The following is a 52,632-nucleotide window of genomic DNA, read 5'->3' on the forward strand; positions in this document are numbered from 1 at the left end:
GGCTGAACGCCGGTCCGCAGCGCGGGCAGGTCGCGGGCTCGGGTCCGCGGCCGGCGCTGACCGGGAGCGACTCGGGCGGTCAGCCGGGTGGGCCGGGCGGAGCGCGTGGGCCACAGCCGCCGATGCCGCCCGCGCCGCCGCAGGGCAGGTCGGCTCCGGCCGGTGCCGCGCCGGGTGCGCCGCAGGGTCTTCAGGCCGCGGGTACGGGTGCTCCGCAGGGCTTCGACGGTTTCGGTGACAGTGGCCGCCAGGAGGCGTTCGGCGCCCGTGGTTCCGTACCGCCGCCGCGGCGCCCCGACAGCGGCAACGCCGAGCAGGGCCGTGGTCCCCGGCAGCCGCAGCTGCCGCCGCCCGGTGGTCCGCGTGCCGAGCTGCCCGGGGGCAACCCCAAGCCGCGCGTGACCAGCTGGAGCGACGACAACGCACAGCCGCCGGTTCCGCACAACTCGATGGACGGCCCGCGCGGCCACGAGGAGCCGGACGCGACCTCACGCATGCCGCGCGTGGACGGCCGTCAGGGTCCGGGCTCGACCGAGGAGATCCCCCGGATCGACGACCGACAGGGTTCGAGCTCCACGGGTGAGTACGCCCGGCCGGACTTCGACGCCCCGCGGCCCGGTTCCGGTACCGGTCCCTCCGACTTCGACATCCCGCGTCCCGGTCAGGGCACCGGCCAGTTCGTACGCCCGGACGTGTTCGGTCCGCCGAATCCTTCCGCCAGGCAGAACCCGTCCTCGACCGGACAGTTCCCCGTGCCCGGCCGCGACGGCCGCCAGGACCAGCCCTCGAACGGGCGGTCACCGGCGTCCGGCTACAACGGTTCCGCCGCGGACCCGGGCGGCCGCGGCGAGCGCCAGGGCGGTGGCGACACCGGCCAGTTCGAGCGCCCCGGGGCCAACGGTGCGAACGGGACGAACGGCAGCAAGCGTCCCCAGCGCCCGCAGCCGCGTCGGCGCCCCTCGCTCCCCCCGCAGCCGTCGTATCCCCCGCAGCAGGAGCTCGAGGGTCTGCCCCCGGCGTCGGGTCCCGGCGACGGACGTACACCGCTGTACGACACCCTGGAGACCAACTGGTTCCACCAGGGACAGGACCAGGATCAGGACCAGGGCCGGAGCAACGGCTCCCGGACCGAGTCCGCGTCCACCACGTCCTCCATGTCCACCCCGCCGGAGCCCTCCCAGGCTCCCGCGGCCCCGCAGCGCCCGGCGTCGGCACCGGCTCCAGCCGTCACGTCGTCCTGGCGCGCCTCTCCCAATGACGAACTCGGCCGCCAGGCCGAGAAGGTGCGCCAGCCCACCGCGGGTGGCGTGACCGTCTCGGGTCTGCCGCGCCGGGTCCCCCGCGCGAACCTCGTCGCGGGGACGGCTCAGCAACAACAGCACCAAAGCGGTCCGCAGGTCTCGCGTGCGCCCGATGACGTACGCGGTCGGCTGACCAATCTTCGTAGGGGCATCCAGCAGGGTCGCCAGGCCGGTTCGGGCCAGACCGGCAGCTTCCCCAGCCCCACTCACCAGCAGGAGCGATAGTTGAGCCAGATGAGCCAGGCAGCACAGAACCTCAACTGGTTGATCACCAACTTCGTTGACAACACCCCCGGGGTGTCCCACACCGTCGTCGTCTCCGCCGACGGACTCCTTCTGGCGTTGTCGGAGGGCTTCCCGCGCGACCGCGCGGACCAGCTCGCGGCCGTCGCCTCCGGACTGACCTCGCTCACCGCCGGTGCCTCCCGGATCTTCGAGGGCGGCACGGTGGCCCAGACGGTGGTCGAGATGGAGCGCGGCTTCCTGTTCCTGATGTCCATTTCCGACGGCTCCTCGCTCGCGGTCCTGTCCCACCCGGACTGCGACATCGGTCTCGTCGGATACGAGATGGCCCTGCTCGTCGACCGCGCGGGCGCCGTACTGACGCCCGACCTGCGGGCCGAACTGCAAGGCAGCCTGTTGCACTAGAACCCCCCCCCACAAGGCAAGACCCACCGTCAGGCCGCCCGCTCCCCCACCGGCCCTCATCGACGGCACGACTGACCGACTTGCTGTCCCGCCCGGAGGACTCATGACCCCGCCCACCGCCTCTCACGATCCGTACGCAGAGCCGTACGGGGACGAGGGCGACCAGCCGCTGGTACGTCCGTACGCGATGACCGGCGGCCGGACCCGGCCGCGCTACCAGCTCGCCATAGAGGCACTGATCAGCACCACGGCCGACCCGGCGCAGCTGATGGGGCTGCTCCCCGAGCACCAGCGCATCTGCCACCTCTGCCGTGAGGTGAAGTCTGTTGCCGAAGTCTCGGCACTCCTGTCCATGCCCCTGGGCGTGGCACGGATCCTCGTCGCGGACCTCGCGGAGGCCGGTCTCGTCGCCATCCACCAGCCCGGTGGCGACGAGAACGCCGGCGGCCAGCCGGACGTGACACTGCTCGAAAGGGTGCTCAGTGGACTTCGCAAGCTCTGACGGAGGCCGGGCGACCACCTCCGCGAAGATCGTGGTGGCGGGTGGTTTCGGCGTGGGCAAGACCACGTTCGTCGGAGCCGTCTCCGAGATCAACCCGCTGCGCACGGAGGCCGTCATGACGTCCGCGTCCGCGGGCATCGACGACCTCACCCACACCGGGGACAAGACCACCACGACGGTCGCCATGGACTTCGGCCGTATCACCCTGGACCAGGACCTGATCCTGTACCTCTTCGGTACGCCCGGCCAGGACCGCTTCTGGTTCATGTGGGACGACCTGGTACGCGGCGCCATCGGCGCCGTGGTCCTGGTGGACACCCGGCGTCTCGCCGACTGCTTCCCGGCGGTCGACTACTTCGAGAACAGCGGTCTGCCCTTCGTGATCGCCCTCAACGGCTTCGACGGGCACCAGCCGTACACCCCCGACGAAGTCAGGGAGGCCTTGCAGATCGGGCCCGACTCCCCCATCATCACGACGGACGCCCGGCACCGGGCTGATGCCAAGAGTGCGCTGATCACGCTGGTCGAGCACGCGCTCATGGCGCGTCTGCGGTAGCACACAAATCAGCCATGCCGTACGGCAGTTGTCGTAGAAGCCTTGGAGCCGGCTGTGTCCTTTGACACGGCCGGCCAGGCTGTTCATAACGTTTCGACAGAGATATCGCGTGGCATCGACACGCGTCGCGGTCGCATGGTGCCGCTGTGCTCACAACGGCCCCGCCTTTTGGCGGGGCTCGCTCTTTATGACCGTTTTATCTGGGGCTTACGCAGCCCGGAATCATCGGTTCCGAGTGTTTGGACGAGCTCAGCCTGACGTGCTGGAATGCCTGAACTGCCCGGTAGCCGAGGGCTGGAAGACACACGCGGCACAACGTTGGTGCCGACGCCGAGAGGTTGTTGGTCGAGTGAGGCGAAGCAAGAACGGTCCCGAGCCGTCGGCACGGGGCAACTTCACCCCGCCGCCGCGCGGAGCGGCACCCGCACCCGTGCCCCGGACGGAGCCGACGGCGCCACCCGCGCCCAGCGGCAGCCGGCTGTCTCCGCGTAACTGGCGCGTACCGACCAGGCTGAATGCCATCCTGCTCATACCCGTGCTGGTCGGCCTGGTCATGGGCGGCTTCAACGTGAAGAGCTCGATCGACACCTGGAACGAAGCCCAGGACGCCGAGAAGATCGCGCAGATCGTGGCCTCCGCCTCGGAGTATGCCGCGGCCCTGCTGAACGAGCGCGACCTCTCCGCCCAGCCGCTCCTCAAGGAGAACCCGTCCGCCGAGGACGAGAAGATCGTCGAGGACGTCCGCGCCACCACCGACGAGAAGGCCGACGCCTTCCACAAGTCCGTCGAGGGCATGCCCTCCGGATACGGCTTGGAGCGCCGACTCCGGCTCGTGGAGGAGGCCGAGCCGACGCTCGCCGGCCTGCGCAAGAACGCGTACAACACGTCGCAGGACCCGGTGAAGACCGAAGAGGACTACGTCGACATCGAGCACCTTCTGCTGGAGTTCTCGAACGAGCTGGGTCTCGGCACCGGAAACATCACCAGCTACGGCCGCACCGTGTACGCCGTCGCGCTGGCCAAGGGCGCCGCCTCGCTGCAGCGCTCGATCGGTATGCACCTGCTCGTCAGGCCCAGCGAAGACGAGACCACGTACAACCGGCAGCGGGTCGCGTTCACCTCCTATGCCTACCTGGAGGGCATCGCCGTCCAGGAGTACATCTCCGGCGGTACGGCGCAGGACGCCGAGAAGCTCCGTACGGTCATGGCACAGAAGACCCAGGAGGGCCAGCAGCAGGTCGCCGAGGCCGAGCGCCAGGCCGAGGCCGCGGGCCGCGAGTTCGTGGCCCCGCCCGCACTGGACAAGATGGTCCAGGGAGTCGCCGCCGGGAGCCCCGACGAACTGGCCACGCAGGGCATCACCCCGGCGACCTGGATGGGCGCGGCCACCGCCAAGTTCGACGGCTACGACCAGATCGAGGCCGACCTCATCGACACGGCCGTCGCCGACGCGGGCCAGATCGCCTCCGACGCGCAGCGCGACGCCATCATCAACGGCGCGATCGTCATCATCGCCCTGCTCGCCGCGTTCATCATCGCCTCGCTCATGGCCCGCCAGATGAGCCGCTCGATGCGCCAGCTGCGCAACGCGGCCTTCGGTGTCGCCGAGCAGCGCCTGCCGATGCTGGTCGACCAGCTCTCGCGCACCGACCCGGGCCGGGTCGACACCCGGGTCGCACCCATCCCGATCACCTCCACGGACGAGATCGGCGAGGTCGCCCGCGCCTTCGACCAGGTCCACCGCGAAGCCGTACGACTGGCCGCCGAGCAGGCTCTGCTGCGGGGCAACATCAACGCGATCTTCACCAACCTCTCGCGCCGCAACCAGTCCCTGATCGAGGGCCAGCTGACCCTGATCACCGACCTGGAGAACAACGAGGCCGACCCGGACCAGCTGGAGAACCTCTTCCGCCTGGACCACCTGGCGACCCGTATGCGCCGCAACGGCGAGAACCTCCTGGTCCTCGCCGGCGAGGAGCCCGGCCGCCGCTGGGACCAGCCGGTCCCGCTGGTCGACGTGCTGCGCGCCGCCTCCTCCGAGGTGGAGCAGTACGAGCGCATCGAGCTCTCCGGCGTCCCGGAGGCCGAGATCCACGGCCGCGCCGTGACCGACCTCGTGCACCTGCTGGCCGAGCTCCTGGAGAACGCCACCACGTTCTCCTCGCCGCAGACCAAGGTCCGCGTCACCGCGACCCGGCTGCCCGACGGCCGCGTGATGATCGAGATCCACGACAAGGGCATCGGCCTCACCGCCGAGGACTTCGCGGACATCAACCACAAGCTGGCCAACCCGCCGACCGTGGACGCCGCGATCTCGCAGCGTATGGGTCTGTTCGTGGTCGGCCGGCTGTCCGACCGGCACGGCATCCGGGTCCAGCTGCGCCCCTCCGGCGAGCAGGCCGGTACGACCTCGCTCGTCATGCTGCCCGACGCGATCACCCACGGTGGCGGTGGCGATCACCAGCTCCAGGGCGACGAGTTCACCGTCTCGCAGATCATCCCGGAGCAGCAGTCCTACCAGGGCGAGAACTTCCAGGGCCCGCCCATGCGCACGGCCGCCGAGCTGGGCTTCGACGACAGCCGGTACGCCGAGGTCCCGGACGACATACGTGAGCTGGACCCGGTCGGCCGCTCCCTGATGCGTGAGGAGCGCCGCGCGGCCCTGGAGGCCCAGTCGCAGGGCCAGCCGGAGCTCGAGGCCGCGTCCTTCCGTGACGACTACGACCGGCAGCAGCCCGGGTACGACGACGGCCAGTCCGGCTACGAGAGCGAGCGGCCCGCCTACGACGAGGGCAGGCCCGCGTACGACGGCGCACCGGCCGCGTACACCGAGCAGCCCGGGTACGACCAGCAAACGGCGTACGAGGAGCCGCAGCGCCCGACGTACGACGAGACGTACTTCCCGACGAACGGTGGCTATCCGGAACCCTCCTATGCGGAGCCGGTCCAGGAGGAGCAGCCGTCGGCCCACGGATCCCCGCAGGAAAGGTTCTCGCCGTTCGAAGAGCAGTCCTACCGGGACGACTGGCCGCAACAGGACGAGTACCGGAACGGGTACAGCTCCGAGTACGCTCCGGAAACGGAATCCACGCAGGCCGCTGACGTGGCCGAGCAGGACGGCGTAGGCTTCGATCGTCCGGGACCGGCCCCCTCCGCCGCCCACGAGCTGACCGACGCCGGGCTTCCGCGCCGCGGTTCCCCCGCGAGCGGCCCGAGCGCCCGGCAGTCCGTGAGCCAGGAAGCGCCGGCCACCGCGGACAGCAGCGGCAGCAACGGCAGCGGCAACTGGCGGTCGGCCAACGACCAGCGGTGGCAGCGCGCCGAACAGCTGAAGCAGCCCAAGGCGGGCGGGGTCACCTCCTCCGGCCTGCCGCGGCGGGTACCCAAGGCCAACCTGGTCGAGGGCACCGCGGAATCGACCAACCAGGGCGGCCCACAGGTCTCCCGCGCCCCCGAGGACGTCCGGGGCAGGCTGAGCAACCTGCGCCGGGGTGTCCAGCGGGGACGTAACGCAGGCAGTGAAACGAACGGCCAGGGCTTCGGTCCTGACAGCACCTACAACCAGGAGCGTTAGTGTGAGCCCGATGAGCCAGGCGGCGCAGAACCTGAACTGGTTGATCACCAACTTCGTGGACAACACCCCCGGGGTGTCCCACACGGTGGTGGTCTCCGCCGACGGACTCCTTCTGGCGATGTCCGAAGGCTTTCCGCGCGACCGCGCCGACCAGCTGGCGGCCGTCGCGTCGGGTCTTACCTCGCTGACCGCGGGCGCGTCCCGCATCTTCGAGGGTGGCAGTGTGAATCAGACGGTTGTGGAGATGGAGCGAGGATTCCTCTTCATCATGTCCATTTCCGACGGTTCTTCGCTCGCGGTCCTTGCACATCCGGAAGCGGACATCGGTCTCGTTGGGTACGAGATGGCCCTTCTGGTGGACCGTGCCGGTACGGTTCTGACGCCTGATCTGCGTGCGGAGCTCCAGGGGAGCCTTCTCAACTAGCAGACAAGCGATACATTTTGGCGTCCCGTGGCCGTAAGGTTTCGGACACGGCTATCCAGAGTGATGGGTGCCCGGCACAGTCGGAGGAGGAGAAAGTGGCAACACCCCCAGGCGGTTCGTCTTCGGGCAACTGGTCTTACGGTCCCGGCCAAGGCCAGGGCCAGGGTGCCGGTTCGCAGAACCCGAACCGGTACAACTTCCCCTCCGCACCGAGCCACCGGCAGCGCCAGCCGTACGCGCCCCAGGGCCCTGGTCCCTCGCCGTACGACCAGCCGTCGGCGCCGCGCATCCAGCCTGTGCAGCCGCAGCGCCGCTCTCCTGAGCCGTCGCCCGCCGGCGGGGCGTCGAACCCCCTGGTGCGTCCGTACGCCATGACGGGCGGCCGCACCAGGCCTCGGTACCAGCTCGCCATCGAGGCGCTGGTGCACACCACCGCGCAGCCGCACCAGATGCAGGGGCAGCTGCCCGAGCATCAGCGGATCTGCAACCTCTGCCGGGAGATCAAGTCGGTGGCCGAGATCTCGGCCCTGCTCACCATCCCTCTCGGCGTGGCCAGGATTCTCGTCGCCGACTTGGCGGAGGCGGGCCTGGTCGCCATCCATCAGCCCGGCGGCGACGAGAACGCCGGCGGCCAGCCAGACGTGACACTGCTCGAAAGGGTGCTCAGTGGACTTCGCAAGCTCTAGCGGCGGTCCTTCCCGCTCAACCACCTCGGCGAAGATCGTGGTGGCGGGTGGCTTCGGCGTGGGCAAGACCACGTTCGTCGGGGCCGTCTCGGAGATCAACCCGCTGCGTACCGAGGCCGTCATGACGTCCGCGTCCGCGGGCATCGACGACCTCACCCACACCGGAGACAAGACGACGACCACCGTCGCCATGGACTTCGGCCGTATCACCCTGGACCAGGACCTGATCCTGTACCTCTTCGGTACGCCCGGCCAGGACCGCTTCTGGTTCATGTGGGACGACCTGGTACGCGGCGCCATCGGCGCGATCGTCCTGGTCGACACCCGGCGTCTCGCCGACTGCTTCCCGGCCGTCGACTACTTCGAGAACAGCGGTCTGCCGTTCGTGATCGCCCTCAACGGCTTCGACGGCAACCAGCCGTACAACCCGGACGAGGTCCGCGAGGCCCTCCAGATCGGCCCGGACACCCCGATCATCACGACGGACGCCCGCCATCGCGCTGACGCTAAGTCTGCGCTGATCACTCTTGTGGAGCACGCGCTGATGGCGCGCCTGCGGTAGCGCTTGCCGCGCGAGGCACGAAAGGGCGCCCTCTCCGTTCGGAGAGGGCGCCCTTTCTACGTGCGCGGCCACCGGGCTGCCCGGACGGGTGGTTCGCCGCCTGCGGGCCGTCGTGGTTGCTCGCGCAGTTCCCCGCGCCCCTTTGGGGCGCACGCAGAAGGGCCCCTCTCGAAAGAGGGGCCCTTCTGCGTGCATACGGCTCAGCGCCAGCTGTGCGGAGCCCGGAAGCCGGGCTCGCGTTCCAGGCGGCGCCAGCCGGCCTTGGTGCGGCCCCGGTGGGCCGTGGTCGTGGGAGCGGCGGCGGCGCGGGCCAGGAGGATGGCCGTGATGGCGGCGACTTCCTCGGGCTCGGCGTGGCCCTTCTCGACGCGAATGTCAGGGGTGCTCATGGGCGTAAGTCTCCGTGAGTGAGGTTTCCGCGGGGGGACCGCAGAGTTACTGCGGCGGGTTTCCGTGCTTGCGGGACGGCAGGTCCGCGTGCTTCGTGCGCAGCATCGCCAGCGAGCGGATGAGGACCTCGCGGGTCTCGGTGGGGTCGATCACGTCGTCCACCAGGCCGCGCTCGGCCGCGTAGTACGGGTGCATCAGCTCGGCCTTGTACTCCTTGACCATGCGGGCCCGCATGGCCTCGGGGTCCGCGGCCTCGGCGATCTGCCGGCGGAAGATCACATTGGCGGCACCTTCGGCTCCCATCACTGCGATCTCGTTGGTCGGCCAGGCGTAGGTGAGGTCCGCACCGATGGACTGGCTGTCCATCACGATGTAGGCACCTCCGTACGCTTTCCGAAGGATCAGCGAGATCCGGGGCACGGTCGCGTTGCAGTACGCGTACAGCAGCTTCGCGCCGTGGCGGATGATCCCACCGTGCTCCTGGTCGACGCCGGGCAGAAAGCCGGGGACGTCCAGAAGAGTGACGATCGGGATGTTGAACGCGTCGCACATCTGCACAAAGCGCGCGGCCTTTTCGCTGGCCTCGATGTCCAGGACGCCGGCCAGGGACTGCGGCTGGTTGGCGACGATGCCGACCACCTGGCCGTCGAGCCGGGCCAGGGCGCAGATGATGTTGCGGGCCCAGCGCTCGTGGACCTCCAGGTAGTCGCCGTCGTCGACGAGCTCCTCGATGACCTTGGTCATGTCGTACGGGCGGTTGCCGTCCGCGGGGACGAGGTCCAGCAGGACCTCGGAGCGGCGGTCGGCGGGGTCCTCGGAGTCCGCGTGGGGCGGGTTCTCGCGATTGTTCTGCGGCAGCATCGACAGGAGGTAGCGGACTTCGGCGAGGCAGGTCTCCTCGTCGTCGTACGCGAAGTGCGCGACACCGGAGGTCTCGGCGTGTACGTCCGCGCCGCCGAGGCCGTTCTGGGTGATCTCCTCGCCGGTGACCGCCTTGACGACGTCCGGCCCGGTGATGAACATCTGCGAGGTCTCGCGGACCATGAACACGAAGTCCGTGAGCGCCGGGCTGTAGGCGGCGCCGCCCGCGCACGGGCCGAGCATGACGCTGATCTGCGGGATGACGCCGGAAGCCTTGGTGTTGCGCTGGAAGATGCCGCCGTATCCGGCGAGGGCGCTGACGCCCTCCTGGATGCGGGCGCCGGCGCCGTCGTTGAGGGAAACCAGCGGGGCCCCGGCCGCGATGGCCATGTCCATGATCTTGTGGATCTTCGTGGCGTGGGCCTCGCCCAGCGCGCCGCCGAAGATCCGGAAGTCATGGGCGTACACGAAGACCGTACGGCCCTCGACCGTGCCCCAGCCGGTGATCACACCGTCCGTGTAGGGCTTCTTGGCCTCCAGGCCGAAGCCCGTGGCCCGGTGCCGGCGCAGCTGCTCGACCTCGTTGAACGAACCCTCGTCCAGCAGGAGCTCGATGCGCTCCCGGGAGGTCAGCTTGCCCTTGGCGTGCTGTGCCTGGGTCGCCTTCTCGCTGGGCCCCGCCAGCGCCTGCACACGGATCTCGTGCAGCTCGGCCACGCGCCCGCGTGCGTCGGTGGGTTCTCCTGCGGCTTCTGGGGCGGAGGATCCGGCATCGTCCAAAACGGTCATGTAGCGACCTTACGAAGTCCACCATCGAAAGCGGGCCGTCGACTCCTCACAGTCTCCGAGTCGTTTTCCTGGTACCCCTGAACAGAACCCGAGGGGCATGCGGGTCAACCACCAGCTCAGGGGCGGTCTGGCTTGTTGGGGTTCTACAAAGCGGCCTACTGTGGCGTGCTGCACACATCGGTGCGGGCGACCGGGTTCTTGATCTGGGCATCCTGCACCTTCTGAGCCTCCTGCACCCTCTGGACGTCCTTCAGGATGTCCTCGACGCTCCCCGGCCCTTTGCCCTCGCTGTAGCGGGTGAGCGTCAGCAGGGTCGCCTCGTAGAAGGCGTCGCGTACCGCGGGGGGCATCACGTCGGAGGCGTCCAGGCAGCGAGGGGTGCCTTTGGAGGTGAGCCGCCTGGCGACTTCGCCCTCCACGTCACCGCTCCTGGGGCGGACCTTGTTGTTGGCTGAGAACACCCCGGCGTTGTCTGCCCAGGTCTGTTGCCCGCGTGCGGAGGCGAGGCTCTCCAGCAGCTCCCTGGCGCGGTCGCCGTCGCTGAAGAGTGCGGCGAAGTCTCCGGTCACCTCGTGGGCCTTCACGTCGTAAGGGCCGCGGGGCAGCAGGTCGGCCGAGTCCACGAAGGTGGCCTCCTTGGCCCTGTCGTCGTAGAAGAAGGGCGCGAAGGAGCCCTGGTGCTCCAGAGTGCAGTCGTCCTGGCTGAACAGGAGCCCATCGCTGCCGTCGGTCCCCCGATGGTCGTCGATCAGGGCCCGCGCGGCCAACCCCTTGTCGCCTTGGGTGAGCAGGTCGCCCCAGGCATACCAGGCGTCCATCACCGGCTTCGAGGTCCATTTCAGGTCGCCTCGCACCCACTGCTCGTACGCCTTGGGTCCGGAGCCCTGTAGCACCAGGTCTTCGATCCAGTCACTGCCGGGCCAGCCGGAGGGGCCGTCGTCGCCCATGCCCATGCACCAACTCGTCGGCGGCGGGGGCGATTTGGGCGGATCGGTGTCCTTGCGATGCCAGACGATGCTCTTGAGGTCGGCCCTCAGCGGCACCCAGTACACCGGTCCCGCGCCTTTGCCGGAGGGCTGCCAGGGCGGGCCGTACTCGCTCTTCTTGTAGACGTCATCGTGCAGTTCCTCGAGGCGCCCCTGCTGGGCGTACTCGGCGAGTTCGCCGACGCCGGGCATGATCACGATGTCCGGGGGCTCGCCCGCCTGCACCTCGGAGAGCAGCACCTCGCGCTGCGCGGCGGTGCCCTGGTACTCGTACGGAATGCCGAAGCCATCGAGGAGGTCCTCGAACCGCTCGCCCTGGCGGCCGGTCCAGGTGCCGAGGATGGTGACCTTCTCCTCGCCTTCCGTCTGGCCCGGCGCGGCGAGTTCGCAGCCCGACGCCGTGAAGAGCAGTGCGCAGACGAGGAGTACGGTGCGGAGCCTGGTCAACGGGCCCTCCAGTAGTCGGCGTTGAGCCTGCGTCCGATGCCGACGGCGGGCAGGAGGACGACGAGGATGCCGCCGCCCAGCGCGCCGTAGTACACCGAGTTCTGCCACTCGCGTGCGCGGAGTTCCGTGCGTACTGCCTGAGACTTTTTGGAGACGGCGTTCTGGGCGCTGTCGAGCTTCTTGCGCGGGGCAGTGCTGTCTACGTTCGTGTCGCGCTTGGTCTGTTCCGCGACGGTTGTGATCTCGGTGAGCTTGTCTCGGGCGTTGTCCAGGTGCCGCTGGGTGGCAGTCGTCGCGAGGAGCGGGACCACGGCGAGGGCGACGGTGAGTACGAGGGCGCCGAGCAGCCACGGGTTGTAGTCACGGCCGCAGCGGTCGCGCAGTACCCACAGCGCGGACAGCAGAGTCAACACGAGGACAAGCAGGGCGAGTTCGGCGACAACCCAGCCGGCGTACCCGACTGCGCCCATCGTGGCGAGCCGCTCCGCGCGATCCATCTGCCTGTCCTGCAGCTTGTCCAGGCGCGGCACCAGGCCGACCTCGGTGCGGGTGAGCAGCGAGCCCGCCTCGCTGAACTTCTGGTCCTGTATGGGCCTGTCGTCGTGGTAGTGGAGTGCGCCGAGCGTGATGGAGTTGTCGTACGAGTCGAGCAGGCCGTTGACCGCGCCGAGGTCGTCACTCGTTCTCTCGGCGAGCCGGGACAGGCTCTGGTCGGCCGCTGAGAGCTGCGACTGATAGGTCTCCCCCGCGCCCGGCACGCCGTTGAGCTCCGCCCGGACCCAGTTGGCCTCCCAGTCGGCGCGCAGCAGCGCGAGCTGCGTCGCGGCCACGTCCTGCACCGCGGGCGCGGCCTGGGAACGCAGCCCGTCGGCGCTCAGCACCACTTCGCGGTACGAGACGAGGAGCGCGCTGACCGCGACAACCGCAGTGAGGGCCATCACCAGGAGGTGGAACTCCAGGAGCCTGCGGGTCCGGTAGCGGCTGAGCCGTCTGCGGTACGCGGCTGACGGCCCCGTCCACGTGCGGGGGCGGGCGCCGGCCGGTGCGGCGGGACGCTTCGTCGCCTGGTCGCTCACAGCAGTTGCCCTCCGCACTTGATGCAGTAGCGGGCCTCACGGCCCGCGCGGTGCCCGCAGCCCGCACAGCGCGGGCCGCTGCCTGTCCTGGTCGGGGCCTCGGTCAGCGGTCCGCCGGGCCGCGATCCGGCCCACAGGATTCTCTGGCCGAGCGTGTCGGTGTTCACCGTGGCGTGCAGCCGGACCCGGCCCGCCTCGGTGTCGATGATGTCCGCGAACACACGGATGTTCTCCAGCACATGCTCGGCGCCGAGCCGCGTGGCAAGGCGCGCTGCCTCGCCCAAGTGCCGCTCGGCAACCTCGCGTTGCAGCGGCTCGAGGGCGCGGAGGCCGGTGCGCAGAGCGAGGTGCATGGCAGTGGCTTCTTTCATGCTGCGGACACTTGCGCCGCCTTCCGGGTCCACGACGCAGGGCTTCCGCTCGTCGGCGCGATGCCAGCGGGCGACAACGGGCACGGACTGGTCGCCGATGCTGACCATGGCGAACTGAAGGTCGGTCTCCAGCGGGTCGGTCTCGGCGTCGACGGCCAGGGTGAGCAGGTAGTCGCGGACTCCGGACTCCCACTGGTACGTGGGGAACCGCCAGCGGTGCGGGCGTCCCGGCTCGAGCAGGCCGCCGAGCCGGTGCGGCCGTGGCGCCTTCTCGCCGAGGCCGACCTGGCGGACGGTGGGCCGGGCGGTCACCTCGATGGGCAACTCGGGGCTGTGCACCCGGCGCAGCCGCCGGATCGCCCCCGTGATGGCGTTGCCGAGCTGATCCTCCACGAACTCGGCGGTGCCGTGCAGGCGTTCGGCGATGGTCAGCAGTGGGTCGGGCGCCCAGTCGGTGCCGATGGCCAGCACATCGCAGGTGAACTGCCCGGCGCAGGCGTCGAGTTCCTCCTCCAGGTGGGTTTCGCCGGGGCCGCTGCTGCCGTCGGTGATCAGCACCAGATGACGTACGGACAAGGGGCGGGCGGCGAGCAGGGCACGCGCCCGGGCCGCCCAGGCGGCGTACCCGGCCGGGCGCGGGCCGTCCCGATGCAGGGTGACGGCTTCGGCCGCGAAGGCGGCGCGGCCCTTGTCGCGCGCTCCGGCGACGGCCCACTCCTCGCCGCCGACCGGGTAGCACAGGCTCGGCTCGGGGCCGGAACCGAGCACGGCGAAGGAGATTCCGTCGGGCAGGGCAAGCAGCGCCGCGCGCAGCGCGTGCCGCACGGTGTGGCGGTGCGGCTCGGCGAGGTCGAGGGCGATGATCACGGCCAGTTCGACGGCCGGGAGTTCGGCGGGGACGCCGGTGTCCGCGATCTCGACTCGCAGATGGGCCTCGATCTTGGCGCTGCGGTGCGGGCGCAGATCGCGTTCGTGATCGACGGAGAGCCGAATGTCCAGCTGTGGCGGCCGGGTGGGGCTGCTCATGAGTCCTCCAGCGCTCCTTCGGCTTGGTGCGCTCTTGTGTGCTTCGACTGTGGCTGTCGCTGTACCTGTGCGGGGTCGGGCCGGGTTCAGACGAGGGTCTGCGGTCGTATCGCGTGGGACAGGTCGACCAAGTGCTCGTGCGCGGTGGCCGAGTCCTGGTGGCGTACGGCCAACTGCCGGTAGTGCTGCTCCAGTTGTTCGCGTACGTCGCGCTCCGCGGCCGGCAGCCGGCGGCGCGGCCCGACGCGGTCGCTGCGTGCGTACAGCGCGTCGAGCTTCCACTCGTACAGCTCGGTACGCAGCCGCAAGGCCTCGTCCTCGGAGAGCCGCAGCTCGGAGGCGCCCGGCGCCTGCTCCGATGCGCGCCGCAGCTCGTCGAGGCCGGCGTCCACATCCTGGGGGCGGGGCCGCAGTGCCCGGTCTCGTGCCAAATGCCACAGCTCGGTGTCCACGTCACGGGGGGCAGGCAACGGGCGTGCCCATCCGGGCAGCCGTGCGGCCCGGATGCGCAGGGCGGCGATGGCGGCCACGGTGTGGTCGAGCGAGCCGGCGGGGACCCGGCCGAGCACCTCCAGGGCCGCCGCGCGGTCGCCGTCGCGCAGCGCGATCCTGGCCAGGCCCAGGGCGGCGCCGCCGTGCGAGCGGTTGCGGGCGAGCACCGATTCGTACAGCTGCCGGGCGGTGGGCTCGCCGCCCCCGCCCGCTCCCGCTCCGGCTCCCGCGGCCTCGCTGAGCGTTTCCAGGCAGTAGGCGAGCGCCAGTTTTGGCGCGTACTCGCCGGGCAGGTCGAAGCGGACCTGGGTGAAGTGCTCCTGGGCCTGGGCGACTTGGCGCGGGTCGTCGTCGAGGTCGGCGCGGCGCAGCGCGACCAGGGCGCGGTGCCACTGGAGCCGCCAGTCGCGCACGGCCCGGGGTCCGGGGATGGAGTCGGCGGTATCGAGTTCCTCCTGGGCGCGCTCCAGGTCGTCCCTGCCGTCCCGGCCCACGAGGACCCGTACGTTGTGCAGGCAGATCTCCACCGAAGTGGGCCTCTCGCTGTCCTGGCTCAGGAGTTTGCCGGGGTCGTAGCCACTGCTTATCTCGAACTGGCTGGTCTGCGGATCGCCCGGATAGCGCCGCGGCGCCGGCAGATAACGAGCGATCTCGGTAGGGGTGGGCGCGCCGAGGTCCAGGGCTGGCGCGGTGGGCGGGCTGTGCCGGTCGCGGCGCTGGCGGGCCAGCCAGTGGTCGAGCCCGGGCACGGTGCCGAGCCGTGCGCCGAGCAGCTGGGCGGAGGGCCGGAAGTACGCGGAGGGCTCGGGCGGGTCGGTCTTGCCGCGCAGGGCCCGGATCTCCCGCAGCGCACCGCGCAGTTGGCCGGCCATCTCCTGGGCGTCGGCGAAGCGGCGGCCGGGATCCTCACGGGTGGCGCGCTCGACGACCCAGCGGAAGGAGGCGGTGCCGAGCCCCGGTACGTCGTCGCCGACGGCCCAGGTGGCGAGTTCACGCAGGGTGACGCCGACGGTGTGCAGGTCATGGGCGACGGTGAGCGTGGCGGCGCCCTCCGTCTCGGGCGCCCTGTAGCCGGGGGTGACGTGGGCGGGCGGCTCGCTCTGGCCCTGCTCGCGCATCCCGCCGAGGTCGATGACCTTGACGCCGTCCTTGTGGTGCACGACGTTGGACGGCTTCATGTCCCCGTACACGAACTGCTTCTCGCCCCCGGCGTGCAGATGGCCGAGGGCTTCGAGGATCTGACAGCCGTACGCCGCGACGTGCTCGATATCGAGCACGAACTCCCCTCGCCGGGTCTCCTCCACAACCGCTTGGAGGGTGCGGTCGCCTACGTCGTCCATGACGATGTAGCCGCCGGTGACCTCGCCGGACTCGTCGCTGCGCGCGACGAAGTCGCGGATCTGGACGATGCGGGGGTGGCGGATGGCAACGAGATTGCGGCGCTCGATGTCCGCGTGCTTGGCGCCGTCCTGCTCGTACCGGTTGAGCAGTCCCTTGACGGCGACCATGTCGCGGAGGTTGGTGTCGCGGGCGAGATAGACCCAGCCCTGGCCGCCGTGCGCGATGGGCCCGATAATCTTGTACTTGTCGCCCAGCACAGCGCCTCGAGTCAGTTCGGGCCGGTACGAGTAGCGCTCGCGGCAGGCCGGGCAGTAGCCCTCTATCGGCACCGGGCCCTCGGTGTAAGGCGGGGCGAAGGTGATGCCGCACTCCGCCGAGGAGCAGGTCATCCGGATACGCAGCGGGGCCTCGGCGCTGATCAGGCGCTCCTCGGGGGCCCGCGGCTCGTGTTCGGGCAGGGCCAGCAGCTCCCGGGGGCCGAACTCCATGGGTTTCTCTGGGAGTTGGGGCAGGCCCGGGTCGTTCTTCTCGGCGCGACCGCACTCGGCGCAGTAGCCGGTGGGCAGGACGGCGCCACCGCACGGGGCGCCGGTGAAGCGGCGGTGCGGGCAGGAGGTCATGCCAGTCCTCCGTGGGAGCGGAGGTCCGCGCGCACATGAAAGCCGATGTCCGTGCGCAGCGTCTTGATCAGCTTGCGCAGCCGCTTCAGCCGCTCCTGCGGATCGCTGATGCCGTCGATCGCGCGGCGTTCGGCGCGGCGCAGATCGGCCACCAAGGACTCCGAGCCGAGCGAGCCGCTGCTGACCACACCCTCCCTGACCGCGCGGTCGACCTCGAGGTCTTCCAGACGGGTGAGCAGCAGGTCCGCGTGGTCCTCGAGAGCGGGCGTCAGCAGTACGTCGCGGGCCGCCGTCCAGCCGGTGCCGCCGTCGGTACGGAAGACGATCAGCAGCCTGAAGCCCACCCTGCGCAGCCTGTCCAGGAGCTCTATCAACGGCCGGGGCTCGGGCTCCAGGTCCAGGCCGTCGACGGCGACCGTGACGGGGCGTTCAGGCACGCGCAGCCCCACCGGGCCCGGATTGCGCCGGGTGCCGAGCAGCCAGTCCCAGTACGCCAGATACTGTCCGGGCGGGTACGCGATGTAATCCAGGGCATGGTCGGCCAGTCCGGGTCTGCTGGAGCGACCGCCCTGGTAGCGCAGCCCGGCGCGGTGCAGCAGGAACCGAAGCGAGCGGTCCTTGCCGCTGTCCGGAGGTACGACGGTGATCTTCACCGGATCCTCGTCGAGGTCGCCGAACCAGGTGCGCAGCCGGTCCTCGAAGCCCTGGTCCCAGGCATCCGTGCCGATCAACTCCTTGACCATGGGCGACAGTTCGGCGATGCGCTCGACGGGGATCAGATACGAGAAGGCCAGCCGGTTGTCGTCGGGCAGCGGCATCCCCATGTCGCCACGCCAGCTGACGATCAGGCCGACCACCCGTGCGGGATGCCGCTCGTCCGGCCTGGTGCACACGGCGGCGCCGCTGAAGCCCCGGCGGACGACCCCCCTGCGGTGGACGGCGTCCACCTGCACCCACTCACCGCTCACGCCGCCGATCGTGCCGTGCAGGGACATGCCGTCCTCAAACCCCTTCGCGTACCCCGTGGCGTACACCGGGAGTCCGGCCCACATCCGGGGTTCCAGCGTGGCGGGGCGGGCCTGCGGGCGCGCGCTCTCCAGCCGGAGTAACGCGACGTCCTCGCCCTGCCCGTCGGGACCGGGCAGCCAGCCGCCCTCGGCGATCCGCGCCGCCACCGGTTCGATCTCCCGGCTCTCGGCGAACTCCACCCACATCACGGCGTCCGGGTCACGCACCACGTGCGCACACGTCATCACGGTGTCCGGGGCGATCAGCACACCCGCACCGCACACCGGACCGTTCGCGTCACCGCGTCGCAGCCGCAGTCGCCAGTCCGCCCGTAGCTCCCCCATGCCACATCAGCGTACGCGCGCCGCACGGCCCGTCCCTAGACCCTTGACCAGGATTGATCGGCCAATGAGCGGAAGGGGGGCGGGAGATGACGAGGCAGGACGCGGAACCGGCCGTTCCTTGCTGAGGCCGACGGCGGTTCAGTGCCCCCCGAAAGGGCGAACTCCTACGAATGTCCGTGCACATCCATGTGCGGACGTACACGTACGAACTGTTCTCGTGCGACCCGGAATAGTTCTATGCTGTGCCTCGTTGAAGATTAAACAGCCTCGGTGCAGAGCCGGGGCTCGTCCCCCAAGGAGCCAGTCATGGGTCTGTTCGGCAACAAGGACACCGCCACCGCCGCCACCACCGCCGCCGACCTGTCCGCCCTCACCGGCGACTACACCATCGACGCGTCCCACACCACCATCGGCTTCGTCGCCCGGCACGCCATGGTCACCAACGTCAAGGGCAGCTTCACCGACCTCTCGGGCTCCCTGCACCTGGACGGCAGCGACCCGTCCCGGTCGACCGCGACCATCGACATCAAGATGGACAGCATCGAGACCGGCAACGCCGACCGTGACGGCCACCTCAAGAGCGCCGACTTCTTCAAGACGGACGAGTTCCCGACGATGACGTTCCGCTCCACCAAGGCGGAGTCCCTCGGCGGCGACGACTACCGCATCACCGGCGACCTCTCGATCCTCGGCACCACCAAGCCGATCTCCATCGACCTGGAGTTCAACGGCGCCGCGAAGGACCCCTTCGGCAACGAGCGCGTCGGCTTCGAGGGCAAGGCGGAGATCCTGCGCTCGGAGTGGGGCCTCACGTGGAACGCGGCGCTGGAGACGGGCGGCGTCCTGGTCTCCGACAAGATCAAGCTGAACTTCGACATCTCGGCGATCAAGAACGCGGGCTGATCCTGCGGCTCCCGCTCTCGCCGCGACTCCCGTCGACACGCTGAGCACGCCGCCCTCCGATCCCCAACGGAGGGCGGGCGCTCGGGCCGCAACGAAGGCTGGGCGTCCGGGCCGACAGCCTTCCGAGCCGCCGGTGCCTTCCGGGCCGCCCGTGCTTCACTTCGCCCCCTGCTCCGCCAGCCCGGCGACCGCCTTCTCCAGCCGAGCGGCCCTGACCTCCGGAGTCCTGGCCTTCAACAGGCCCAGGATGACCAGGTATTGACCGGTCCTGCCGAGCTCATCGAAGGCTTTCTTGGCGCGCGGGTTCCGTTCCAACGCTGCGGCCAGATCGTCCGGAACCGTGGCGTTCCGCTGCGACTCGTACGCCGCCTCCCACCGCCCGTCCGCCTTGGCCGCCGCCACCTCCGCGAGCCCCCGGGGCCGCATACGCCCGGCCGCCGTGAGGGCTTCGACCTTGCGTACGTTCACCATCGACCACTCGCTGCCGCGTCGACGCGGGGTGTACTTCTGCAGGTAGTACGTCTCGTCCTGGCGCCTGCGCTGACCGTCGATCCACCCATGGCAGAGGGCCACGTCGAGGGCCTGCGCCACGGTGACGGTGGTCCGGCCGGATCCCTTCTTGGCAATCTTCAGCCAGACTCCGCGCTCAACCTCAGCGTGAGCACCGAGCCAGACGTCCAACTGTCCCGCGTCATCGAAAACCTTGATCGCCAGGCCGTCGAGAGTGTCCATGGGGACAAGGTAGGGCGAGAATAGGACAGCTCTCGTCCTACTCCCCTCCGTACAAGCGCTGCAGATCCACCAGGACCACCTCACCCTTGGCCTCGGCGGCTCGCAGGTCGTCCGTGAATCCCGCACCGCTGTAACAGGTGAGCCGCACTGCTGACGTGTCGATCCCGCGGCCGGCGAGCAGGGACTCGACGTGACGCAAGCGGTCGAGGTGTCCGACGCCCATGACCTGGTCCCACTTGGCCTCGCCGAGGGAGAGCAGGACGCCGTTGTCCTGGCCCACCGCGCCGCGAACCACGACGTCGATCTCGTGGCTGCTGCGGGCCTCCGGGTCCGGGACCGTGCCGTACGAGACGTCGATCGGCATGCCGCCGAAGGTCTCCGGTGCGGCGAAATGGGCGACCCATTCGCGGCAGATCTGTTCGAAGTGCGGACCGACGACGGCCGAGAGGAAGCGGGCTCGGGAGCTCTCCCAGACCTGTTCCGCCAAGCCTCGGTCCAGCAGCGGGAGCTTCGGCCGTGAGATGGCGTGGTCGAAAGCGATGAGCGGCTCGCCCACCCGGTAGACGCTGCGGTTCTTGCGGAAGGCGTCCACTTCGCGGCGTACGAGACCGCAGTCCTGCAGGACGGTGAGGGGATGGGTGATGTCGCTGGTGGGGCGCTCCAGGCAGCCGGCGATTCCGCCCGCCGTGGCGTTACCCGAGGCGAGTGCCGCCAGCACGGAGTGGTAGAGAGCCCGGTCCCGCAGGTCCGACTCGTCGGCCAGCAGGTAGCGGGCCTCGCGGTACAGCGGGGAACGGGGCGAAAGGGCCGTACGGCAGACCCAGGCGTCGAAGTCATCCAGGTCGGCGGGGACGTCATCGCGCACGAACTCCCTCCGATAAGCGGGAGTTCCGCCCACCACGCTGTGCACGAGAAACGCGAGACGGTGATCGTCGATGCCCCAGAAGGCCGCGGCCTGGCGGAAGTCCAGTGGCTGGACGATGAGTTCGAGCCCGGCCCTGCCCCGGAGGGGCGACGTACCGCTGAGCAGCTTGCCCATGAAGGCGAGTGAACTGCCGCAGAGGAGAAGTCGGGTGCGGGACTGGAGCCGTTCGGGGCGCCGAGGACCGTACGCGACCTGCACGATGGAGGGGAACGAGGGCGTTGCCCTGGCCAGGTATGGGAACTCGTCGATGACGACAGGAAGGGGCCGCTCCTTGCCCAGCGCGAGCAGCGCGTCGACGGCCTGCTCCCAGCGGTCGAACCGCATCGGGGCGATGCTGCCGCTGTACTGGCCGAGTTCCTCCCCGAAGCGGCGCAGCGACTCGGCCTCCGTGGCCTCGTACGCGCAGAAGTAGAAGCCTCCGGCGGCCCTGGCGAGCGAGTCGAGCAGGAACGACTTGCCTTGTCGTCGTCGCCCGGAGACCACGGCCATGGTCGCCTCCGGACCCTCGTCGGCAGCGAAGGCGGTCAGCTCGCTCCATTCCCAGTCGCGGTCGAACATGTCGGGGGGTTTGGGCAGGTTGCGGGTGGGTCGGCGCATAGTCGTCTCCTGCGGCGCTTAAGGGAAGTACGTTTCCCGGAAATACACTTCCCCTAACGACCATCAGGAGAGTCCGTCACCCTTCCCTGCGCGGGACTCCGGCACGGCCAACACGTGGGTCAGTCGACGACCGGGTCATCGAGCACCTGGACCAGCACCTGGCTCTGGAAGCCCTCGGGATCGGGGCTGGACAGGCCGGCCATGGTCACCAGTGCCTTCCACAGGGCCCATCCGCGGGCTCGACGCCAGGTGTCGTCGGGCAGTCCGACGGCCTCGCGGAAGACCTTCCGCTCGTCACCCACGAAGTACGTCCAGGCCATGACGAGGTCGCAAGCGGGGTCACCGACACCGGACGTACCGAAGTCGATGACGGCGGACAGCGTCCCGTCAGTGGCAAGCAGGTTGCCGATGGCGACGTCACCGTGGAACCACGTCGGTGGAAGCGGCCAGGCCGAGGTCAGCGCGCTCGCCCAGACGGCTTCACAGGCAGCGACGTCGACGACTCCCTTGAGCTTGTCGAGAGCGGCCTCGACCTGATCTCCGTAGGCGCTGGGGTGGCAGCCACGGAAGTAGGAATGGACACCGGCGGCCGGTCCCTGCCGGGCAGGGGCTTGGCGGAGAGCGGTCAGGAAGCCACCGAGGTCCCGGGCCAGCCGGGTCCGGTCGATGTCCGTCACCGCCTCGACGGTGTTTCCCGGCAACCAGCGCCGCACCGACCACGGATACGGATAGCCCGCCGCCGGACGCCCGACAGCAATCGGTTCCGGTACGGGCAGCGGCAGGTGCCCGGCCAGGACGGGCAGACAGCGGTCTTCCTTCTCCACGGCGGCCACATACCCTTCCGCACTCGGCAGGCGTACGGCCAGCCGATCGCCAAGCCGGAAGGTCCGGTTGTCCCAGCCCTGACGCGCTACGGGCTCGACCGGAAGGTCGCTCCACTCGGGAAACTGGTCCGAGACCAAGGTGCGCACGAGCTCATCGGTGATGTCGATCATCGGTCCAGTCTGCGTGCCCTGTCGGCGCCTGGGCACATGCTTTTCCTCAAGGTCCGGCTGTGGGGCGGCCGTTGGGCGCAGGGACGTCGTCCTTGCGTACCGCGAACTCGCACCACACCACCTTGCCGGGGTCCCTCCCCCCATTTGTCCGCGAGTGCGGCAACGAGCAGGAGTCCTCGGCCGTCCTCCGCCTCGGTGCACGTGTCCGGGAGCCGGACCTCGCCCGGGCCGCTGTCGTGCACTTCGACGCGTACGACTCCGTCGGTGTGGAGGAAGAGGTGGAGCCTGAAGCCGCGGCCGGGCGGTACGTGGTGGGCCCGGCGTTAATTGAGTGGACCGGGGGCAGCGGGCGTAACTAGCCTGCCCCTCATGTCCAGTCCCGAGGCGTCAAGACTCCGGCCACCGGCTCTCCGGTGGCTGTTTGGGATGTCGGGCTGAAGCTCCGCGATCAGTGATCAGCGATCAAAGATCGACGATTCAAGTCACCCCTCACCGTTGCCGGAACGCTGTGCCGTCGGCCGTGTTCGTTTTCGGGTGTGCGGAGTTTTTCATGCCGTTTGGGCTGTATCTGTTGGGGCTTGCTGTCTTCGCTCAGGGGACTTCTGAGTTCATGTTGTCCGGGCTGGTGCCGGACATCGCGCGGGATTTGAGGGTGTCCGTTCCGGCTGCTGGGTCGCTGACCTCGGCGTTCGCTGTCGGGATGATCGTGGGGGCGCCGTTGATGGCCGTCGTGAGTCGGCGGTGGTCTCGGCGTGGGGCGTTGTTGGGGTTTCTGGGGACCTTTCTGATTGTCCATGTGGTGGGGGCCGTCACCAGTGACTTTTCGGTGCTGTTGGTGACTCGGGTCGTGGGGGCCTTGGCCAACGCCGGGTTTCTCGCCGTCGCTGTCGTGACGGCCGTCGGGATGGTCGACGCGAAGGCCAAGGGGCGGGCCACGTCTGTGCTGCTCGGTGGCGTCACCGTCGCGTGTGTGGCGGGAGTTCCCGGTGGGGCCTTGTTGGGGCAGGTGTGGGGGTGGCGGTCGGCCTTCTGGGCCGTGGTCGTTCTGTCCGTACCGGCCCTGTTCGCGATTCTGCGGTCTGTGCCAGGTGGGGTTCCCGATGTCGCTCGTGTCAGTGTGCGCCAGGAAGTACGGGCATTGCGGGGGCCACGGCTTCAACTGGCGCTGTTTCTGGGTGCGTTGGTGAACGGGGCGACCTTCTGCACGTTCACCTATCTCGCGTCGGTGGTCACCTCGGTCACCGGGCTCGGGGCCGCGTGGGTGCCCGTCATATTGGCGCTGTTCGGGCTGGGGTCGTTCGTGGGGGTGAGCGTCGGGGGGCGGATCGCTGATGTCCGGCCCGTACCGCTCCTCGTGGTCGGTGGGGTGGCGCTGTTGGTCGGATGGGGTGTCTTCGCGCTGTCCGCCGGTAATCCGGTGGCGGCGGTCGTGCTCGCCTTCGTTCAGGGCGCGCTCTCGTTCGCCGTCGGGTCCACGCTGATTTCCCAGGCGTTGTACGCGGCGGCCGACGCACCGACTCTGGCGGGCGGCTTCGCCACGGCCGCGTTCAATGTCGGTGCCGCGGTGGGCCCGTGGGTCGGTGGGGTCGTGATCGGAGCGGGGTTCGGTTATCGCTCGCCGCTGTGGGTGAGTGCCGGGCTCGTGGGCGTGGCCCTCGCCGTGGGAGTGACCGACCGCCGGAATCGGGTCGTTGCGGCTCCGGCGTCGCCGTCCGTGTGACCAACGAGGTCGAACAGTACGCTGCCCCGTCCTCACGTACGAAAATGCCCCGACGGTCCAGGCGCTCTCCGCGAAAAGCGTGACACTTTCCGGGAAAGTGTCACGCTTTTCGCAACTCGCACCCGGCAGAGGGGATTGGCCATCAAGGCCTTAACCCGGTGCGGAACCAGTCCTTCGTCCGTACCCTTCCGCCATGACCTGGCTGCCCCCGGACTTCGTCCATCCTGTACGTGTCGAGTTGCCCGGTGGGCAGTACCTCCGGCCGATCTCTGGAGCCGACGCCCCGATCGACTATCCCGCCGTGATGGGATCGCGGGAGCGGTTGTGGAGCATCTTCGGGGAGGCCTGGGGATGGCCTGCTGACACCATCACATATGAGGCGAACAAGGCGGATCTTGAGCGGCACGCGGCTGAGATCGCTGCGCATGAGTCGTTCAATTACGTGCTGTTCGACGCGGCGGGCACCACCGAGTACGGGTGTGTCTACATCGATCCGCCGGAAAAGGCGGGCGCCGATGTCGAGGTCTCGTGGTGGGTGGTGGACGACGCCGTCGGGACCGAGCTGGAGCGGGAGTTCGACGCGTTCGTGCCTCGGTGGATCGGGGAGGCGTGGCCCTTTGAACGGCCGCGGTTCATCGGGCGGGCTCTGTCGTGGAAGGAGTGGCTGGCTCTGCCGGGTGCCGACTGAAGCGGGTCGCTTGTGCGGGGGTTTCCTTCCCCAGGCCCGCCCCTTCCCGGCTGTATCAATTTGCGGCTCCGCCGCGTGGGGGGCTTCGCCCCCGGACCCCCAGAAGCGTTTACCACGCACCAAGACGTTGCTGCGGCGGAGACGGTGCGCCGCAGAGGCCAGAAAGTGAGTAGACAGATGCAACCGACGTTCGTACTGGTTCACGGAGCCTTCGCGAACTCCTTCTCCTTGGCACCGCTCCAGGCCGAACTCGGCCTCCTGGGACACCGTTCGGTCGCCGTCGACCTGCCCGGCCACGGCTTCGGGGCGACCTTCACCCGCGCCTATCAGGCGCCGCAGGATCTGGATGGGCTCGCCACCGCGCCCGGTTCGATCAAGGGTGTCACACTCGCCGACAACGCCGCGCACCTGATCGGGATCCTGGAACGGGCCAAGCGGAATGGCCCCGTGATCCTTGTCGCCCACAGCCGAGGCGGCGCCACGGCCACGGCCGCCGCCAACGCGCGGCCGGACCTGATCGACCGCATCGTCTATGTCGCGGCCTGGTGCCCGGTCGCTCTCGACGTCGGCGACTACTACGCCGAGCCGGAGATGGCCACGGTCGACGCCGCTTCCCTGGCTTCGGCGATGGCCGGGAACCCTGCCGAACTCGGCCTGCTCCGGGTCAACTTCCGCACTGCGGATCCGGACGCCCTTGCGGCGCTCAAGGCGGCCTTCCTCGCCGACGGCACCGAAGAGGAGTTCCTGACCTTCCTGAACACCTTCCAGCCTGATGAGAACCTGGACGTCGGCACCTCCACCGACCGGGCGCAGGCCGCGACCTGGGGGCGCGTCCCGAAGAGCTTCGTCCGCCTGGCCGACGACGCGAGCATGCCGCTCGCCATGCAGGACCGGCTGATCCGCGAGGGCAACGAGCTGACGCCGGACAACCCGTACGACGTCCGCACTCTCGCTGGCAGCCACCTGAAGTGGCTGGTCGACCCGGCGCCGGCGGCCCGAGTCCTGGGCGAACTTGCCACGCTCACCCCGCGTCCTGGGCCGCCTTCATGAGCGGTGGGCCCGGCGATAGTTGAGCGGACGGAGGGAGCGCCGCTGCCCGGGAATCGGACACCCGTGGCCGGAATTCGTGCCTTGTGGTGGCGTGGGCGGCGTTCTCATAATCCTCCAACAGAAATCACCAGCTCATGCCGTTGAGGGCGCGATCGTCTGTTACTCCTTTGGCATGTGCCTGACATAAATTTCTGGCATCAATCCCCCAACATCAATGCCCAACCCCCCACGGAAGGCATCACGTTGAAGAAGCTCCTCAAGGCGCTCAAGAGATGCGCGGTCATGGGCGCCGCCGCCCTCGCGATCGTCAGCCTTCAGCCCGTCAGCGCTACGGCCGCCACCCCGCCCGTCGTGGGCGGAACCCGCGCCGCCCAGGGCGAGTTCCCGTTCATGGTGCGGCTCTCCATGGGCTGTGGCGGTGCGCTCTACACCCAGCAGATCGTGCTCACCGCCGCCCACTGCGTGAGCGGCTCGGGCAACAACACCAGCATCACGGCCACCGCCGGAGTCGTGGACCTGCAGAGCACGAGCGGCCGGGTCCAGGTCCGCTCCACCAAGGTCCTCCAGGCCCCCGGCTACAACGGCACCGGCAAGGACTGGGCGCTCATCAAGCTGGCCCAGCCCATCAACCTGCCGACGCTGAAGATCGCCACCAACAGCCAGTACAACACCGGTGACTTCACCGTCGCCGGCTGGGGTGCGGCCGTTGAGGGCGGGGCTCAGCAGCGCTACATGCTCAAGGCGACCGTGCCGTTCATCGACGACGCCACATGTGAGGGCTACGGCGGTTTCTACAGTGACCTCGTGGCGGGCGAGGAGATCTGCGCCGGCTTCGAGGAGGGCGGCGTCGACACCTGCCAGGGTGACTCGGGCGGACCGATGTTCCGCAAGGACAACGCCGGTGAATGGATCCAGGTCGGCATAGTCAGCTGGGGCGACGGCTGCGCCCAGCCGGAGGCTCCGGGCGTCTACACCGAGGTCTCCACCTTCGCCTCGGCGATCGCTTCGGCGGCGGCTTCTCTCTGACGTACGCCTGATACGAGACGTGCGCCCGGTACGACGTACGCCTCGTACGACGCACACCTGGTACGAACGCACGCGGGTCCGGCGCTCTCCGCGCCGGACCCGTTCCCGTGCTCCGCACCCCTTACGAGGTGCCTCAGAAGCCGCCCCCGAAGTCACCCCCGCCGAAGCCGCCGTCGCCGAAGCCCCCTCCGAAGTCACTGGAGGAGAAGTCCGCGCCGGAGACGTCGCCGCCCTCGTAACCGCCGCCTCCGAAGTCGCCGTAGCCGGAGCCGTAGGTGGCCGCGTACGCCGGGGCGGCCATCATCTGGCCGAGCAACGTGCCCACGAGGAGGCCGGGGAGGATGCCGCCGCCGAAGTAGCCGCCGGCCCAGGGGCCGTAGGCCGGGCCCGCCTCCCAGTACGGGCGGCGGCCGGAGTCGGTGTCGACCTCGCGGACGGCGGGGTCGAGGCCGTCGGCCAGGCGGGTGCGGTCGGCGGCGCAGACCGGCACCTCGCGGGGTGTGCCGCCGTCGGGTGTCCACGTCGCGTCGGCGACCGAGGGGCCGTGGCGCGGGTCGAAGAAGCAGGGGGCGCGGCGCGCGGGCGGCGGACGGCCCTCGCGACGCGCGGCGAGCAGGGCGAGCGAGAAGCGGCCGTCCTCCAGGGCCTGGGTGACCGCGCGCACCTCCTCGGGGCGCTGCGCCGCGGCCATGAACGACTTCGCCTTGTCGTACGCGTCCAGGGCGCGCTCGTAGTCGGCGCGCATCGCGTCGTCCGCGCCCTTCTCGGCGGGGTGGAAGTCGAGCCGGTCGAGCTCCTCGCCGAAGGCGGTGATGTCCTCGTCGACGACCACGCGGAGCTTCTCGAGCGCGGCCTGCCGCTCCTCTTCCTGCTTGCGGCGGTTGCGGCGTACGAGCGTGTAGGCGCCCGCGCCACCGGCCGCGAGCACGACGCCCGTTCCGATCAGTACGCCGGTCGGGTCGCTGTCGCCGCCGTCGGTCCAGCTGCTGGGGGCGGAGCCGCCGACGTTGGCGAGGGCGCGGTCCGTGAAGTTGTCGAGCTGGGTCCGGATGTCCTCGCCCTGGACGCTGGTGACGAGGTTCCGCACACCGTTGTCCGGCAGGACTGCCGCGTCGGCCTTCGCGTCGAACTGGTCACCGAGCCGGATCGCGTACAGGCCCGTGACGCCGGTCGCCGTGCGCAGGTTCTGGAAGAGGTTCTCCTTCGGGAAGTCGGCCGGGAGCACCGCGACGAAGACCGGCTTGTCGGCGTCCTCGATCTCCTTGGCCAGGGCTTCGGCGTCGGATTTCGGCAGCTGCTCGGACATGGACGGGTCGACGTACACGGGGCTCTCCTCCAGAGCCTCCGCGACCGTCGAGACATCCGTGGCGGCATGGGCGCGCGTGGCCCCGACGGACAGCACCGCCAAGGCCGCGAACGCGATCAGGAGTACGGAGAGTCCACGGTTCAGTGCGGCCTTCATACCTTCGAAGTTACTCCTGTGCGGCGCAAAGTGAGGGGGGCGTGCACGCCGGGCGCATGCACGCCCACCCGGTGTCACGCCGCCCGGTAGGCCGCCGTCAGCTTCGCCATCGCCTGCCCGTACCGCCCTCACCGAGCGGGCTCACTCGCCCACCCGCACACGCGCCCCCTCACTCCGCGGGCTCGACCCCCGCCCGCAGCAGGCCGTACGTGTACGCGTCCTCCAGGGCCTGCCACGACGCGGCGATCACGTTGTCCGCCACGCCCACCGTCGACCACTCCCCCGCGCCGTCCGACGTGGAGATGAGGACCCGCGTCGTGGAGGAAGTACCGTGCTTGCCCTCCAGGATGCGGACCTTGTAGTCGACCAGGTCCAGCTTGGCCAGCTGGGGGTAGATCTTCTCCATGGCCACGCGCAGGGCTCGGTCCAGCGCGTTCACCGGGCCGTTCCCCTCCGCCGTGGCGACGATGCGCTCGCCCTTGGCGAAGAGCTTGACCGTGGCCTCGTTGGCGTGGCTGCCGTCGGGGCGGTCCTCGACGATCGCCCGCCAGGACTCCACCTCGAAGTACTTACGGACCTTGCCCTCCACCTCCGCCCGGAGCAGGAGTTCGAAGGAGGCGTCGGCGGCCTCGTACGTGTAGCCCTTGAGCTCGCGCTCCTTGACCCGCTCCACGACCCGGCCGACCAGCTCACGGTCGTCACCGAGGTCGACGCCCAGCTCTTTCCCCTTCAGCTCGATCGACGCCCGGCCCGCCATGTCGGAGACCAGCATCCGCATGGTGTTGCCGACCTGCTCGGGATCGATGTGCTGGTACAGGTCCGGGTCGACCTTGATGGCGGAGGCGTGCAGGCCCGCCTTGTGCGCGAAGGCCGAGACCCCTACGTACGGCTCATGCGTGGACGGCGTGAGGTTCACGACCTCGGCGATGGCGTGCGAGATCCGCGTCATCTCGGACAGCGCGCCCTCCGGGAGGACCTTCTTGCCGTACTTCAGCTCCAGCGCCGCCACCACCGGGAACAGGTTCGAGTTGCCGACCCGCTCCCCGTACCCGTTCGCCGTGCACTGGACGTGTGTCGCGCCCGCGTCCACCGCGGCCAGGGTGTTGGCGACCGCGCACCCCGTGTCGTCCTGGGCGTGGATGCCGAGCCGGGCACCCGTGTCGGCCAGGACCGTGGCGACCACGGCCTGGACCTGGGCCGGCAGCATGCCGCCGTTGGTGTCGCAGAGCACGACCACGTCGGCGCCCGCTTCCGAGGCCGCCCGTACGACCGCCTTCGCGTACTCGGGGTTCGCCCGGTAGCCGTCGAAGAAGTGCTCGCAGTCGACGAACACCCGGCGGCCCTGAGAGCGGATATACGACACCGTGTCGCGGACCATCTCCAGGTTCTCGTCGAGCGTCGTACGCAGGGCCAGCTCGACATGCCGGTCATGGGACTTGGCGACCAGGCAGATGACGGGAGCGCCGGACTCGAGGAGCGCGTTGACCTGGGCGTCCTCGGCCGCCTTGGCACCCGGGCGGCGCGTGGCGCCGAAGGCGACGAGCTGGGCGTGCTTGAAGTGGATCTCCTGCTGGGCGCGGGCGAAGAACTCGGTGTCGCGCGGGTTGGCGCCGGGCCAGCCGCCCTCGATGAAGCCCACGCCGAAGTCGTCCAGGTGCCGTGCGATGGCCAGCTTGTCCGCGACGGTGAGGTTGATGCCCTCGCGCTGCGCACCGTCGCGCAGCGTCGTGTCGAAGACGTGGAAGTCGTCGTCGACGTGGGAAGGGCCGTAATTCTCGTCGGTTGCGTCTGTCATCTCTACTGGCTCCTGTATGGGATGCGGTCTACCGGAATGACCGGCTCCACCGTCCTCATGATCCCTCACGCTCCGGCCCCGGCTGTGGTTGGGCCGGGAAACAGAAAAACCCCTCGCGGGTGCGAGAGGTCTGCGCGCGGGTCGAGGACGACGGTGTCCGCCCGTACGTGGTCGTACGGGGCGGTCACTGCGGACCGGCGCGCCTGCTGCCAATAATCGTGGCGAACGAGAGCACGGGGGCAGTCTGGCACAGACCGCCCCCGTGCTCACGGGTGTCTCAGTATGCGAACGTCACGTCACTCAGCGCAGGCGGCGGACGAAGCCGTCGCTCACCCCGTTCGTGTCGCCCGGGACCAGCTGCGCGGAGCCGCTCCCGAGTCCGAGGAGTCGGCCACCGCCGCCGAACGACGTGACGTAGACGTCCTCGTCCGTGACGGGGCCGCCCGTGACGGACTCGCTGGCGAGCCGGGACGCCCCGGTGCGCAGATCCTGTACGTACGCGTTCTCCTCTCCCAGCGGTGCCACGAACGTGTAGGCGACGTACCGGCCGTCGTCGCTGAGCTGGGACCCGAAGAGGCCCGAGCCACCGTCGCCGTCATGGACGACACCCCGGGTCGTGCCCGTCCTCAGGTCGCGCACGTAGGCGTGCGTGTTCGCGGCGCCGCCGGCCACCAGGTCGTCACCCGTGTAGTCGAAGGCGATGGTCCGGCCGTCCGCCGAGAGCGAGGGGTCGATGGCGAGCCGCGCGGCCGGGGACCCGTCCGGGGTGACGTTGGCCTGCTCCTCGGTGCCGGTGCGGCGATCGTGCACCATCAGCAGGCCCGTACCGCCGCGCACGTCGTTCTGTGTGTACGCCACGTAGCGGCCGTCGGCGCTCATGTCGAGGTGGTACGAGCCTCGGCCCGGGTGGGCGCGGTTGGTGATCCGCTCGATGGTGCCGGTGCGGCGGTCGGTGACGTAGACGGCGGGATAGATGAGCGGGTCGCCGGTCTCCATCTGGCTGGGCCGGGCGGTGAAGGCCACGTGGCGTCCGTCGTCGGAGATCGCCGCGACTCCCTGTGCGTAGGAGGACACGCCGTTCGGCGTCCTGCTGACCAGTTCCGTACGACCTGTGGCGCGGTCGTGGACGTACACGTCCTGGGCCCAGTCCACCGACGGCTCGGTCCAGTCGGCGAGGTTCGTGGCCGTCGAGACGAGAACCACGTACCTGCCGTTGGCGCTGATGGCCGCGGGCTTGGTACCCCGGTCGGCCTGGGTGCCGTCCGTCGCGACGCTGACGCGTTCCAGCCGGCCCGTGCGCAGATCGCGCACGAATGCGTCCCCGGCGTCGTTCGTGTCGCCCGGCACCAGGTTCGGCGCATCGGATCCGAACGCGGTGTAGCGGCCGTTGGCACTCAGATACGGCCCGGACGAGTTGCTCGACCCTTGCTCGCCGGTGGCCGACACGGTGACTCGCTCGATGAGCGGTGCCGGTGCCGCCGTCGCCGTGGCGGTCGCCGTCAGTGCGAGCGTGCTGATGACGAGTGCGGCGACGGACGTCGCTCGCTTGGCCCTGGTCATGTGTTCCCCCGGTTTCCCCTGTAGGACGCTGCTCCCCCGGCCCCGCGCCGTGGGCTCAAGACGATACAAACGCACCACGAGTAAGGGGTCAATCGGCCGTATTGCGTACAACCTGGACGGGGCGTCAGGCGTCCGTGCGCGTCACGGGGATGGTGAACGGCCGGTCCCCGCCCTCCAGTTGAGGAGAGCGGGGACCAACAAGGCGTCGGATAAAGGCCGTCAGCCGAGGTTGTGCATCCAGCCGTGCTTGTCCTCGCTCACCCCGCGCTGGATGTCGAGCAGCGCCTCGCGCAGTTTCAGCGTGACTTCGCCGGGCTGTCCGCCGCTCTGCTGCCACTCGCCCGCGTGGCACTTGACCGTGCCGACGGGGGTGATGACGGCGGCGGTGCCGCAGGCGAAGACCTCGGTGAGGCTGCCGTTCGCGGTGTCGTCGCGCCACTGGTCGACGGAGACGCGGGCCTCCTCGGACTCGTAACCGAGGTCAGCGGCGACCGAGAGGAGCGAGTCGCGGGTGATGCCCTCCAGGATGGAGCCCGTCAGAGTCGGGGTGACGATCTTGTTGCCGTACACGAAGTACAGGTTCATGCCGCCCAGTTCCTCGACCCACTTGTGCTCGACGGCGTCGAGGTAGCAGACCTGGTCGCAGCCCTTCGCGGCGGCCTCGGCCTGGGCGAGCAGGGACGCGGCGTAGTTGCCGCCGGTCTTGGCGTCGCCCATGCCGCCGGGGACGGCGCGCACGCGGTCATCGGAGAGCCAGATCGAGACGGGCTTCACGCCGCCCGGGAAGTACGCGCCGGCCGGGGAGGCGATGACCATGAACAGGTACTCGTTCGCGGGCTTCACGCCCAGACCGACCTCGGTCGCGATCATGAACGGGCGCAGATAGAGCGACTCCTCGCCGCCGTGCGCCGGCACCCATGCCTTGTCCTGCTGGACGAGCAGGTCACAGGCCTCGATGAACGTCTCGACGGGCAGCTCCGGCATGGCGAGGCGACGGGCGGAGGCCTGGAAGCGGCGGGCGTTGGCGTCGGGACGGAAGGTGGCGACCGAGCCGTCCGGCTGCCGGTAGGCCTTCAGTCCCTCGAAGATCTCCTGCGCGTAGTGCAGGACGTTGGTCGCGGGGTCGAGGGAGAGCGGCCCGTACGGCGTGAGCTGCCCGTCGTGCCAGCCGCGGCCCTCGGTCCACCGGATGGTCACCATGTGGTCGGTGAAGTGGCGGCCGAACCCGGGGTTGGCCAGGATCGCCTCGCGTTCCGCGTCGGAGAGTGGCGAGGCCGAGGGCTTGAGCTCGATCGTGGGCGTCGTCATGAGTGGTTGTCCTTCACCGGTTGTTGTGACGGGCCGCGCTCACGCCCCTACTGGCCGATGGCCAGTGTTAGGACGTCCGAGCATTCCCTTGATCCGCGGCTCCGCGTTCGATTATCTCGCGAGCGGAGCCGTGGAGGATATGGGTGTGAATGCGGCCCAGGGGATGATGGTGGCACCCGGCGAAGCATAGGAAAAGCCGCCGGGTGCGGAAGCGACCCGGCGGCTTGAGCAGATCCGGCGGGTCAGCCGGATACTCGGGCGGCGAGCGCGTCGCCGATCTCGTCGGTCGTACGGGTCGTGGTGCCGCGCTCCGCGAGGTCGGCGGAGACGGCGTCCTCGATACGGGCGGCCTCGGTCTCGTAGCCGAGGTGACGCAGCAGGAGGGCGACGGACAGGACGGTGGCGGAGGGGTCGGCCTTGCCCTGGCCTGCGATGTCGGGCGCCGAGCCGTGCACGGGCTCGAACATCGACGGGAACTCGCCGGACGGGTTGATGTTCCCGCTCGCGGCGACGCCGATGCCGCCGGAGACGGCCGCGGCGAGGTCGGTGATGATGTCGCCGAAGAGGTTGTCGGTGACGATCACGTCGAAGCGCTCGGGCTGCGTGACGAGGTAGATCGTCGCCGCGTCCACGTGCATGTACTCGGTGGTGACCTCGGGGAACTCCTCGGCCACCTTGTTGAAGATGTTGGTCCACAGGTGACCCGCGAAGGTCAGCACGTTGTTCTTGTGGATCAGCGCGAGCTTCTTGCGCGGGCGGGCCTGGGCGCGGGCGAAGGCGTCCCGGACGACGCGCTCGACACCGAAGGCCGTGTTGACGGAGACCTCGGTGGCGACCTCGTGCGGCGTGCCCTTGCGGATCGTGCCGCCGTTGCCGGTGTACGGGCCCTCGGTGCCCTCGCGGACCACGACGAAGTCGATCGCGGGCTGCCCTGCCAGCGGAGTGGCGACACCCGGAAGGAGCTTCGACGGACGCAGGTTGACGTGGTGGTCGAAGGCGAAGCGGAGCTTCAGCAGGAAGCCGCGCTCCAGGACGCCGGACGGAACGCTCGGGTCGCCGATCGCGCCGAGCAGGATCGCGTCGTGCTTCTTGAGGGCGTCGAGGTCGGCGTCGGTGAGGGTCTCACCGGTGGCGTGGTAACGCGTGGCGCCGAAGTCGTACTCCTTGGTCTCCAGCTTCACATCCTGCGGAAGGACGGCGGAGAGCACCTTCAGCCCCTGGACCACGACCTCCTGGCCGATGCCGTCACCGGGGATCACTGCGAGATTGAGGCTGCGAGACATGTCGGCACCCTACTCCTCCGTCCCAGGGGATGACACGGGGTGTCCGCGATACGGACACGTATGTGCGACCCGTCTACGACCCGTTTACGGTCCATCGGGTGACGCCGAGTCGGCCCGTCGGTCTCCGTTCACGCAGAAGTCAGGCCTGTGTTGGGGCTCGCTGGGAAGTTTTCCCACCATGACTGTTCCACCCAGCGGGTCACCCCCCGAGCGCCCCGTCCCGAATGTCGGCATCCCCGAGCAGCTCGCCCGCCGTATGAGCATGGCGGAGCAGCACGAGTACCTGCGGGCGAGACTGTCGCGGCGGGCGCTGGTGACCGCGGGCGCCTTCGCGGGCGCGGGACTGCTGGCCGGCTGTACGGACGAGGACTCGGCGAGCCCCGCGCGGACGACGTCCTCACCGGTGACGCATCCCGCGACCGGTCGCGTCCCCGGCTCCGTGGTCGCGCCCTTCGGCCGCCACCTCGCCTTCGGCGCCGACCCGAAGACGCAGATGCGGATCTCCTGGCAGGTGCCCTTCGCCGTCAAGAAGCCCTATGTACGGGTGGGTTCGAAGCCCTGGGACCTGAGCCGCAGGATCGACGCCGAGGTCCGGGACCTGCGCACCCCGTCCCTGTCGAAGAAGCTGCCCGCAGTCGAGCAGTACTACCTGCACGCCGCCCTCGACGACCTCAAGCCCGGCACGACGTACTACTACGGAGTCGGCCACGAGGGCTTCGACCCGACGTCGGCCGAACGCCTGTCGACGGTCGGCTCGTTCCGTACGGCGCCCGCGCGCCCCGACCAGTTCGTGTTCACGGCCTTCGGCGACCAGGGCGTCAGCTACGACGCGCTCGCCAACGATCAGGTGATCCTCGGCCAGAACCCGTCCTTCCACCTCCACGCGGGCGATATCTGCTACGCGGACACGACGGGCCACGGCAAGGACTCGGACACGTACGACGCCCGGGTCTGGGACCAGTTCCTCGCGCAGACCGAGTCGGTCGCGAAGTCCGTGCCCTGGATGGTGACGACCGGCAACCACGACATGGAGGCCTGGTACTCCCCCGACGGCTATGGCGGCCAGGCGGCCCGCTGGTCACTCCCGGACAACGGTTTCGACCCGAAGAAATCGCCGGGCGTCTACTCGTTCACGTACGGCAATGTCGGCATCGTCGCACTCGACGCGAACGACGTCTCGTACGAGATCCCCGCCAACCTCGGCTACTCGGACGGGAAGCAGAGCGAGTGGCTGGACAAGCGGCTCGGGGAGCTGCGCAAGTCCGTTGATTTCATTGTGGTGTTCTTCCACCACTGCATGTACTCGACGTCGACGCACGCCTCGGACGGCGGCCTGCGCGACGCCTGGCTGCCGCTGTTCACCAAGCACCAGGTGGACCTGGTCATCAACGGGCACAACCACGTCTACGAACGGACCGACGCGATCAAGGGCGGCGAGGTCGGCAAACGCGTGCCCGTGGGCGCGTCGACGGATCCGACGCGCGACGGGACCGTGTACGTCACCGCGGGCGGCGCCGGCAAGGAGCTGTACGGCTTTCCGGACGGGGTGAAGGACAGTTACGAGGGCAAGGTGAACGACCGGGAGTCGGTCGACAGCTTCCACTGGACCAAGGGGAAGTCGGAGCGCCCGGAGACCGTGGAGTGGTCCCGGGTCCGCTACACCGGCTTCTCGTTCCTCGCGATCGAGGCGGAGACCGGCCCGGCCGCGAAGCTCAAGGTGTCGGCGCTCGCGCAGAACGGCGGGCGCATCGACTACTTCGAGGTGCGGCGCGGGAGTTGAGGCCCGCGCCGCACCACTTACGGGCGGCTCCCGGAATGTGGGGGCTCAGTTGCCCATCGAAGGCTCGTGGGCTCAGTGGCCCGTCGCGCCGCCGTTGTCCCTGCGGTCCAGGGCGCGCTGGAGCGCGGCGGCGGCGTTCTTACGGTCGGACTCGCTCGTACGGGAGACGTGACGGACTCGGCGGGCGGTCGTCTCGGCCATGGGAAATCGACTCCTTATGGCGGCACGGAGTGCGGAAGGGGGTGCGAGACGCCGGGTGGGCGGGCGAGCGGGCCGCAGGGGTTGCCTGCCTAGGGCTCCGGCTCACGACCGCCATTCGCTTGATCGAGCGAGACGTTCGGCTTCTACAAAGTTAAGCGAGGACCGGGCGTCTGTCTCCACAATTACTTGGGCTTCCTACTATCTGAGACGGTGGAATGGGTCACAGGGCTCTGACCTGCGACGATGACCGATCCCGTCAGAGCACGTCGCCGTCGCGCCAGTCGAAGACGAGTTCGTACGCGGGATCGAGCGAGCCGCCGGAGGCGGGGCGGACGAAGAGCCAGACCTCCTCGTCCGGGAGGTGCACGATGCCGTCCGGGCCGTCCGGGCTGAAGGCGTGGATCCGTCCCGGCCACGGCTGCCAGCCACGAGCGGCGTACAGACCCTCGCCCTCGTACGTGGCGGAGAGCGCGCCGAGTGCGTACGCGCGGTCGATGACCCCTTCCAGGGCGCCCATCACCCGGCCGCCGAGCCCTCGGCGCCGGACGTCCGCGCGAACCGCGACGCCTTCCACGTAACCGGTGCGCAGGGAGCGGCCGTGATGCAGCACGCGGCGCTGGACGACCGCGCCGTGCGCGGCGAGACCGGTGTCGTCGTGCACGAGGGCGTGGACGCCGCCGAGCGTGTGATCCCAGTCCTCCTCGCTGAAGTCGCCCTCGAAGGCGTCGTCCAGGAGGGTGCGGACGGCGCGGAGCTCTGCGGGGGCGAGATCGGCCGTGTGAGCGGTACGCAGTCGGAGGGTCATCGCGTCAGTATCGCGGGGGCGGTGGGTGCGGACGGCGGGGTGCGGACGGCTCGCTTCGGGAGCTCGTCCTTGCGCTCCCGGACTGACGTCTTCCTTCCTGGCCCTCTCCTGCCTCTAGTTCCCCTGCAGGTCCGCTCTCTGTACTGAACTGCTCATCAGCAATCCGATGTCTGATGCTGTCAGATTCCTTGACACCCCTCAAGAGCCCCTTCACCCTCACAGTCATCCGATGTCTGTGACAGGAGGGGTTCCACATGGCGGTCCAACCCCGGGCCCGCACCATCGTGTTGACGCTCTGCTCCGCACTGCTCGCCACGGCCACGACGGCGCTTCCCGCTCGCGCCGAGGCGCCCGCGGCCCCCGCATCCTGGGAGGTGCGCGGCCCGGGCGCCTCCCCCACGGCCGTGGTGGCTCTCGACGACGGCCGGCCGACGCTCACCGTGAGACGCGCCGACCGTACGGTCCTCGAACCGTCACCCATCGGCCTCGTCACCGAACAGGCCGACTTCTCCAAAGACTTGACCTTCACCGGCCGCAGCGACCGCACGATCACCGAGCGCTATACCGTCCCAACCGGCAAGTCCCACAAGCGCGTTGCCCGGATGACCGAGTCCCGCTTCCGCTTCCGTACGGCCGACGGCGCCCGGCTCGACCTGCTCACGCGTGTCGCCCCGGACGGCGTCGCCTACCGCTACGTCCTGCCCGGCGACCACGGCGACGTCGTACGCGAGGCCTCCGCGTTCACCTTCCCCGCCACCACCGAAGCCGTCATCAACCGCTACCGCGCGGACAACGAACTCCCCTTCATCCGCTACGAGTCGGCAGCCGCCGCGCCTGAGGGCACGTACTCGATGCAGGCCCTCTTCAAGACGGACGGCGGCTACGCCCTGATCGCCGAGTCGGACCTGACCGGCACCTACGCGGGCGCCCAGCTCACCCACGCGGCCAACTCTCCGACGTACGGCGTGAGTCTGTGGAACAACGAGCCGGTCCAGACGGACGGCCCGCTCACCACGCCCTGGCGCGCGGTGATCACCGGCGACCTGGCGACCGTCACCGAGTCGACGTTCACGGACGACCTCGCGCCCAAGTCCCGTATCCGCGACACCTCGTGGGTCAAGCCGGGCCCGGCCCTGTGGACCTGGCTCGCGGGCGGCAAGGATGCGGGCCAGAGCCTGGAGGCCCAGAAGAAGTACGTCGACTACGCGGCCGAGCGCGACTGGCCCTACGAAGTCGTCGACGCGGGCTGGTACTACAAGCCCGGCGAGTGGGACGTCATCGACCCTGACTGGCAGACGAACAGCTGGATGCCGGAACTCGTGCGGTACGCGGCGGCGAAAGGCGTCGGCATCCACGTCTGGCTGCACTACACCCTGCTCATCGACCCCGTCGAGCGGGAGAAGTGGCTGTCCACGCTGGAGCGTTGGGGCGTCAAGGGCGTGAAGATCGACTTCATGGACTCGGAGTCGCAGGAGCGGATGCGCTGGTACGACGACGCACTCGAGGACACCGCCAAGCATCGCCTCATGGTCAACTTCCATGGCTCCACGATCCCCAAGGGCATGCAGCGCACCTGGCCGCACGTCATGACGCTGGAGGGCGTCGGCGGCGAGGAGAAGCGCAACAACACGGCGGCACAGCTGGCCGCGCTGCCCTTCACCCGCAACGTCATCGGCTCCATGGACTTCACCCCGGGCGCCTTCCACCGCCCGTACCGCCCCAACGTCCAGTCGGACGCGGGTGAGTTGGGCCTGAGCGTGCTCTACGAGTCCGGCATCCAGAACCTCGCCGGCACTCCGGAGTCGTACGACGCCCGCCCCGAGGCCCGCCGTTACCTGGAGCAGCTTCCCACCGGCTGGGAGGAGACCCGCCTGCTCACCGGCGACCCGGGCCGCTCCGCGGTGCTGGCGCGGAAAGCGCCGGACGGCCGCTGGTTCATCGGCGGTACGTTCGCGGGCGCGGCCCAGAGTGTGGACGTACCCATGCGTCTCGGCGCGGGCAAATGGCTCGTGGAGACAGTGACCGACGGCCCGTCGGGTCTGGTCCGGGAGCCGCACGTCGTCCACGGCGGCGAGACCCTCACCGTCCCGGTCGTGGCGGACGGCGGCTTCGCAGCCCTCGCCTGCCGCTGGTACGCGAGCCGTACGAGCTGCGACCGCTGACGATTGCACGACGTTCAGCACCGCGAGGCGGGCAACCGCCCGTCTCGCGGTCCGTAGGTGGCGGCCGGAGGCCGGCCATACCCGCACCCGCAGGAGTTCGTCGACGGCATCCGCGCGCTGGTTCCGGTCGAGGGCCGGGATGCCATAGGAATTCCCTATAGCAGGTGCTGACATTTCGTCTTTGCCTCTCGTTCTTTTCCGTACGTACCGTGAAACAGCTCGACGAGGTGCTCACCGCGATTTCTCCGAAGATTCGCGCTCTGCGCACGTCGAACCTTTTCCGTCGGGCGGACCATTACGCGATCGAGAGGACCAGTGGCATGACCACGATCGAGAACGGATCGGGAACGCGAGAACTCAAGGGAAAGCGGGCCCTGGTCACGGGTGGTTCTCGCGGAATAGGAGCGGCCGTCGTGCGCCAACTCCTGGACGCGGGCGCCGAGGTGCTCACGACCGCCAGGTCGGCGACGAGCACGGTGCCGGAGGGGCCACCTTCGTGGAGGCCGACGTGCGGACACGGGCTGGTGCGGAGGCGCTCGCCGCTGCCGCGCAGGAGGTGCTCGGCGGGGTGGACGTCCTGGTCCACAACGCGGGTGGGGCACGACCGCACGAGGGCAGCTCGGCCATCCCCGACGAGGAGTGGCAGGACGCGCTGGACCTGAACTTCCTGGCGTCGGTGCGGCTGGACTCGCTGCTGGTACCGGGGATGCGGGAACGGCGTTCGGGGATGATCGTGCACGTCTCCTCGTCCGCGGTTCTCACCCCGGTAGGACCGTTTCTGCACTACACCACGGCGAAGGCGGCGCTGGAGAACTACAGCCGGGGACTGGCCCTGGAGCTGGCCCCGCTCGGAATCCGGGTCAACACCGTGTCTCCCGGCAGAACCGCCACCCCCGGCGGCGAACAAACGCGGGAGCAGTGGGCGGAGGTGTCCGCGCGCATGGGCGCGGCACCGGCAGAGACCAATGCCGACGACACCCCGCCGCTGGGGCGCGATGGTCAGCCCGACGACATCGCCCACGCGGTGCTGTTCCTCGTGTCCGAGCGGGCGAGCTGGCTGACCGGGAGGAATCTCATCGTGGACGGCGGTGAATTCCCTATGGGTTGACGCCGACGGAATTCCGGAAAGCCAGTTTCGACAAAAAGAATTCAGCGGCGCCCGTCTCCTTCCCGGCCGTCAGGACACCGGTGAGAAGAAAGCGGACTCGGACCAGGTCTCTTTACGCAGGAGTTCGAGCAGGGCCGTCTCCGCCGGGCCCGCGCCCTGCCGGACCACGGCGATGACGGGCTGGGACACGACCGGGAACACCGGGCGAACGAGGTGCTCGTGACCGTGGGGCACCGCGGAGGCCGGGACGAGCGTGACCCCCAGCCCGTGGGCGGCCCAGCGCACGGCCGTCGCCGTCTGGGACACGCGGGCGGCCGTGGTCGGGGTCAGCTCGTTGTCCCGCAGCACGCTCAGCAGCACGCCGTCGAGCGCGCTGTCGCGGTCGAACCTCACCCACGGCTCTCCTTCCAGTTCGCGCAGCTCGACCCGGTCCGCGGCGAGTTTCCGGTGCCCGGCGCCCAGCACCACGACGAACTCCTCGTCGCCGAGGTGGTGGGCGTTGGCCGGGCTCCGCTCGCATGCCGCCATCAGGGCGAGGTCCACCACACCCCGGCGACACAGCCGCTCCAGCTCGGCGGAGCTCGGCTCCTCGAAGACGGTGACCTCCAGCCGCGGGAAGCGGCGGCGCAGCGTGCCCAGCGAGCCCGGCAGCTGCCGCGTGCCAAAGCCCATCTGCACCGCGACCACCAGCTCGCCCACCAGCTCATCGGCACCGGCCCGCGCCGTCGCCCTCGCCCGCCGCGACGCGCTCACCGCGACCTCCGCCTCCCGCAGGAACGCGCGGCCGACCACGGTGGGCACCAGTCCGGTCGGCGTGCGGGCGAACAGTTTGACGCCGAGTTCCCGCTCCAGGCCGCGGATCTGCTGGGACACCGACGGTTGAGCGACGTGCAGCAGCTCCGCCGCCGCCGTCACCGAGCCCTGCTCGGCAACGGCCAGGGCGTACTCGTACTGACGAAGGCTCATCGGGTCCCGTCCCCTCCCTGCGGTGGGGCGGTCCACCCCGTTGTCATCGTTGTAGACCCGAGGCTAACGGTGGAGTTCGCGCTCCAGCCACCGGTCGGCGGCTGGAGCGCGGTCGTCGGTGAACAGGCCGAGGCGGTCGAGGACTTCGACGGTCCGCACGACCGGATCAGCCCATGTGCGGGTACGTGTAGTCCGTCGGCGGGACCAGGGTCTCCTTGACGGCTCGGGTGAGGGTCCAGCGCTGGAGGTTCTGGGGGGCGCCGGCCTTGTCGTTGGTGCCGGAGTTGCGGCCGCCGCCGAAGGGCTGCTGGCCGACGACGGCGCCGGTGGACTTGTCGTTGATGTAGAAGTTGCCGGCCGCGTAGCGGAGTTTCTCCGCCGTGTACGCCGCCGCCGCGCGGTCGTTCGCGATGACCGCGCCCGTGAGCGCGTAGTCGGACACCGACTCCATCTGGGTCAGCATCTCCTCGTACTTCTCGTCGTCGTAGACGTGCACGGCGAGGAACGGGCCGAAGTACTCCGTCGTGAAGACCTCGTTGGCCGGGTCGGAGCACTCGACGACGGTCGGGCGGACGAAGTAGCCCTCCGAGTCGTCGTACGTACCGCCCGCGACGATCGTGCACTTCGAGTCCTCGGCGGCCCGGTCGATCGCCGCCTTGTTCTTCGCGAAGGCGCGTTCGTCGATGACGGCGCCGATGAAGTTCGACAGATCGGTGACGTCACCCATCTTGATGCCGTCGACCTCGGCCGCGAACTCCTCCTTGAAACCGGCGTTCCAGATGGAGGCCGGGATGTACGCGCGGGAGGTCGCCGAGCACTTCTGGCCCTGGTACTCGAAGGCGCCACGGGTCAGCGCGGTCTTCAGCACGGCGTGGTCCGCGGAGGGATGCGCGACGAGGAAGTCCTTGCCGCCCGTCTCGCCGACCAGGCGCGGATACGTGCGGTACTTGTCGATGTTCGCGCCGACCGTCTTCCACAGGTGACGGAAGGTCTTCGTCGAGCCCGTGAAGTGGATGCCGGCGAGGTCGCGGTGGTTCAGGGCGACCTCGGAGACGGCCAGACCGTCGCCGGTCACCAGGTTGATGACGCCCTTGGGCAGGCCTGCCTCCTCCAGGAGCTGCATGAGCAGGACGGCGGCGTGGGTCTGCGTCGGGGACGGCTTCCATACGACGACGTTGCCCATGAGGGCGGGCGCGGTCGGCAGGTTGCCCGCGATCGCCGAGAAGTTGAACGGCGTGATCGCGTAGACGAAGCCCTCCAGCGGGCGGTGGTCGAGGCGGTTCCACACGCCGGTCGAGTTGGCCACGGGCTGCTCGGCGAGCAGGTCACGGGCGTACTTGACGTTGAAGCGCCAGAAGTCGATCAACTCGCAGGGGCAGTCGATCTCGGCCTGCTGAGCGGTCTTCGACTGACCGAGCATCGTGGAGGCCGCCAGCGTCTCGCGCCACGTCGTGGACAGCAGCTCGGCGGCGCGCAGGATGATCGCGGCACGGTCGTCGAAGGACATCGCGCGCCAGGCGGGCGCGGCGGCCAGGGCCGCGTCGATCGCGTCCTGCGCGTCCTGCTGCGTGGCGTTGCGGAAGGTGCCGAGCACGGCCTTGCGGTTGTGCGGCTGCACGACCTGGAACGGCTCGCCGCCGCCCATCCGCTTCTCGCCGCCGATGGTGCAGGGCAGGTCGACGGGGTTCTCGGCCAGCTCCTTGAGCTTGGCCTCCAGGCGGGCGCGCTCGGGAGAGCCGGGGGCGTAGCCGTGCACCGGCTCGTTGACGGGGGTGGGGACCTGGGTCACAGCGTCCATGTTTTCCGTAACTCCTTAGTGAGCGGTGGTTCGGACTCAGCCCTTGGTGAGGATCGAGCGGGCGAAGAAGCGGAGGTTGGCCGGCTTCTCCGCGAGGCGGCGCATGAAATAGCCGTACCAGTCGGTGCCGTACGCCGTGTAGACGCGCACGCGGTGGCCCTCGGCGGCGAGCCGGGTCTGCTCCTCGCCGCGGATGCCGTACAGCATCTGGAACTCGTAGTCGTCCAGCTTGCGTCCCACGCGCCGGGCCAGCTCCTGGGTGATGGCGATGAGGCGTGGGTCGTGGGACCCGATCATCGGGTAGCCCTCGCCCTCCATCAGGATCTTCAGGATGCGGACGTACGCCTTGTCGATCTCGGCCTTGTCCTGGTACGCGACCGACGCGGGCTCCTTGTACGCCCCTTTCACGATACGCACGCGGCTGCCGCTCGCGGCGAGACGGCGGGCGTCGGCCTCGGTGCGGTACAGGTAGGCCTGGATCACGCAGCCGGTCTGCGGGAAGTCCTTCCGCAGCTCCTCGTGGATGGCGAACATCGAGTCGAGGGTGGTGTGGTCCTCCGCGTCCAGCGTGACGGTGGTGCCGATGCGGGCGGCGGCCTCGACGACGGGACGGACGTTGGCGAGCGCCAGCTCATGACCGCCGGGAAGCGCCTGGCCGAAGAGGGTCAGCTTGACCGACATCTCGGCCCGCTCGCCCAGGCCGAGGCCTTCCAGGTGGTCGATCAGTTGCAGGTACGCGTCGCGCGCCGCCGTGGACTGTCCGGGCGTGGTGATGTCCTCGCCGACCACGTCCAGGCTGACCTCAAGACCACGGTCGGTGAGGTGCTTGACGACCGGTACGACGTCGTCGACCGACTCACCGGCGATGAACCGCTCGACGACCGGCTTCGTCACCGGGGCCGCCGACACCAGGCGGCGCATCCTGTCGCTGCGCGAGGCGGCGAGAATCACGGGTCCCAACACGGGGCAACCTCCACAACAGCGACCAGCAGGGGGCCGTAACCGCACGTTCGCGGGTGAACGGTGCGGCGACGGCGCGGAGAACCACCGTGAAACTTAAGGATCCCTCCGATCGTGGGCCATCGACAGACGTCACGCATCCGTGCCCTGGATCTCAGACATCTGTATGAAGGGCGTGAGAAATGCGGGAGAATGCCCGAGTGACGCAGGCGAAAGGCGAGTACCAGGAGCTGGTCGACGAGATCTCGGAGCTCCTCGGCGCCCCCGCGACGCTGGAGAACCGGGACTTCGAGCTGATCGCCTTCGGCGCCTACGACAGCGACAGCGAGATCGACGAGTCCGCCCTCGACCCTGTGCGGACCCGCTCGATCCTCACGCGCCGCTCCACCGCGGCGGTCCGCACCTGGTTCGAGGGCTTCGGCATCGCCCAGGCCACCGGTCCGGTCCGTATCCCGCCGACGCCCGAGGCCGGGGTGTACCGGGGGCGCGTCTGCCTTCCGGTACGTCATCGGGGGGTCGTCCTCGGTTACGTGTGGCTGCTCGCCGACGATCCGGGCCCCACCGGCGAGCAGCTCGACGCGGCCATGGAGGTGACCGCCCGGATCGGCGACCTCCTCGCGGACGAGGCCCAGGCGGGCGCGGACCTGACCCGTGAGCTGCGCGCCGTCCTGACCGCCGAGCGCGGCTGGCCACGGGACATGGCGGTGGCGGAACTCCGTACGGCACTCGGCGTACGCGGCGAGGGCCTCCACACCGTGGTCTGCGTGACCCCTTGGCCGTCCGCCGACCCGGACGACGCGCCTTCGGTCCGTACGATCCCGGGTGCGACGGCCCTGTGCACGGTCCCGTGGGGCACCACCGGCCAGAGCCTGGCGCTGCTGGTGCGGCTGCGCTCGTCGACGGTGCTGACTCCGGCGACTTCGGCGGCTGCTCGGTTGCTGAGGGAGGCGGAGGGACCGCGAACGGCCTCGGAAAGCCCGGCGGCGGGAATCGCGGCGCCCCGCAGTGGCCTCGCCGAGCTGGGTGCCGCCTGGCAGGAGGCCGCGGCCGCGGCCGGTGCGGCGCTGGCCGAACCCGGGCTCGGGCCGATCGCCGAGTGGGCCGCCATCGGCCCGTACCGCCTGCTGACGGCGCTGCCCGCGGAGGCGGCCCACGACCCCGTCGTACGCCCCCTGCTGGACCCGGCCCACCGTGAACTGGCCCGCACCGCCGAGGCGTTCCTCGACTGCGCGGGGCAGGCGGGCCGCACGGCAGCCCACCTTGGCATCCACCGCCAGACCCTCTACTACCGCCTCTCCCGCGTCGAACAGCTCACCGGCCTGGACCTGGACGACGGCGAGGACCGGCTCCTCCTGCACATGACGCTGAAGGCCCACCGCCTCTGAGACTTACCGGCCGGACCGGACGGTAGTACTGAAAACGATTGTCATCATGCTACGGTCAGGCATACGTCCCCTTGACCACCCCTTTACCGGAGGGTCCCGTGCGTCTGCCCGCCCGCCTTCTCCCCGTCTCCGCGGTCGCCGCCGCCTCCGCCCTGCTCACCGGCTGCTTCTCGGGAGCCGCTTCGGACAGCTCCGCCGAGGGCGGCGAGAAGCGGGTACGCGTCGCGCACATGCAGCCGCCGCGCTCCGGGCTCTCGCCGCTGTCCGACGACGCGTTCAAGCTGTCCCGCTGGTCCACCGCCGAGACGCTGATCAAGCTCGACGCGGACGGCGACGCCGAACCCGCGCTCGCCACCAAGTGGCAGCAGAGCGGCAAGACTTGGACCTTCGAGATACGTGACGGCGTCACCTTCCACGACGGTACGAAGCTCACCGCCGAGGCCGTCGTACGCTCGCTCACCGCGGCCGCCGGCGCCTCCCCCAAGCCCCGCATCCTGGACGGCGTGGACCTGACGGTGAAGGCCCAAGGCGAATCGGTAGCCGTCACCACCGCCACTGAGGACCCGCTCGTCCCGCAGCGGCTGAGCTCGCCGCAGTTGTCGATCCTGGCGGCGAAGGCGTACGAGGGGAAGACGGTCAGCCCCGTCGGCGCGGGCACCGGTCCCTTCGAGCTGAAGAAGGTGAACGGCACGTCCTCCGCGTCTCTCGACCGCTACGACGACTACTGGGGCGGCAAGGCCAAGTCCCCCGGAATCGACGTGAAGTTCGTGCCGGACGGCACCGCCCGCGCCGCCGCCCTGCGCAGTGGAGAGGCCGACGTCGTCGAGTCGGTGCCGGTCTCGCAGGCCGCGCTGCTCGAGGAGGACCAGATCACCGAGGTGCCGATGCCGCGCACCAACACCCTGTACCTGAACACCTCCGAAGGTCCTTTCAAGGACGCCGCGTTGAGGGCCGCCGCCCGCGAGGCCATTGACGCCGAGTCGATCGTCAAGGGTGTGTACGAGGACCGCGCCGACGTCGCCGAGGGGCTGCTCGGGCCCGCGCTGCCGTGGGCCGCCGACCTGCGTACGCCGGTCAAGCGCGCCAAGGCCGGTGACCCGGCCGGGAAGACCATCACCATCGGTACGTTCACCGACCGCGCCGAGCTGCCCGAGGTGGCTCAGACGCTGCAACAGCAGCTCCAGAAGGCCGGGTTCAAGGTGAAGCTGGACGTCCGCGAGTACGCGAACATCGAATCCGACGCGCTGGCGGGCGAGTTCGACGCGTTCATCCTGTCCCGGGCGACGATCCTCGACTCGGGTGACCCGGCCGCGTACCTCTACAGCGACTTCGGGTCCAAGGGTTCCTTCAACATCTCCCAGCTCTCCGACAAGACCGTCGACGCGGCCCTGGACAAGGCCTCCGCGACCAAGGCCGGTGACACGCGCCGGAAGGCCGTCGTCGAGGCGGAGGCCGCGGTGCTCGCCACCGACGCCGCCGTGCCGATGCTGCACGAGCGGGTCATCCAGGGCGACGCGGCCGGTGTCGTCGATGTCGCGCACGACCCGCGGGAGCGTGAGCTGATCACCATGGAGACGTACGTCAAGTGACGCTCTTGGCACGCCTGTTGAAGGCGGCGAGGACACCGGGCAGCCGGGCCGGACTCACCCGGCTCGGCTGCCTCGCGGCCGTCCTCGCCACCGTCGGACTGCTCCCCTGGCTCTCCGGCCGCGACCCCGCGCTCACCGTGCTGCGCGCCCGGTCCGCCGAGCAGGAGCCGACGCCGGAGGCGCTGGACGCGATCCGTGAGGACCTCGGACTGGGCGCGGGTCCGCTTTCCCTGCTGGGGAATTGGGCCTCCGGACTGCTCCGCGGCGACCTCGGCACCTCCTGGGTGTCGGGCACCGACGTACTGCCGTCGGTCGTGGCCGGGCTCCAGGTGTCGCTGTCCCTGATGGGCGCCGCCCTCGGCGTCGCGCTGCTGATCACCTGCGCCCTCGTCGCGCCCGTGCTCGCGCGCGGCCGGGGGTCGGCCGGCTCGTTCGCCGCGATGCTCGCTGCGCTCCCCGAATTCCTGCTCGCCACGCTCGCGTTGCTGGTGGGCGGGGTGTGGCTGGGCTGGCTGCCGACCTCCGGCTGGGTGGGCCCGCAGTACATGGTGCTGCCCGCCCTCGCCCTGGGCATCCCCGCGGGCGGGCTGCTCGGCCGCCTGGTCGCCGACGCGCTGCCCGCCGTGCTCGAGGAGCGGTGGGTGGAGTTGTGGCGGGGTGCGGGGGTCAGTCAGGCGCGGATCTCGGCCGCCGCACTGCGTCGTGTACTGCCGCCGCTGGTACCGCAGTTCGGCATGGTCGCCGTCGGTCTTACGGGCGGGGCGGTCGCCGTGGAGGTCGTGTTCGCGGTGCCGGGCGTCGGGCGTACGGCGCTGGGGGCGGCCAAGTCGCAGGATCTGCCGCTGCTCCAGGGTTCGGTCCTCGCGCTGCTCACGCTGGGCCTGGTCGCGGGTGCGCTGGCGGCCCTCGTACGGCGCCGGCTGCTGGGCCCGGCGCTGCGGGACGCGGGGCTGACGCTGCCCGCGGCCCGTCCGGTCCGGGCGCATCCGGCCGTTCCGGTGGCGCTCGGAGTCGTACTGCTGACCTGTATCGGCTGGGGGCTGCTGCGCGATCCGTACGCCGTGGACACGACCGCCCGCCTCCAGGCGCCGTCGTGGGCGTACCCGCTCGGCACGGACGGGCTCGGCCGTGATGTGCTGGCCCGGCTCGGGCACGGGGCGGCGTCGACGGTCGGCACGGCCGCCGCGGTCTGCCTGGTCAGCCTGCTCCTCGCACTCGCCCTCGGCTTCCTGCCGTCCGTGGCCGCGGGCTCCTCGGACATCGCCAACGCGCTGCCACCGGTGATCGTCGGCATCCTCGTCGCGGCGGCAGCGGGCCCCGGCACGGGCGGCGCGGCGCTCGCCGTGGCCCTGATCTCCTGGCCCCCGCTCGCGGCCCACGCGGCGGCACTGGTGCAGGAGGTGCGCGCCTCGACGTTCCTGCACGCCCAACGGGCCATCGGCGCAACGCCGTTGTGGATCCTCACCCGCCACGTCCTGCCCTCCGTGACGGCCCCGGTCGCCCGCCACGCCCTCCTGCGCCTGCCGGGCATCGCCCTGGCCCTCGCCTCCCTCGGCTTCCTGGGCCTGGGCGCCCAGCCGCCCGCTCCGGAGTGGGGGCTGCTCCTTGACGAATCCCGCGCGTATGTGGAACGGGCTCCGTGGGCGGCGCTGGCTCCGGCGGTCGCGCTGGCGGTGATGGCGGGGCTGGCGGTGTCGTTGGCGGCGTATGCGGAGAGGGGAGCGGCTCGGGCCGACTCGGCTTCGGGGCGGGGCCGGTTCACTGTCGCCTTTGCCTCGCTCCGTTCCCCCAAGGAGTCCGCCGAGGGGGCCGTCAAGGAGTCTCTCAAGGAGTCCGTCCGATGAGCACACTGAGCACGCCGAGTACTGAAGTCCTCCTCTCCGTCCGGGACTTGCGTATCTCCTTCGGTGCCGTCGAAGCGGTACGGGGCCTCTCCTTCGACGTACACGAGGGCGAAGTCCTCGCCGTGGTGGGCGAGTCGGGCGCGGGCAAGTCGCTGACGGCGCGGGCGCTGCTGGGCATGCCGCCGCGTGGGGCGACGGTGACGGGGAGCGTACGACTGGGCGCGGACGAACTCGTCGACGCCCCCCGCTCCGTACGCACCGTCCTCTGGGGCCGCCGCGTCGCCCTGGTCCCCCAGGACGCCCTCTCGGCCCTCTCCCCCGTGCACCAGGTGGTCGACCAACTCGCCGCCGCCGTACGGTCCGTGGACCGCGTCTCCCGGAAGGAGGCGCGGGCCCGAGCGGTGGCCGCGCTGGAGGAGGTCGGCATCGCGGCGGACAAGGCGCGGGCGTACCCGCACGAGTTCTCCGGCGGCATGCGCCAACGGGCGGTGATCGCCATGGCGATGCTCCACCAGCCGGACCTGGTCATCGCCGACGAGCCGACGACGGCCCAGGACCCGGAGACGCAGAAGCAGGTCCTCGACCTGCTGGCCACCCGGACGGGCGCCGCCGGCGCGTCCCTCGTCCTGGTCACGCACGACCTCGCGACGGTACGGGAGCACGCGGACCGGATGGTGGTGATGTACGCGGGGCGGTTGGTCGAGGCGGGGCCGGTGGATGAGGTGTTCGCGCGGCCACGGGCGCCGTATACGGCCGGGCTGCTGGCGTCGGTACCGGAGGCGCGCCCCGTCAGGGGCACGAGGCTTCGACGGTTGCCCGCAATCACCGGCGCCCCACCCGCCCCCACCGACCTCCCACCCGGCTGCGCCTTCCAACCCCGCTGCCCCCTGGCGGACGCCACCCGCTGCCGTACGGAGCAACCCGAACCCGAGACCCAAGACGGCCGCACCGTCGCCTGCCACCGCTGGCGCGAACTGCCCGACAGCCCCGCCGAGTTGTTCCTGGAGTCCGTGTGAGCGATGTGAGCCATGTGAGCCCACTCCTGGACGTGCGCGGCCTTGTCGTCCGCCACGGCACCCACACCGCCGTGGACCATGTCTCCTTCGACATCGCCCCCGGCGAGACGCTCGGCCTCATCGGCCCCTCGGGCTGCGGCAAGTCGTCCACCGCCATGGCCGTACTGCAACTGCGCCGCCCCGACAGCGGCGAAGTCTGGTTCGACGGGCAGGAGTTGACCGCGATGGACGAGCGGCGGCTCCGGCCGCTGAGGCAGGCCATGCAACCCGTCTTCCAGGACCCGTACGGATCGCTCAGCCCCCGCCACCGGATCCGCGACGCCATCGCGGAACCCCTACGCGTACAAGGGAGCTGGGACCGTACGGCAGGCCCCGCCCGCGTGGCCGAGCTGCTGGAGCAGGTCGGCCTGGACCCGGCCCACGGCGACCGCCGCCCGCACGAGCTGTCCGGCGGACAGTGCCAACGCGCCGGTATCGCCCGAGCGTTGGCGTGCGAGCCCAAGCTCCTGATCCTCGACGAACCGGTCTCCGCCCTCGACCCGTCCCTGCGCGCCGGAATCCTCAACCTCCTGGCCGAGCTGCAGGAACGCCTGGACCTGGGCTACCTGTTCATCTGCCACGACATGGCGCTCGTACGCCACTTCTGCGACCGCGTTGCGGAGATGCGGGACGGGCGCCTCGTCAGGACGACTTCTCTTTCACCCCCGCAATCGCCCGCCGGAAGCCCTCGGTGAGTTCCTCGGCACTGGTCGCGGTCTCAGGGTCGAAGTTCCACTGCGCGATGAGCCCCATCAGCAGGGTGTTGTAGAACTTGCCCAGCGTGTTGATGTCCTCCTCCGAGAGGTCCTCCTCCAGGCCTCCCATGAACAACGGGATGATGCCGCTCGCCGCGTAACGCTGGGCCTTGGCCAGATGGTCGCGCACCCCGGGCAACTTGTCGCCCATGACCACGATCTCCATGCTGAGCCGCCAGACCGAACCGGGCTCCCGCATGGTGCCGATGATGTTCGACCAGGCCGCGTGGAACCGCTCGATCGAGCCTGGCTCGGTGCCGGTCGTGACGTGCTCGCCCGCGTCGAAGGCATCGGAGACCCCCTCGACGATCGAGACGTACGCCTCCGCGAGCAGCGCGTCCTTCGACCCGTAGTGGTAGCCGATCGACGCCAGGTTCGTCCCCGACTCCTTGACGATGTCGCGCGCCGTCGTGCGCCCGAAGCCCTTCTCCAGCAGGCAGCGCTTGGCGCCTTCCAGCAGATCCTCACGGTGTCCCATGCGGGTCAGCGTACCGCCGGGACAGACAACCGTCCCATACGCATGTCTTACACATTCGTTCTAGACAAGCGTTTTAGACGTGCGTACATTTCTCGGCATGACGAATCCGAAGAGCCCGAGCGACACCACCGCACCCGCGCCCCATCGCGCCGGACGCCGTGAATGGACCGCTCTCGGCGTCCTGATGCTGCCGCTGCTCCTGGTGTCCATGGACGTCTCCGTCCTCTACTTCGCCATCCCGGCGATCAGCGCGGACCTGGAGCCCAGCGGCACGGAGCAGTTGTGGATCTTCGACATCTACGCCTTCGTACTCGCCGGCCTGCTGATGACGATGGGCTCGCTGGGCGACCGCATCGGCCGGCGCAGGCTGCTCCTGATCGGCGCCGGGGCGTTCGGCGCGGCCTCGCTGATGGCGGCGTACGCGGACAGCGCCGAAACGCTGATCGTGGCCCGCGCGGTCCTCGGCATCGGCGGAGCGACGCTGATGCCGTCGACGTTGGCGCTGGTCCGCACGATGTTCACGGACCCGGCGCAGCGCGCCAAGGCGATCGGGATGTGGTCGGGCGTGATGACAGCCGGCGTCGCGCTCGGCTCGGTGATGAGCGGTGTACTCGTCGAGCACTTCTGGTGGGGCTCGGTCTTCCTGGTCAACCTGCCCGCGATGGCACTCCTGCTGATCCTCGGCCCCATCCTGCTGCCCGAGTCGAAGAACCCCGCACCCGGCCGCTTCGACCTGCTGAGCGTGCCGCTGTCCATGGCCGCCGTGCTGCCGGTGATCTACGGCATCAAGGAGATCCCGTCCGAGGGCTGGAACGTGCGGTACGTGATGTCGGTGACCGTCGGCCTGCTCTTCGCCGCGCTCTTCGTCCACCGGCAGCGCACCATCGAGTCGCCGATGATCCCGCCCTCGCTCTTCCGCGGCCACGGCTTCGCGCCCGCCGTCTCGCTGAACCTGCTCTCCGCGTTCGGGATGATGGGCTCGGCGTACTTCACCACGCAGTACCTCCAGTCCGTGCTCGGCAAGAGCTCCATGGAGGCCGCGCTGTGGGGACTGCTGCCCTCCGTCCTGGTCGGAGTCGCCGCTCCGCTCTCCGCGCAGCTGGTGCAGCGGGGCGTGAACCGGGCGTACGTCGTCGCCGGTGGCTTCCTGGTCGCGGCCTGCGGTTACGGGATGCTGACCGCGGCCGGTACGGACTCGCTGTGGCTGGTGCTCGCCGGTGCCGGTGTCATCGCCGCCGGGATCGTCACCGTGATGTCCCAGATGATGGACCTGGCGCTGGGCACCGTACCGGCCGAGAAGTCCGGCACCGCCTCCTCGGTCCTGGAGACCGGCGCGGAGTTCGGCGGCGCGCTGGGCATGGCGGTCCTCGGCTCCATCGGAACGGCCGTGTACCGCCACGGGATCCCGTCCTCGGCTCCGGGCCCAGCCCACGAGACGCTCGGCGGCGCCCTGGCCGTGGCCCAGCAACTACCAGGCCGCACGGGCGAAGCCCTCGTGACAGCGGCCCGTGAGGCCTTCACGAACGGCATGCAGGCAGCTGCGCTCGCCGCGACGGTGCTTCTGCTGGGGGCGGCGGTCCTGGCGTCGGTGACACTGCGGCGAGTTCGGGTCCGTAAGACGGAGGCCATGGACTGCGAGTGCGAGTCCGAGAAGGCCCTCGCCTGAGCGGGCCCACACAAAAGCGCCGGGCGGGCTGG

General features: G+C 69.9%; 41 protein-coding genes and 3 pseudogenes. 22 read left to right on the forward strand and 22 right to left on the reverse strand.

Annotated features, from left to right (window positions below; translation table 11 throughout):
- The 8 genes and pseudogenes from ACYVO6_RS03425 to ACYVO6_RS03460 all read left to right on the forward strand — a co-directional run.
- A pseudogene (locus ACYVO6_RS03425) lies at positions 1-1,526 on the forward strand (nitrate- and nitrite sensing domain-containing protein); the annotation flags it as partial.
- 9 nt (positions 1,527-1,535) lie between these two features.
- Positions 1,536-1,949 (forward strand): roadblock/LC7 domain-containing protein, encoded by a 414-nt coding sequence (locus ACYVO6_RS03430; RefSeq protein WP_033321189.1) that lies wholly within the window; start codon positions 1,536-1,538, stop codon positions 1,947-1,949.
- Positions 1,950-2,052: 103 nt separating this feature from the next.
- Positions 2,053-2,451, forward strand: coding sequence for a DUF742 domain-containing protein (locus tag ACYVO6_RS03435; protein ID WP_165339911.1), 399 nt, complete (start codon positions 2,053-2,055; stop codon positions 2,449-2,451).
- A complete protein-coding gene (locus ACYVO6_RS03440) occupies positions 2,432-3,007 on the forward strand; it encodes a GTP-binding protein (RefSeq protein WP_033321071.1) in 576 nt (191 codons plus the stop codon). Before ACYVO6_RS03435 ends, ACYVO6_RS03440 begins: the two co-directional genes overlap by 20 nt.
- Before the next feature lie 349 nt (positions 3,008-3,356).
- Positions 3,357-6,581, forward strand: a complete 3,225-nt coding sequence (locus ACYVO6_RS03445; protein ID WP_461057066.1) for a nitrate- and nitrite sensing domain-containing protein — start codon at positions 3,357-3,359, stop codon at positions 6,579-6,581.
- A gap of 10 nt (positions 6,582-6,591) precedes the next feature.
- A complete protein-coding gene (locus tag ACYVO6_RS03450; protein WP_033321188.1) occupies positions 6,592-7,005 on the forward strand; it encodes a roadblock/LC7 domain-containing protein in 414 nt (137 codons plus the stop codon).
- Positions 7,006-7,100: 95 nt separating this feature from the next.
- A complete protein-coding gene (locus tag ACYVO6_RS03455) occupies positions 7,101-7,691 on the forward strand; it encodes a DUF742 domain-containing protein (RefSeq protein ID WP_461057068.1) in 591 nt (196 codons plus the stop codon).
- On the forward strand, positions 7,672-8,253 hold the full coding sequence (locus ACYVO6_RS03460) for a GTP-binding protein (RefSeq protein ID WP_026248371.1): 582 nt from the start codon (positions 7,672-7,674) through the stop codon (positions 8,251-8,253). Before ACYVO6_RS03455 ends, ACYVO6_RS03460 begins: the two co-directional genes overlap by 20 nt.
- A 200-nt stretch (positions 8,254-8,453) precedes the next feature.
- Here ACYVO6_RS03460 and ACYVO6_RS03465 read toward each other — a convergent pair whose 3' ends face one another.
- From ACYVO6_RS03465 to ACYVO6_RS03495, 7 genes are all read right to left on the reverse strand, one after another.
- A complete protein-coding gene (locus ACYVO6_RS03465) occupies positions 8,454-8,642 on the reverse strand; it encodes an acyl-CoA carboxylase subunit epsilon (RefSeq protein WP_344392590.1) in 189 nt (62 codons plus the stop codon).
- 46 nt (positions 8,643-8,688) lie between these two features.
- Positions 8,689-10,293 carry an acyl-CoA carboxylase subunit beta gene (locus ACYVO6_RS03470; RefSeq protein ID WP_461057071.1) on the reverse strand — a complete coding sequence of 535 codons (1,605 nt, stop codon included), beginning with the start codon at positions 10,291-10,293 and terminating at the stop codon, positions 8,689-8,691.
- 155 nt (positions 10,294-10,448) lie between these two features.
- Positions 10,449-11,726: an extracellular solute-binding protein gene (locus ACYVO6_RS03475; RefSeq protein ID WP_461057073.1), complete on the reverse strand. Its 1,278-nt coding sequence runs from the start codon at positions 11,724-11,726 to the stop codon at positions 10,449-10,451.
- Positions 11,723-12,802: a hypothetical protein gene (locus ACYVO6_RS03480; protein ID WP_461057075.1), complete on the reverse strand. Its 1,080-nt coding sequence runs from the start codon at positions 12,800-12,802 to the stop codon at positions 11,723-11,725. The genes ACYVO6_RS03475 and ACYVO6_RS03480 overlap by 4 nt, the downstream gene beginning before the upstream one ends.
- Positions 12,799-14,199 carry a vWA domain-containing protein gene (locus ACYVO6_RS03485; RefSeq protein ID WP_461057077.1) on the reverse strand — a complete coding sequence of 467 codons (1,401 nt, stop codon included), beginning with the start codon at positions 14,197-14,199 and terminating at the stop codon, positions 12,799-12,801. Before ACYVO6_RS03485 ends, ACYVO6_RS03480 begins: the two co-directional genes overlap by 4 nt.
- Positions 14,200-14,285: 86 nt before the next feature.
- Positions 14,286-16,652 (reverse strand): tetratricopeptide repeat protein, encoded by a 2,367-nt coding sequence (locus tag ACYVO6_RS03490; protein WP_461057079.1) that lies wholly within the window; start codon positions 16,650-16,652, stop codon positions 14,286-14,288.
- Complete coding sequence (locus ACYVO6_RS03495) at positions 16,649-18,004, reverse strand: S1 family peptidase (RefSeq protein WP_461057081.1); 1,356 nt, start codon at positions 18,002-18,004, stop codon at positions 16,649-16,651. Before ACYVO6_RS03495 ends, ACYVO6_RS03490 begins: the two co-directional genes overlap by 4 nt.
- A gap of 306 nt (positions 18,005-18,310) precedes the next feature.
- Here ACYVO6_RS03495 and ACYVO6_RS03500 point away from each other — a divergent pair, with 306 nt between their 5' ends.
- Entirely contained in the window at positions 18,311-18,907 is a 597-nt protein-coding gene (locus ACYVO6_RS03500; RefSeq protein WP_461057083.1) for a YceI family protein, read from the forward strand.
- 156 nt (positions 18,908-19,063) lie between these two features.
- On the opposite strand, the gene ACYVO6_RS03505 is transcribed toward ACYVO6_RS03500, so the two are convergent.
- From ACYVO6_RS03505 to ACYVO6_RS03520, 4 genes and pseudogenes are all read right to left on the reverse strand, one after another.
- A complete protein-coding gene (locus ACYVO6_RS03505) occupies positions 19,064-19,639 on the reverse strand; it encodes a YdeI/OmpD-associated family protein (protein ID WP_461057085.1) in 576 nt (191 codons plus the stop codon).
- Between the two features lie 37 nt (positions 19,640-19,676).
- On the reverse strand, positions 19,677-21,161 hold the full coding sequence (locus ACYVO6_RS03510; RefSeq protein ID WP_461057087.1) for an AAA family ATPase: 1,485 nt from the start codon (positions 21,159-21,161) through the stop codon (positions 19,677-19,679).
- Between the two features lie 119 nt (positions 21,162-21,280).
- The gene (locus tag ACYVO6_RS03515) at positions 21,281-22,156 is read right to left on the reverse strand and encodes an aminoglycoside phosphotransferase family protein (protein WP_461057089.1); all 876 of its coding nucleotides are present in this window, start codon (positions 22,154-22,156) and stop codon (positions 21,281-21,283) included.
- A gap of 46 nt (positions 22,157-22,202) precedes the next feature.
- Positions 22,203-22,470 (reverse strand): annotated as a pseudogene (locus ACYVO6_RS03520) (ATP-binding protein); the annotation flags it as partial.
- Positions 22,471-22,706: 236 nt separating this feature from the next.
- Between ACYVO6_RS03520 and ACYVO6_RS03525 the strand changes: the two are divergent.
- The 4 genes from ACYVO6_RS03525 (at position 22,707) to ACYVO6_RS03540 (ending at position 26,640) form a co-directional block, all read left to right on the forward strand.
- Positions 22,707-23,876 carry a Cmx/CmrA family chloramphenicol efflux MFS transporter gene (locus tag ACYVO6_RS03525; RefSeq protein WP_461057475.1) on the forward strand — a complete coding sequence of 390 codons (1,170 nt, stop codon included), beginning with the start codon at positions 22,707-22,709 and terminating at the stop codon, positions 23,874-23,876.
- A gap of 193 nt (positions 23,877-24,069) precedes the next feature.
- On the forward strand, positions 24,070-24,564 hold the full coding sequence (locus ACYVO6_RS03530) for an N-acetyltransferase (protein WP_461057091.1): 495 nt from the start codon (positions 24,070-24,072) through the stop codon (positions 24,562-24,564).
- Positions 24,565-24,741: 177 nt separating this feature from the next.
- On the forward strand, positions 24,742-25,614 hold the full coding sequence (locus tag ACYVO6_RS03535) for an alpha/beta fold hydrolase (RefSeq protein ID WP_461057093.1): 873 nt from the start codon (positions 24,742-24,744) through the stop codon (positions 25,612-25,614).
- A gap of 243 nt (positions 25,615-25,857) precedes the next feature.
- A complete protein-coding gene (locus tag ACYVO6_RS03540; RefSeq protein ID WP_461057095.1) occupies positions 25,858-26,640 on the forward strand; it encodes a S1 family peptidase in 783 nt (260 codons plus the stop codon).
- A gap of 133 nt (positions 26,641-26,773) precedes the next feature.
- Here the strand turns inward: ACYVO6_RS03540 and ACYVO6_RS03545 are convergent, their stop codons facing one another.
- The 5 genes from ACYVO6_RS03545 to ACYVO6_RS03565 all read right to left on the reverse strand — a co-directional run bounded on the left by ACYVO6_RS03545 (position 26,774) and on the right by ACYVO6_RS03565 (position 34,048).
- On the reverse strand, positions 26,774-28,102 hold the full coding sequence (locus ACYVO6_RS03545) for a hypothetical protein (protein ID WP_461057097.1): 1,329 nt from the start codon (positions 28,100-28,102) through the stop codon (positions 26,774-26,776).
- Positions 28,103-28,271: 169 nt separating this feature from the next.
- Positions 28,272-29,897 carry a citramalate synthase gene (gene cimA / locus ACYVO6_RS03550; RefSeq protein WP_461057099.1) on the reverse strand — a complete coding sequence of 542 codons (1,626 nt, stop codon included), beginning with the start codon at positions 29,895-29,897 and terminating at the stop codon, positions 28,272-28,274.
- A 300-nt stretch (positions 29,898-30,197) separates the two neighbouring features.
- Complete coding sequence (locus tag ACYVO6_RS03555) at positions 30,198-31,457, reverse strand: TolB family protein (protein WP_461057101.1); 1,260 nt, start codon at positions 31,455-31,457, stop codon at positions 30,198-30,200.
- Positions 31,458-31,676: 219 nt separating this feature from the next.
- Positions 31,677-32,765, reverse strand: a complete 1,089-nt coding sequence (locus ACYVO6_RS03560) for a branched-chain amino acid aminotransferase (protein ID WP_461057103.1) — start codon at positions 32,763-32,765, stop codon at positions 31,677-31,679.
- 242 nt (positions 32,766-33,007) lie between these two features.
- A complete protein-coding gene (locus ACYVO6_RS03565) occupies positions 33,008-34,048 on the reverse strand; it encodes a 3-isopropylmalate dehydrogenase (RefSeq protein WP_461057105.1) in 1,041 nt (346 codons plus the stop codon).
- Between the two features lie 178 nt (positions 34,049-34,226).
- Between ACYVO6_RS03565 and ACYVO6_RS03570 the strand changes: the two genes are divergently transcribed.
- A complete protein-coding gene (locus ACYVO6_RS03570; RefSeq protein WP_461057107.1) occupies positions 34,227-35,828 on the forward strand; it encodes a purple acid phosphatase family protein in 1,602 nt (533 codons plus the stop codon).
- A gap of 72 nt (positions 35,829-35,900) precedes the next feature.
- Here ACYVO6_RS03570 and ACYVO6_RS03575 read toward each other — a convergent pair whose 3' ends face one another.
- Both ACYVO6_RS03575 and ACYVO6_RS03580 read right to left on the reverse strand, forming a co-directional pair.
- The gene (locus ACYVO6_RS03575; RefSeq protein ID WP_268978767.1) at positions 35,901-36,029 is read right to left on the reverse strand and encodes a hypothetical protein; all 129 of its coding nucleotides are present in this window, start codon (positions 36,027-36,029) and stop codon (positions 35,901-35,903) included.
- A gap of 256 nt (positions 36,030-36,285) precedes the next feature.
- The gene (locus tag ACYVO6_RS03580; protein WP_461057109.1) at positions 36,286-36,834 is read right to left on the reverse strand and encodes a GNAT family N-acetyltransferase; all 549 of its coding nucleotides are present in this window, start codon (positions 36,832-36,834) and stop codon (positions 36,286-36,288) included.
- 254 nt (positions 36,835-37,088) lie between these two features.
- Between ACYVO6_RS03580 and ACYVO6_RS03585 the strand changes: the two genes are divergently transcribed.
- Both ACYVO6_RS03585 and ACYVO6_RS03590 read left to right on the forward strand, forming a co-directional pair.
- Positions 37,089-38,996, forward strand: coding sequence for a glycoside hydrolase family 97 catalytic domain-containing protein (locus tag ACYVO6_RS03585; protein ID WP_461057111.1), 1,908 nt, complete (start codon positions 37,089-37,091; stop codon positions 38,994-38,996).
- 320 nt (positions 38,997-39,316) lie between these two features.
- Positions 39,317-40,104 (forward strand): annotated as a pseudogene (locus ACYVO6_RS03590) (SDR family oxidoreductase).
- A gap of 69 nt (positions 40,105-40,173) precedes the next feature.
- Here ACYVO6_RS03590 and ACYVO6_RS03595 read toward each other — a convergent pair.
- The 3 genes from ACYVO6_RS03595 to ACYVO6_RS03605 all read right to left on the reverse strand — a co-directional run bounded on the left by ACYVO6_RS03595 (position 40,174) and on the right by ACYVO6_RS03605 (position 43,831).
- A complete protein-coding gene (locus ACYVO6_RS03595; protein WP_461057113.1) occupies positions 40,174-41,070 on the reverse strand; it encodes a LysR family transcriptional regulator in 897 nt (298 codons plus the stop codon).
- Between the two features lie 166 nt (positions 41,071-41,236).
- The gene (gene pruA / locus ACYVO6_RS03600; protein WP_461057115.1) at positions 41,237-42,868 is read right to left on the reverse strand and encodes an L-glutamate gamma-semialdehyde dehydrogenase; all 1,632 of its coding nucleotides are present in this window, start codon (positions 42,866-42,868) and stop codon (positions 41,237-41,239) included.
- Between the two features lie 36 nt (positions 42,869-42,904).
- On the reverse strand, positions 42,905-43,831 hold the full coding sequence (locus ACYVO6_RS03605) for a proline dehydrogenase family protein (protein ID WP_461057117.1): 927 nt from the start codon (positions 43,829-43,831) through the stop codon (positions 42,905-42,907).
- Positions 43,832-44,010: 179 nt separating this feature from the next.
- Here ACYVO6_RS03605 and ACYVO6_RS03610 point away from each other — a divergent pair, with 179 nt between their 5' ends.
- The 5 genes from ACYVO6_RS03610 (at position 44,011) to ACYVO6_RS03630 (ending at position 50,396) form a co-directional block, all read left to right on the forward strand.
- Positions 44,011-45,213: a PucR family transcriptional regulator gene (locus ACYVO6_RS03610; RefSeq protein WP_461057119.1), complete on the forward strand. Its 1,203-nt coding sequence runs from the start codon at positions 44,011-44,013 to the stop codon at positions 45,211-45,213.
- A 98-nt stretch (positions 45,214-45,311) separates the two neighbouring features.
- Positions 45,312-46,802: an ABC transporter substrate-binding protein gene (locus ACYVO6_RS03615; RefSeq protein ID WP_461057121.1), complete on the forward strand. Its 1,491-nt coding sequence runs from the start codon at positions 45,312-45,314 to the stop codon at positions 46,800-46,802.
- Between the two features lie 17 nt (positions 46,803-46,819).
- Complete coding sequence (locus ACYVO6_RS03620) at positions 46,820-48,646, forward strand: ABC transporter permease subunit (protein WP_461057477.1); 1,827 nt, start codon at positions 46,820-46,822, stop codon at positions 48,644-48,646.
- Positions 48,643-49,662 carry an ABC transporter ATP-binding protein gene (locus ACYVO6_RS03625; RefSeq protein WP_461057123.1) on the forward strand — a complete coding sequence of 340 codons (1,020 nt, stop codon included), beginning with the start codon at positions 48,643-48,645 and terminating at the stop codon, positions 49,660-49,662. Before ACYVO6_RS03620 ends, ACYVO6_RS03625 begins: the two co-directional genes overlap by 4 nt.
- Positions 49,659-50,396, forward strand: a complete 738-nt coding sequence (locus tag ACYVO6_RS03630) for an ABC transporter ATP-binding protein (protein ID WP_461057125.1) — start codon at positions 49,659-49,661, stop codon at positions 50,394-50,396. The genes ACYVO6_RS03625 and ACYVO6_RS03630 overlap by 4 nt, the downstream gene beginning before the upstream one ends.
- Here ACYVO6_RS03630 and ACYVO6_RS03635 read toward each other — a convergent pair.
- Positions 50,344-50,934, reverse strand: a complete 591-nt coding sequence (locus ACYVO6_RS03635; protein ID WP_461057127.1) for a TetR/AcrR family transcriptional regulator — start codon at positions 50,932-50,934, stop codon at positions 50,344-50,346. The genes ACYVO6_RS03630 and ACYVO6_RS03635 overlap by 53 nt on opposite strands.
- A gap of 97 nt (positions 50,935-51,031) precedes the next feature.
- Between ACYVO6_RS03635 and ACYVO6_RS03640 the strand changes: the two genes are divergently transcribed.
- Positions 51,032-52,600 (forward strand): MFS transporter, encoded by a 1,569-nt coding sequence (locus tag ACYVO6_RS03640; protein WP_461057129.1) that lies wholly within the window; start codon positions 51,032-51,034, stop codon positions 52,598-52,600.
- Positions 52,601-52,632 lie beyond the last annotated feature (32 nt).

The sequence above is a fragment of the Streptomyces pseudoechinosporeus genome, from assembly GCF_054783935.1.

Excerpts from the sequence above, each read along its gene's own strand:
- ACYVO6_RS03535 (WP_461057093.1), top strand. The coding sequence starts at position 24,742 with ATGCAACCGACGTTCGTACTGGTTCACGGAGCCTTCGCGAACTCCTTC.
- cimA (WP_461057099.1), bottom strand. The coding sequence starts at position 29,897 with ATGACAGACGCAACCGACGAGAATTACGGCCCTTCCCACGTCGACGAC.
- ACYVO6_RS03505 (WP_461057085.1), bottom strand. The coding sequence starts at position 19,639 with ATGGACACTCTCGACGGCCTGGCGATCAAGGTTTTCGATGACGCGGGA.
- ACYVO6_RS03485 (WP_461057077.1), bottom strand. The coding sequence starts at position 14,199 with ATGAGCAGCCCCACCCGGCCGCCACAGCTGGACATTCGGCTCTCCGTC.
- ACYVO6_RS03470 (WP_461057071.1), bottom strand. The coding sequence starts at position 10,293 with ATGACCGTTTTGGACGATGCCGGATCCTCCGCCCCAGAAGCCGCAGGA.
- pruA (WP_461057115.1), bottom strand. The coding sequence starts at position 42,868 with ATGGACGCTGTGACCCAGGTCCCCACCCCCGTCAACGAGCCGGTGCAC.
- ACYVO6_RS03555 (WP_461057101.1), bottom strand. The coding sequence starts at position 31,457 with ATGACCAGGGCCAAGCGAGCGACGTCCGTCGCCGCACTCGTCATCAGC.
- ACYVO6_RS03430 (WP_033321189.1), top strand. The coding sequence starts at position 1,536 with ATGAGCCAGGCAGCACAGAACCTCAACTGGTTGATCACCAACTTCGTT.
- ACYVO6_RS03570 (WP_461057107.1), top strand. The coding sequence starts at position 34,227 with ATGACTGTTCCACCCAGCGGGTCACCCCCCGAGCGCCCCGTCCCGAAT.
- ACYVO6_RS03640 (WP_461057129.1), top strand. The coding sequence starts at position 51,032 with ATGACGAATCCGAAGAGCCCGAGCGACACCACCGCACCCGCGCCCCAT.
- ACYVO6_RS03625 (WP_461057123.1), top strand. The coding sequence starts at position 48,643 with ATGAGCACACTGAGCACGCCGAGTACTGAAGTCCTCCTCTCCGTCCGG.
- ACYVO6_RS03560 (WP_461057103.1), bottom strand. The coding sequence starts at position 32,765 with ATGACGACGCCCACGATCGAGCTCAAGCCCTCGGCCTCGCCACTCTCC.
- ACYVO6_RS03435 (WP_165339911.1), top strand. The coding sequence starts at position 2,053 with ATGACCCCGCCCACCGCCTCTCACGATCCGTACGCAGAGCCGTACGGG.
- ACYVO6_RS03525 (WP_461057475.1), top strand. The coding sequence starts at position 22,707 with ATGCCGTTTGGGCTGTATCTGTTGGGGCTTGCTGTCTTCGCTCAGGGG.
- ACYVO6_RS03530 (WP_461057091.1), top strand. The coding sequence starts at position 24,070 with ATGACCTGGCTGCCCCCGGACTTCGTCCATCCTGTACGTGTCGAGTTG.
- ACYVO6_RS03635 (WP_461057127.1), bottom strand. The coding sequence starts at position 50,934 with ATGGGACACCGTGAGGATCTGCTGGAAGGCGCCAAGCGCTGCCTGCTG.
- ACYVO6_RS03585 (WP_461057111.1), top strand. The coding sequence starts at position 37,089 with ATGGCGGTCCAACCCCGGGCCCGCACCATCGTGTTGACGCTCTGCTCC.
- ACYVO6_RS03510 (WP_461057087.1), bottom strand. The coding sequence starts at position 21,161 with ATGCGCCGACCCACCCGCAACCTGCCCAAACCCCCCGACATGTTCGAC.
- ACYVO6_RS03580 (WP_461057109.1), bottom strand. The coding sequence starts at position 36,834 with ATGACCCTCCGACTGCGTACCGCTCACACGGCCGATCTCGCCCCCGCA.
- ACYVO6_RS03595 (WP_461057113.1), bottom strand. The coding sequence starts at position 41,070 with ATGAGCCTTCGTCAGTACGAGTACGCCCTGGCCGTTGCCGAGCAGGGC.
- ACYVO6_RS03610 (WP_461057119.1), top strand. The coding sequence starts at position 44,011 with ATGCGGGAGAATGCCCGAGTGACGCAGGCGAAAGGCGAGTACCAGGAG.
- ACYVO6_RS03490 (WP_461057079.1), bottom strand. The coding sequence starts at position 16,652 with ATGACCTCCTGCCCGCACCGCCGCTTCACCGGCGCCCCGTGCGGTGGC.
- ACYVO6_RS03465 (WP_344392590.1), bottom strand. The coding sequence starts at position 8,642 with ATGAGCACCCCTGACATTCGCGTCGAGAAGGGCCACGCCGAGCCCGAG.
- ACYVO6_RS03515 (WP_461057089.1), bottom strand. The coding sequence starts at position 22,156 with ATGATCGACATCACCGATGAGCTCGTGCGCACCTTGGTCTCGGACCAG.
- ACYVO6_RS03575 (WP_268978767.1), bottom strand. The coding sequence starts at position 36,029 with ATGGCCGAGACGACCGCCCGCCGAGTCCGTCACGTCTCCCGTACGAGC.
- ACYVO6_RS03495 (WP_461057081.1), bottom strand. The coding sequence starts at position 18,004 with ATGGGGGAGCTACGGGCGGACTGGCGACTGCGGCTGCGACGCGGTGAC.
- ACYVO6_RS03545 (WP_461057097.1), bottom strand. The coding sequence starts at position 28,102 with ATGAAGGCCGCACTGAACCGTGGACTCTCCGTACTCCTGATCGCGTTC.
- ACYVO6_RS03500 (WP_461057083.1), top strand. The coding sequence starts at position 18,311 with ATGGGTCTGTTCGGCAACAAGGACACCGCCACCGCCGCCACCACCGCC.
- ACYVO6_RS03450 (WP_033321188.1), top strand. The coding sequence starts at position 6,592 with ATGAGCCAGGCGGCGCAGAACCTGAACTGGTTGATCACCAACTTCGTG.
- ACYVO6_RS03565 (WP_461057105.1), bottom strand. The coding sequence starts at position 34,048 with ATGTCTCGCAGCCTCAATCTCGCAGTGATCCCCGGTGACGGCATCGGC.